Annotated in this window: 47 protein-coding genes and 1 pseudogene (1 of these 48 cut by a window edge); 11 read left to right on the forward strand and 37 right to left on the reverse strand. The window is 66.5% G+C overall.

Translation table 11 applies throughout. The annotated features are described in order from the left end of the window. Positions 1-960: the 3' portion of an epoxide hydrolase family protein gene (locus OG921_RS12385; RefSeq protein ID WP_266112736.1), read on the forward strand. 147 nt of this gene lie to the left of the window's left edge; 960 of the gene's 1,107 nt are visible here — the last part of the coding sequence; its start codon lies off the left edge, out of view; it ends in the stop codon at positions 958-960. A 17-nt stretch (positions 961-977) separates the two neighbouring features. Here OG921_RS12385 and map read toward each other — a convergent pair whose 3' ends face one another. The 10 genes from map to OG921_RS12435 all read right to left on the reverse strand — a co-directional run bounded on the left by map (position 978) and on the right by OG921_RS12435 (position 7,455). Further along, positions 978-1,775, reverse strand: coding sequence for a type I methionyl aminopeptidase (map, locus tag OG921_RS12390; RefSeq protein WP_266112737.1), 798 nt, complete (start codon positions 1,773-1,775; stop codon positions 978-980). Between the two features lie 10 nt (positions 1,776-1,785). After that, entirely contained in the window at positions 1,786-2,331 is a 546-nt protein-coding gene (locus OG921_RS12395) for an adenylate kinase (RefSeq protein ID WP_266112738.1), read from the reverse strand. Beyond that, entirely contained in the window at positions 2,328-3,650 is a 1,323-nt protein-coding gene (gene secY, locus OG921_RS12400) for a preprotein translocase subunit SecY (protein WP_266112739.1), read from the reverse strand. The genes OG921_RS12395 and secY overlap by 4 nt, the downstream gene beginning before the upstream one ends. A gap of 287 nt (positions 3,651-3,937) precedes the next feature. Next, positions 3,938-4,378, reverse strand: coding sequence for a 50S ribosomal protein L15 (gene rplO / locus OG921_RS12405; RefSeq protein WP_266112740.1), 441 nt, complete (start codon positions 4,376-4,378; stop codon positions 3,938-3,940). Between the two features lies 1 nt (position 4,379). Then, entirely contained in the window at positions 4,380-4,559 is a 180-nt protein-coding gene (gene rpmD / locus OG921_RS12410; protein WP_266112741.1) for a 50S ribosomal protein L30, read from the reverse strand. 2 nt (positions 4,560-4,561) lie between these two features. After that, entirely contained in the window at positions 4,562-5,200 is a 639-nt protein-coding gene (rpsE, locus tag OG921_RS12415; RefSeq protein WP_266112742.1) for a 30S ribosomal protein S5, read from the reverse strand. A gap of 34 nt (positions 5,201-5,234) precedes the next feature. Beyond that, the gene (rplR, locus tag OG921_RS12420) at positions 5,235-5,642 is read right to left on the reverse strand and encodes a 50S ribosomal protein L18 (protein ID WP_266112743.1); all 408 of its coding nucleotides are present in this window, start codon (positions 5,640-5,642) and stop codon (positions 5,235-5,237) included. A gap of 1 nt (position 5,643) precedes the next feature. Then, positions 5,644-6,183, reverse strand: a complete 540-nt coding sequence (gene rplF, locus OG921_RS12425; protein WP_266112744.1) for a 50S ribosomal protein L6 — start codon at positions 6,181-6,183, stop codon at positions 5,644-5,646. Between the two features lie 12 nt (positions 6,184-6,195). Beyond that, positions 6,196-6,594 carry a 30S ribosomal protein S8 gene (gene rpsH, locus OG921_RS12430; protein ID WP_266112745.1) on the reverse strand — a complete coding sequence of 133 codons (399 nt, stop codon included), beginning with the start codon at positions 6,592-6,594 and terminating at the stop codon, positions 6,196-6,198. A 231-nt stretch (positions 6,595-6,825) separates the two neighbouring features. Then, a complete protein-coding gene (locus tag OG921_RS12435) occupies positions 6,826-7,455 on the reverse strand; it encodes a TetR/AcrR family transcriptional regulator (protein ID WP_266112746.1) in 630 nt (209 codons plus the stop codon). Between the two features lie 112 nt (positions 7,456-7,567). On the opposite strand from OG921_RS12435, the gene OG921_RS12440 reads away from it, so the two are divergent. Genes OG921_RS12440 through OG921_RS12450 form a run of 3 tightly spaced genes read left to right on the forward strand, consistent with a single transcriptional unit; the run spans position 7,568 to position 10,408 of the window. After that, the gene (locus tag OG921_RS12440; RefSeq protein WP_266112747.1) at positions 7,568-8,599 is read left to right on the forward strand and encodes a Rieske 2Fe-2S domain-containing protein; all 1,032 of its coding nucleotides are present in this window, start codon (positions 7,568-7,570) and stop codon (positions 8,597-8,599) included. Positions 8,600-8,634: 35 nt separating this feature from the next. Beyond that, on the forward strand, positions 8,635-9,720 hold the full coding sequence (locus tag OG921_RS12445; RefSeq protein ID WP_266112748.1) for a dihydrodipicolinate reductase: 1,086 nt from the start codon (positions 8,635-8,637) through the stop codon (positions 9,718-9,720). A 22-nt stretch (positions 9,721-9,742) separates the two neighbouring features. Further along, a complete protein-coding gene (locus OG921_RS12450) occupies positions 9,743-10,408 on the forward strand; it encodes an alpha/beta fold hydrolase (protein WP_266112749.1) in 666 nt (221 codons plus the stop codon). Here the strand turns inward: OG921_RS12450 and OG921_RS12455 are convergent. The 17 genes from OG921_RS12455 to rpsJ form a co-directional block, all read right to left on the reverse strand. Then, positions 10,393-11,919, reverse strand: a complete 1,527-nt coding sequence (locus OG921_RS12455; protein ID WP_266112750.1) for an APC family permease — start codon at positions 11,917-11,919, stop codon at positions 10,393-10,395. The two genes, OG921_RS12450 and OG921_RS12455, sit on opposite strands and share 16 nt — an antisense overlap. Before the next feature lie 138 nt (positions 11,920-12,057). Next, a complete protein-coding gene (locus OG921_RS12460; RefSeq protein ID WP_266112751.1) occupies positions 12,058-12,990 on the reverse strand; it encodes a hypothetical protein in 933 nt (310 codons plus the stop codon). Between the two features lie 132 nt (positions 12,991-13,122). Continuing rightward, positions 13,123-13,308 carry a type Z 30S ribosomal protein S14 gene (locus OG921_RS12465; protein ID WP_266112752.1) on the reverse strand — a complete coding sequence of 62 codons (186 nt, stop codon included), beginning with the start codon at positions 13,306-13,308 and terminating at the stop codon, positions 13,123-13,125. A 2-nt stretch (positions 13,309-13,310) separates the two neighbouring features. Beyond that, the gene (gene rplE / locus OG921_RS12470; protein ID WP_266112753.1) at positions 13,311-13,877 is read right to left on the reverse strand and encodes a 50S ribosomal protein L5; all 567 of its coding nucleotides are present in this window, start codon (positions 13,875-13,877) and stop codon (positions 13,311-13,313) included. A 1-nt stretch (position 13,878) separates the two neighbouring features. Further along, positions 13,879-14,193 carry a 50S ribosomal protein L24 gene (gene rplX, locus OG921_RS12475; protein WP_266112754.1) on the reverse strand — a complete coding sequence of 105 codons (315 nt, stop codon included), beginning with the start codon at positions 14,191-14,193 and terminating at the stop codon, positions 13,879-13,881. Then, the gene (gene rplN, locus OG921_RS12480) at positions 14,193-14,561 is read right to left on the reverse strand and encodes a 50S ribosomal protein L14 (RefSeq protein WP_266112755.1); all 369 of its coding nucleotides are present in this window, start codon (positions 14,559-14,561) and stop codon (positions 14,193-14,195) included. Before rplN ends, rplX begins: the two co-directional genes overlap by 1 nt. Positions 14,562-14,674: 113 nt before the next feature. Continuing rightward, positions 14,675-14,956: a 30S ribosomal protein S17 gene (gene rpsQ, locus OG921_RS12485; protein WP_266112756.1), complete on the reverse strand. Its 282-nt coding sequence runs from the start codon at positions 14,954-14,956 to the stop codon at positions 14,675-14,677. Continuing rightward, positions 14,953-15,186, reverse strand: a complete 234-nt coding sequence (gene rpmC / locus OG921_RS12490) for a 50S ribosomal protein L29 (RefSeq protein ID WP_266112757.1) — start codon at positions 15,184-15,186, stop codon at positions 14,953-14,955. The genes rpsQ and rpmC overlap by 4 nt, the downstream gene beginning before the upstream one ends. After that, complete coding sequence (gene rplP, locus OG921_RS12495; protein ID WP_266112758.1) at positions 15,186-15,602, reverse strand: 50S ribosomal protein L16; 417 nt, start codon at positions 15,600-15,602, stop codon at positions 15,186-15,188. The genes rpmC and rplP overlap by 1 nt, the downstream gene beginning before the upstream one ends. A gap of 3 nt (positions 15,603-15,605) precedes the next feature. Beyond that, positions 15,606-16,409, reverse strand: coding sequence for a 30S ribosomal protein S3 (gene rpsC / locus OG921_RS12500; protein WP_266112759.1), 804 nt, complete (start codon positions 16,407-16,409; stop codon positions 15,606-15,608). Next, on the reverse strand, positions 16,409-16,807 hold the full coding sequence (gene rplV / locus OG921_RS12505; RefSeq protein ID WP_266112760.1) for a 50S ribosomal protein L22: 399 nt from the start codon (positions 16,805-16,807) through the stop codon (positions 16,409-16,411). Before rplV ends, rpsC begins: the two co-directional genes overlap by 1 nt. Further along, positions 16,804-17,085 (reverse strand): 30S ribosomal protein S19, encoded by a 282-nt coding sequence (gene rpsS / locus OG921_RS12510; RefSeq protein ID WP_005518370.1) that lies wholly within the window; start codon positions 17,083-17,085, stop codon positions 16,804-16,806. Before rpsS ends, rplV begins: the two co-directional genes overlap by 4 nt. Positions 17,086-17,100: 15 nt before the next feature. Beyond that, positions 17,101-17,940, reverse strand: coding sequence for a 50S ribosomal protein L2 (gene rplB / locus OG921_RS12515; RefSeq protein ID WP_266112761.1), 840 nt, complete (start codon positions 17,938-17,940; stop codon positions 17,101-17,103). A gap of 37 nt (positions 17,941-17,977) precedes the next feature. Next, a complete protein-coding gene (gene rplW, locus OG921_RS12520) occupies positions 17,978-18,283 on the reverse strand; it encodes a 50S ribosomal protein L23 (RefSeq protein ID WP_266112762.1) in 306 nt (101 codons plus the stop codon). Further along, positions 18,280-18,963, reverse strand: a complete 684-nt coding sequence (gene rplD / locus OG921_RS12525; RefSeq protein WP_266112763.1) for a 50S ribosomal protein L4 — start codon at positions 18,961-18,963, stop codon at positions 18,280-18,282. Before rplD ends, rplW begins: the two co-directional genes overlap by 4 nt. Next, positions 18,960-19,625, reverse strand: coding sequence for a 50S ribosomal protein L3 (gene rplC, locus OG921_RS12530; protein WP_266112764.1), 666 nt, complete (start codon positions 19,623-19,625; stop codon positions 18,960-18,962). Before rplC ends, rplD begins: the two co-directional genes overlap by 4 nt. Positions 19,626-19,639: 14 nt before the next feature. Further along, positions 19,640-19,945: a 30S ribosomal protein S10 gene (gene rpsJ / locus OG921_RS12535; RefSeq protein ID WP_003938093.1), complete on the reverse strand. Its 306-nt coding sequence runs from the start codon at positions 19,943-19,945 to the stop codon at positions 19,640-19,642. A 467-nt stretch (positions 19,946-20,412) separates the two neighbouring features. Between rpsJ and OG921_RS12540 the strand changes: the two genes are divergently transcribed. After that, positions 20,413-20,889, forward strand: coding sequence for a hotdog fold domain-containing protein (locus tag OG921_RS12540; RefSeq protein WP_266112765.1), 477 nt, complete (start codon positions 20,413-20,415; stop codon positions 20,887-20,889). 21 nt (positions 20,890-20,910) lie between these two features. Here the strand turns inward: OG921_RS12540 and OG921_RS12545 are convergent, their stop codons facing one another. Continuing rightward, positions 20,911-22,464, reverse strand: coding sequence for an amidase (locus OG921_RS12545; RefSeq protein ID WP_266112814.1), 1,554 nt, complete (start codon positions 22,462-22,464; stop codon positions 20,911-20,913). Positions 22,465-22,669: 205 nt separating this feature from the next. On the opposite strand from OG921_RS12545, the gene OG921_RS12550 reads away from it, so the two are divergent. Continuing rightward, positions 22,670-23,824 carry a lycopene cyclase family protein gene (locus OG921_RS12550; protein WP_266112766.1) on the forward strand — a complete coding sequence of 385 codons (1,155 nt, stop codon included), beginning with the start codon at positions 22,670-22,672 and terminating at the stop codon, positions 23,822-23,824. 4 nt (positions 23,825-23,828) lie between these two features. On the opposite strand, the gene OG921_RS12555 is transcribed toward OG921_RS12550, so the two are convergent. The 4 genes from OG921_RS12555 to OG921_RS12570 form a co-directional block, all read right to left on the reverse strand. Further along, positions 23,829-25,454 carry an amidase gene (locus OG921_RS12555; RefSeq protein ID WP_266112767.1) on the reverse strand — a complete coding sequence of 542 codons (1,626 nt, stop codon included), beginning with the start codon at positions 25,452-25,454 and terminating at the stop codon, positions 23,829-23,831. An 84-nt stretch (positions 25,455-25,538) separates the two neighbouring features. Beyond that, positions 25,539-27,104 (reverse strand): fatty-acid--CoA ligase FadD5, encoded by a 1,566-nt coding sequence (fadD5, locus tag OG921_RS12560; protein WP_266112768.1) that lies wholly within the window; start codon positions 27,102-27,104, stop codon positions 25,539-25,541. Positions 27,105-27,140: 36 nt separating this feature from the next. Further along, on the reverse strand, positions 27,141-27,944 hold the full coding sequence (locus tag OG921_RS12565; RefSeq protein WP_266112769.1) for an enoyl-CoA hydratase: 804 nt from the start codon (positions 27,942-27,944) through the stop codon (positions 27,141-27,143). A 2-nt stretch (positions 27,945-27,946) separates the two neighbouring features. Further along, complete coding sequence (locus OG921_RS12570; protein WP_266112770.1) at positions 27,947-28,939, reverse strand: nitronate monooxygenase family protein; 993 nt, start codon at positions 28,937-28,939, stop codon at positions 27,947-27,949. Positions 28,940-29,121: 182 nt separating this feature from the next. Between OG921_RS12570 and OG921_RS12575 the strand changes: the two genes are divergently transcribed. From OG921_RS12575 to OG921_RS12595, 5 genes are all read left to right on the forward strand, one after another. Then, entirely contained in the window at positions 29,122-30,426 is a 1,305-nt protein-coding gene (locus tag OG921_RS12575; protein WP_266112771.1) for a TetR/AcrR family transcriptional regulator, read from the forward strand. After that, on the forward strand, positions 30,423-31,940 hold the full coding sequence (locus OG921_RS12580; RefSeq protein ID WP_266112772.1) for an aldehyde dehydrogenase family protein: 1,518 nt from the start codon (positions 30,423-30,425) through the stop codon (positions 31,938-31,940). Before OG921_RS12575 ends, OG921_RS12580 begins: the two co-directional genes overlap by 4 nt. Positions 31,941-32,109: 169 nt before the next feature. After that, complete coding sequence (locus tag OG921_RS12585; protein ID WP_323182767.1) at positions 32,110-33,072, forward strand: ATP-binding cassette domain-containing protein; 963 nt, start codon at positions 32,110-32,112, stop codon at positions 33,070-33,072. Beyond that, positions 33,069-33,872: an ABC transporter permease gene (locus OG921_RS12590; RefSeq protein WP_266112773.1), complete on the forward strand. Its 804-nt coding sequence runs from the start codon at positions 33,069-33,071 to the stop codon at positions 33,870-33,872. Before OG921_RS12585 ends, OG921_RS12590 begins: the two co-directional genes overlap by 4 nt. Then, positions 33,869-34,708 carry an ABC transporter permease gene (locus OG921_RS12595; protein WP_266112774.1) on the forward strand — a complete coding sequence of 280 codons (840 nt, stop codon included), beginning with the start codon at positions 33,869-33,871 and terminating at the stop codon, positions 34,706-34,708. Before OG921_RS12590 ends, OG921_RS12595 begins: the two co-directional genes overlap by 4 nt. A 183-nt stretch (positions 34,709-34,891) precedes the next feature. Here the strand turns inward: OG921_RS12595 and OG921_RS12600 are convergent, their stop codons facing one another. The 5 genes and pseudogenes from OG921_RS12600 to OG921_RS26695 form a co-directional block, all read right to left on the reverse strand. Continuing rightward, the gene (locus tag OG921_RS12600) at positions 34,892-35,953 is read right to left on the reverse strand and encodes an alpha/beta hydrolase family protein (RefSeq protein WP_266112775.1); all 1,062 of its coding nucleotides are present in this window, start codon (positions 35,951-35,953) and stop codon (positions 34,892-34,894) included. A gap of 233 nt (positions 35,954-36,186) precedes the next feature. Next, complete coding sequence (locus OG921_RS12605; RefSeq protein WP_266112776.1) at positions 36,187-37,248, reverse strand: alpha/beta hydrolase family protein; 1,062 nt, start codon at positions 37,246-37,248, stop codon at positions 36,187-36,189. 103 nt (positions 37,249-37,351) lie between these two features. Next, a complete protein-coding gene (locus tag OG921_RS12610; protein ID WP_266112777.1) occupies positions 37,352-41,962 on the reverse strand; it encodes a non-ribosomal peptide synthetase in 4,611 nt (1,536 codons plus the stop codon). Further along, complete coding sequence (locus OG921_RS26690) at positions 41,931-42,920, reverse strand: condensation domain-containing protein (protein WP_353962096.1); 990 nt, start codon at positions 42,918-42,920, stop codon at positions 41,931-41,933. The genes OG921_RS12610 and OG921_RS26690 overlap by 32 nt, the downstream gene beginning before the upstream one ends. Before the next feature lie 84 nt (positions 42,921-43,004). Continuing rightward, positions 43,005-44,667 (reverse strand): annotated as a pseudogene (locus OG921_RS26695) (non-ribosomal peptide synthetase); the annotation flags it as partial. Positions 44,668-44,682: the final 15 nt, after the last annotated feature.

Consider the following 44,682-nt stretch of genomic DNA (forward strand, 5'->3'; position numbering starts at 1 on the left):
GCCGATTACTGGGCCAACACCTACGAATGGCGAGCCCGCGAGCGGGCGCTGAACCGCTTCGACCAGTTCACCACCGAAATCGACGGACTCGACATTCACTTCATCCACCAACGGTCCTCGCGGCCCGATGCGTTCCCACTCCTGATCACCCACGGCTGGCCGGGCTCGACCGTCGAATTCCACAAGGTGATCGCGCCGTTGACCGAGCGCGGATTCGACGTGGTGTGCCCATCGCTTCCGGGATACGGCTTCTCCGGTAAACCGACGCGCACGGGCTGGGGCGTGGAGCGGATCGCCGTCGCGTGGGCGACGTTGATGGGAAGGCTGGGCTACGAGCGATTCGGCGCGCAGGGCGGCGACTGGGGCGCCTCGGTCACCACGCAGATTGGCCGAAACGGCGGCCGCTGCGCCGGGATTCACCTGAACATGCCGCTCGGCACTCCCCCGGGACCGCTGGACAATCCGACGGACGAGGAGCTGCGGGCGCTGCAGCGGATGAAGTATTACCGCAGGTGGGACAACGCCTACGCCAAGCAGCAGTCGACGCGTCAGCAGACCCTCGGCTATGGATTGGTCGACTCCCCGGTCGCGCAACTGGCCTGGATCGTCGAGAAGTTCTGGTCGTGGACGGACTGCGACGGACACCCCGAGAACGCGCTGACCCGCGACGAGATGCTCGACAACGTGATGCTGTATTGGCTCACTGGGTCGGGGGCATCGTCGGCACGGTTGTACTGGGAGAGCTTCACATCGTTCGGCGGCGCCGACCGCGTCGAGCTACCCACCGGTGTCGCGGCGTTCCCGAAGGAAATCCTGCAAATGCCGCGCAGTTGGTGCGAGGCCGGTTTCAATATCACCCGCTGGACGACGATGCCGCGGGGCGGCCACTTCGCGGCGTTCGAGCAGCCCGCCCTCTACGTCGACGACGTCACGACGTTTTTCGATACGTTGCGACGCTGATCAGCGGTCGGCGCCGGTTACTCGGGCCGCAGCGTCAGGATTCGCGGACCGTCCTCGGTGACGGCGACGGTGTGCTCCCAGTGCGCGGCGCGGCTGCCGTCGGTGGTCACCACGGTCCAGTCGTCGTCGAGCACCTTGGTCTGCGTGGTGCCGAGGGTGAGCATGGGCTCGATCGCGAGCGTGGAGCCGACCACGAGTTCGGGGCCCTTCCCCGGTGCGCCTTCGTTGGCGAGGAACGGTTCGAGGTGCATCTGCCTGCCGATACCGTGCCCGCCGTAGCCGTCGACGATGCCGTAGCTGCGGCCGTGGTCGCGCTCGGCCGCGCGCGTGCCCTGCTCGATCGCGTGCGAGACGTCGGTGAGCCGGTTGCCGGGCAGCATCGCCGCGATGCCCGCCTCCATGGACAACCGGGTGGCCTCGGACAACAACCGGTCGGCCTCGATGATCTCGCCGACCCCGAAGGTCCAGGCCGAGTCGCCGTGCCAGCCGTCGAGGATCGCGCCGCAGTCGATGGAAACGAGATCGCCCGCGGCGAGGACGTCCGCCGCCGACGGGATGCCGTGCACCACCCGTTCGTTCACCGACGAGCAGATCGAACCGGTGAAGCCGTGGTAACCCAGGAACGACGGCACCGCGCCGGCATCGCGGATCACCTGTTCGGCGATCCGGTCCAGGTCCAGGGTGGAAACACCGGGCTTGGCCGCCTCGCGTACGGCGACCAGAGCGCGGCCGACGACGGCGCCGGCCGCCGCCATGGCGTCCAGTTCACCCGCGGACCGGAACGGCACCACCTTGCGCTTGCGCCGCAGCGACATCGACACGACCTCAGTGCCCCAGCGCGCGCAGGGCCCGAGTGTTGACCTCGTCGACCTCGCCGACGCCTTCCACGGTGACGACCAGGCCGTCGTAGTGGTCGAGCAGCGGCGCGGTCTCCTCGCGATAGACCTTGAGGCGGTTGCGGATCACGTCCTCGTTGTCGTCGGCGCGGCCGCGGGCAAGCATCCGCTCGACCACCACGTCCTCGGCGACGACGAAGCACAGCACCGCGTCGAGCTTGGTGTTCAGTGCGGCGAGGATGTCCTCGAGTGCATCGGCCTGATCGACCGTGCGCGGGAAGCCGTCGAGTACGAACCCGTTCGTCGCGTCCGGCTCGGCGACCCTGGCCTCGACCATCCGATTGGTGATCTCGCTGGGCACCAGGTCACCGGCGTCGAGGTACTTCTTCGCCTCCACCCCGAGGGCGGTCTCCTGGCCGATGTTGGCGCGGAAGAGGTCACCGGTCGAGATGTGCGGAACACCGAGCTTCTCGGACAGCAGGACGGCCTGCGTACCTTTCCCGGCGCCCGGCGGACCGAGCAGAACGATTCTCACTTGAGGAACCCTTCATAGTTGCGTTGCATAAGCTGGCTTTCGATCTGCTTGACCGTGTCGAGGCCGACGCTGACCATGATCAGCACCGCTGTACCGCCGAACGGCAGGCTGCCCCCGTTGCCCGAGCCGCCAAGATCGAGGAACAGGTTCGGCACAACCGCCACAAGGCCCAAGTACAGCGAACCGGGCAGCGTGATGCGACTCAGCACGTAGTTCAGATAGTCGGCGGTGGGACGTCCCGGCCGGATACCGGGGATGAAGCCGCCGTACTTCTTCATCTCTTCGGCGCGCTCATCGGGGTTGAATGTGATCGCCACGTAGAAGTACGTGAAGAACACGATCATCAAGAAGTAGATGGAAATGTAGACCGGGTTACCCGGGTTGACCAGGTACTGCTGAATGAACTTCTGCCACCAGCTCGGGTCCGGTTCGGTGTTCGAACCGGTCAGCTGAGCGATGAGGTTCGGCAGGTACAGCAGCGACGAGGCGAAGATCACAGGGATCACGCCGGCTTGGTTCACCTTCAATGGCAGGTAGGTCGAGGAGCCGCCGTACATCTTGCGTCCGACCATTCGCTTCGCGTATTGCACCGGGATGCGACGCTGACCCTGTTCGACGAAGACGACCGCGGTGATGATTGCCAGGGCCCCCAGACACACGAGCGCGAAGACCAGATTGCCGCGGCTGTCCAGAATTGCTTTGCCCTGGGACGGAATGCGCGAGGCGATACCGGCGAAGATCAGCAGCGACATGCCGTTGCCGACGCCGCGCTCGGTGATCAGCTCGCCGAACCACATGACCAGCGCGGCGCCGGCGGTCATGACGAGCACGATGACGATCAGGGCGAAGATGCTGTCGTCGGCCAGGATGTCCTCCTGGCAGCCCTGCAGCAGCTGACCACGAGAGGCAAGCGCGACGAGGCCGGTGGCCTGCAGGACCGCCAGTGCGATCGACAGGTACCGGGTGTACTGCGTCATCTTCGTCTGGCCGGACTGGCCTTCCTTGCGCAACTCTTCGAAGCGCGGGATGACGACCGTCAGGAGCTGGACGATGATGCTCGCGGTGATGTACGGCATGATGCCGATCGCGAAGACCGACAACTGCAGCAGCGCACCACCGGAGAACAGGTTGATCAGCTGATAGATACCGGCGTTGTCACCACCGGAGACTTCTTCGACGCACTTCTGGACGTTGCCGTAATCGACCCCTGGGGACGGCAGCGAGGCACCGAGGCGGTACAGAGCGACCAACCCAAGAGTGAAGAGGATCTTCCGCCTCAAATCAGGGGTCCTGAAGGCCGACACGAAGGCGGAAAGCAAGGATCCTCCTGTGCGTCACCGGGTAGGGCAACTTAGCGGCGTGGCTGGACTTGACCAGCGCAAACATGAGCAAACATTAGTTGGACCGGCAACCTCCCGGGTTGCCAGTCACACAGTCTCCGAGAATATCAGCCCGGCGATCGACCTCACGGAGGTGCCCGGTCGCCAGGGTTCCGGCGACCGGCCACGATTGTCCGTGCGGTTGCGGTACGAAACAGCGCCGGCCGTGGCGGAAGCTACGCGCTTCGGCCGCGGCCGGCGCCGGGTCTAGCAGTGGGGTGAAGACATCACCGCTCGGTGGTGCTCCCACCGGCCGCGGCGATCTTCTCCTTGGCAGCGCCGGAGAACTTGTCCGCCGTCACCTGCACGGCAACGGAGATCTCGCCCTCGCCGAGCACCTTCACGAGCTGGTTCTTGCGAACCGCGCCCTTGGCGACGAGCTCGTCGACGCCAACAGTGCCGCCCTCGGGGAACAGCTTCGCGATGGCCGCAACATTCACGACCTGGTACTCGGTGCGGAACCGGTTGGTGAAGCCCTTGAGCTTGGGCAGCCGCATGTGCAGCGGCATCTGCCCGCCCTCGAAGGCGGCAGGCACGTTCTTGCGTGCCTTGGTGCCCTTCGTGCCACGACCGGCGGTCTTACCCTTGGAACCCTCACCGCGGCCGACACGAGTCTTCTCGGTCTTCGAGCCGGGAGCCGGCTTCAGGTGGTGCAACTTGATGGTCATGTCAGACCTCCTCAACTTCCACGAGGTGGCGCACCACGTTGACCAGCCCACGGTTCTGCGCGTTGTCCTCGCGCACCACCGACTGGCGGATCTTCCGCAGACCCAGCGTGCGCATGCTGTCGCGCTGGTTCGCCTTGGATCCGATGGTGCTCTTGATCTGGGTGATCTTCAGCTGAGCCATGATCAAGCCCCCTGACCCGCACGCGACCGCAGCATGCCCGCAGGCGCGACGTCCTCGATCGGGAGGCCACGACGCGCGGCCACCTCCTCGGGACGCTGCAGCTGCTTCAGGGCGGCGACGGTGGCATGCACGACGTTGATGGCGTTGTCGCTACCGAGCGACTTCGACAGGATGTCGTGGATGCCGGCGCATTCGAGCACGGCACGCACCGCGCCACCGGCGATAACACCGGTACCGGGGCTGGCCGGGCGCAGCATGACGACGCCGGCGGCGGCCTCGCCCTGCACCGGGTGCACGATGGTGCTGCCGATCATCGGGACGCGGAAGAAGCCCTTGCGAGCCTCCTCGACACCCTTCTGGATGGCTGCGGGAACTTCCTTGGCCTTGCCGTAACCGATACCGACGAGTCCGTTGCCGTCACCGACGATGACCAGCGCGGTGAAGCTGAAGCGCCGGCCACCCTTGACGACCTTGGAAACACGGTTGATGGCAACGACCCGCTCGAGGTGGTTGCTCTTCTCGGCCTGGTTGCGGCCGCCACCACCGTCGCGGCGGTCGCGACCGCCACCACGGTTGTCATTGCTTGGTCCGTTTGCTCCGGCGGGTCCGCTGCCGCCGTCACGCCTTTGACGTCCCGGCATCAGGCGATCCTTCCATTGAGAACAGTGTTGATCATCAGAACTTCAACCCACCTTCGCGAGCGGCGTCCGCCAACGCGGCGATGCGGCCGTGGTAATCGTGGCCACCGCGGTCGAAGACCACGGCCTCCACGCCGGCTGCCCTGGCACGGGCGGCGAGGAGCTCGCCCGCCTTGGCGCCACGGGCCGACTTGTCGCCGTCGACCGCACGCACGTCCGGCTCGATGGTCGACGCAGCGGCGATGGTGCGACCTGCGAGGTCGTCCACGAGCTGCGCGTGCAGATGCCGCGACGAGCGGTGCACCACGAGGCGCGGCCGCTCGGGCGTGCCCGAGATCCTCTTGCGGAGACGGAAGTGGCGACGCGCCTTCGACAGACGACGCGCAGTCGACACGTCCGTGCCGAGCGGAACCCGCTTGGCTTTCTGGTTTTCGGTCTGGCTCATGTCACTTACCCGTCTTTCCGACCTTGCGGCGGATCTGCTCACCCTCGTAGCGGACGCCCTTGCCCTTATAGGGATCGGGACGCCGCAGACGACGGATGTTGGCCGAAATCTGGCCAACCTGCTGCTTGTCGATGCCCGAAATGGAGAACCTGGTGGGGTTCTCGACCGCGAAGGTGATGCCTTCGGGGGCCTCGATCGGCACCGGATGGCTGTAGCCGAGGGCGAACTCGAGGTCCTTGCCCTTCAGCGCGACGCGGTAACCGACGCCGTGGATCTCCATCTTGGTGGTGTAGCCGTCGGTCACACCGACGATGAGGTTCGCCACCAGGGTCCGGGTCAGGCCGTGCAGCGAGCGGTTACGCCGCTCGTCGTCCGGACGCGCCACCTCGAGCTCACCGTTCTCACCCTTGGCGACCTTGATCGGCTCCGCGACGGTCAGCGACAGCGTGCCCTTGGGGCCCTTCACCGCGATGTCCTGGCCGGTGATGTTCACCTCGACGCCGGACGGAACCGGGATCGGCTTCTTTCCAATACGCGACATTGCTTGCGCCCCTTACCAGACGTAGGCGAGGACTTCCCCGCCTACACCTTGCTTGGCCGCCTGGCGGTCGGTGAGCAGACCGGCGGACGTGGAGATGATCGCCACGCCCAGGCCGCCCAGGACCTTGGGCAGGTTGGTGGACTTCGCGTACACCCGGAGACCGGGCTTGGAAACGCGCCGCACGCCGGCGAGGCTGCGCTCGCGGCTGGGGCCGTACTTCAGGTCGACGATGAGCGTCTTGCCGACGGTGGCATCCTCGCTGCGGTAATCGGTGATGTAGCCCTCACGCTTGAGGATCTCGGCGATGTTCGCCTTGATCTTGCTGTGCGGCAATTTCACCTGATCGTGGTACGCCGAGTTGGCGTTGCGCAGACGAGTTAGAAAGTCTGCGATTGGATCTGTCATGGTCATGGTTCGACCTCGACACCTTTCTCGCTGCGGTTCCCATACAACACCGGCGCGCTTGGCAGCACGCCCGCCGTGGGCCTACAACAATTCGGCTGGTCCGGCCAACAATTGCCGGCCGGCATGAGTACGTCGCCGTGAAGTTTCGCGGGCACGGCAGTGCACACGTCGCCCAGGCAACCGTTCTAGTGTAGGCAAAAGCCCAGCTGGGACCAAATCGGCCCAGCTCGCGCTCGCCTAACTCGGCCCGGACCGCTCCAGATAAGCCACGATCGCGTTCGTCAGCCCGCGCCGCGCCTCGTCCAGATCGGAATACGTGCCGAGCTGCTTCTCCGAGGTGATCCCGCGCATCGCACCCGGGATGAAGGCTGCGATCTCACGCACCCGCACCGGATCGACGTCGAGATCGGCGAACGCCTTCTGACACGCGTCGTTCCACAGCGGCTTCCAGGAAGCCAGTTCCGCGGCCGTGCGGGGGTAGAGCCGTTCGAGTTCGGCGTGCTCGCGCGGCAGCGCGGCGCGCAAGGTTTCGATCGCCCGCGAATCGGTGGCGTTGAGCCCCTCGTACATCAGCTCGATCATCCCGGCGACCCGCTCGCGCAGCGACGCGTCGGGATCAACCCTGGCCGGCAGGTCACCGCGACGCTCGGCCGTGTAGTGCAGGACCGCAGCCCAGAATCCGTCGATATCGCCGAACTGATACTTCAGCGCACCCCAGGTGACACCGATTTCCTTGGCGATCCGGTTGCCCGACACCGCACCCGGATCACCGGAGGCGAGCGATTTCAGTGCGCCTTTGAGCATGCTCTCGCGGGTCGCCAGGCCACGTCGGTTCGCACGCCGGCCGGTGACGCCCGCTTCGGTCATTCGTCCGATGGTAGTGCGGGCCAGGCCACCACACGGACCTAGCATGGCCGACCTATTGCGCTGTTCGTAGAACCTTCTACGATTACGAAGGGGTAAACGCGGGAGGAGCACCATGGCGAAGCCGCCGTTGTCGATGAAACCCACCGGTTGGTTCCAGGTGGCGTGGTCGGCCGAGATCGGGGTGGGCGACGTCCATCGCATGCATTACTTCGGCCGCGAGCTGATCGCCTGGCGCTCGGCCGCGGGCGACGTCGCGGTGATGGACGCCTACTGCGAGCACCTCGGCGCGCATCTGGGCTACGGCGGCCACGTCGAAGGCGACCGCATCGTGTGCCCGTTCCACGGCTGGGAGTGGAACCGCGATGGCCGCAATGTATGCGTGCCCTACGAGAAACACCCGAACAAGGGCCGCCGCATCCGCAGCTACCCGGTCGCCGAACTCAACGAGTCGATCTTCATCTGGCACGACGTCGAGGGTCGCCCACCGTACTTCGATGTCCCGGATATGTTCGCCGCCTTCGGAGACGGCAAGACTGCCGCCGACTACTACCCGCCGATCCCCGGCGCGACGCTTTTTCGCGAACAACTGGAAATCCATCCGCAGTACATCATGGAGAACGGCGTCGACTTCGCGCATTTCAAGTTCGTGCACAAGACCCCGTTCATGCCGGAGTTCACCCGTCACGACTTCTCCGGACCCATCTCGTTTGTCGACTTCACCATCGCGTTCGACGAAGGCACGACGCTCGAAAATGCCACCAGCGGAGTGGAATCGATCAATGCCGGGCTGGGCTGCTCGATTACGAAGAGCTGGGGCATGGTCGAAAACCGCACCATGCCGGCGGTAACTCCGGTGGACGAGCACACTTCGGATGTGCGTTTTACGGTGTGGATCGGCCGCAAACCGGGCGAGGAGAACACCGGTCCGACCCAGTACGGAAAGTCCATGGCGGCCTTCGTCATCGAGCAGTTCGAGGCAGACGTGCACATCTGGGCGCATCAGCGCTACTCCGACCCACCTGCCCTGTCTCCCAAGGAGTTCGCCGGTTTCCGCGCACTGCGTACCTGGGCGGCCCAGTTCTATCCCGACACCCCTGCACCGAACGGCGCCACCGGGCTTTCCGCGGTGCGCTCGCACTCCTGACCGAACTCGAAGTTGTGAGAAAGGCCGAACCAGCTATGAACACGCAGCCAAAAACCCGGGTCTTCCAGGTGGCGACCGGCAATGTCGGCACCGAGATGATCAAACGAATCGGCACCCACCCCGATCTCGAGCTCATCGGATTGCATTGCTACACACCGGAAAAGATCGGTCGAGACGCCGGCGAGATCGCCGGAATCGCACCGAATGGGGTGATCGCGACCGGTTCGATCGATGACATCATCGCCGCCAAACCCGACGTGCTGACCTTTCACGGTGTCTTCCCCGACGAGGAGCTCTACGAGCGTGTGCTCGAGGCGGGCATCAACGTCGTCACCACCGCCGACTGGATCACCGGTCATCATCGCGACCGGAACCACCCGCACCCGTCCGGACGCAAGACCTCCGACGTGCTCGAAGCGGCCTGCCGGCGGGGCGATTCGACGTTCTACGGCACCGGCATGAACCCGGGCCTGAACCAGATTCTCGGCGTGGTGTGCTCGGCCGACGTGGCCGAGATCGAGAACATCACCACCATCGAATCGGTGGACGTGTCCTGTCACCACTCGAAGGACACCTGGATCGAGGTCGGCTACGGCCTGCCGATCGACGACCCCAGCATCCCGGGCAAGCTGGAGAAATACACCAGCGTCTTCGCCGACAGCGTGCTGATGATGGCCGACTGCTTCGGCCTCGAACTCGACGAGGTGACGTTCTCCTACGAGCTCGGCGCGTGCACCAAGGACGTCGATCTCGGGTGGTACACGCTGCCCAAGGGGTCGCTGGGCGGCAACTACATCAAATACCAGGGCATGGTGGACGGCGTGCCGCGCGTCGAGACGCACCTCGAGTGGCAGATGACCCCACACACCGCACCGAACTGGGACATCAAGGGCTGCTACATCACGCAGATCAAGGGCGATCCGTGCATCTACAACAAGCACATGATCTTCCCCAAGCCCGGCGTCGACCTGTCCAATCCCGAGAACTTCGCCTCGATCGGCATGACCGTCACCGGGCTCCCCGCGCTCAACGCCATCCGCTCCGTGGTCGCCGCGCCGCCCGGGATCCGCACCAGCGCGGACCTTCCGCTGCGCGGGTTCGCCGGGCGGTTCAACCTGTAGCCCCGAGCGAGAAGGCGCGCCGGTGGCCACATTTGTCTTGATCCACGGCGCGGGCGATGTCGGCTGGTACTGGCACCTGGTGGAGGCCGAATTGCGGGCACGCGGCCATGCCACCGTCGCGCCGGATCTGCCGTGTGACGACGACTCGGCCGGCCTGCCCGAGTACGCGGACACGGTCGTCGAGGCGATCGGCGACCGGACCGACGTTGTCGTGGTCGGCCAATCGCTCGGTGGCTTCACCGCGCCGCTGGTCTGTGACCGCGTGGCTGCGCAACTACTCGTCCTGGTGGCGGCCATGATCCCCGCGCCGGGAGAGGCGCCCGCCGACTACTGGGCGAACACGAAATACGACCAGGAAGCGCAGCCCGACTTCGGCGACATCGTGGCCCTGTTCTACCAGGATGTCGCGCCGGAACTGGCCGCCGAGGCGCTGCAGCGGGCACGCGTGCAATCCGAGGCCGGACTGGGCGAACCGTCGCCGCTGAGTGCGTGGCCCGACGTCCCCATCCGGGTTTTGGCATGCCGCGACGACCACATGTTCCCGCTTGGTTTTCTTCGCCGCGTCGCCCGGAAACGCCTGGGGATCACGCCCGACGAGATCGACGGTGGGCACACTCCGGCGCTGAGCCGGCCACGCGAGCTGGCCGACCGCCTGGAGGCCTACGCAGCGGACTACTTGTCCGGGTAGTGCGGCGGGTGGTACCGGTCCGACGGATCGAGGTCGAGATTCTCGTCCGCGGCCAGATGCTCGATGTCGGCGAAGCCGGTGCTCTGCCCGCTCGCCTTGTTGATCGCATACGTGATTGCGGACAGCGCAACACCGATCAGAAGCAGCACTCCGGCGATCTTGTACTGGACCATCTGCTCCGAGGTGCGCGCCCATGGACCGGCGAGGAACAGACACAGCACCGCACCCGTCGCCGATACCGAGATCGGCGCGCGGAAGAACGTCTCCGCCGAATTCCGTTTCAACACAATGCAAGCGACGTTGACGACCGAGAACACGCAAAGCAGCAGCAGTCCGGTCGTGCCCGACAGCGCGGCCACCACCGAGTTTCCCGACATCCGATTGACCACGATGATCAGCGCCAGCGCCAGCGCGGTGGTGAAGATGATCGCCGCCCATGGCGAGCGCCGGCCGGGCAAGACGGCGCCGAGACCGCGCGGCAGCACCTGCTGACGCGCCATGCCGTAGATCAGCCGGCTCGCCATCAACATGTTGATCAGTGCGGTGTTGGCCACCGCGAACACCGTCAGGTAGGGGAAGATCTCGTCGATCGGGACGTCGGGCGCGCCGATGCGCACCACGTGCAGCAGGATGCCCTCGTCGCCGGAGTCGTAGTCCAGCGGCAGCACGGCGATCACCGCGACCACGACGAGAACGTAGAGCAGGCAGGCGATGCCGAGTCCGGAGAACATCGTCTTCGGGAAGATCTTCTGCGGCTCCTTGGTCTCCTCGACCATGTTCACCGAGTCCTCGAAGCCCACCATCGCGAAGAACGCGATCGTCGTCGCAATCGTGACGGCCAGGAACCAGCCCTTCTCGTTGGCGTCCTCGAAAACGACGAGGTTCGAAATATCGCCCCCGCCGGTACCGCGTCCCGCGGCGACGAATCCGATGACGATGACGATGAGCAAGGCCGCCATCTCGACGACGGTGAGAACAACGTTGAACTTCACCGATTCGCCGACACCGCGCAGATTGATCAGCGCGAGCAGCACCATGAACCCGAGCGCGATGACGAGTTGGGCGGTACTCCCGCTCGGCACATCGAACCAGCCGAGACCGTCCGCGTCGCTGAACGTCTCGTGCAAGCCTTCGAGCAGGTTGCCCGCGACCACATTCGACGAAGTCGAGGCGCTGGTGATACCCGAGCAGATGACCGCGAACGCCACCAGGAAGGTGAAGAAATGGAGCCCGAACGCCTTGTGCGTGTACAGCGCTGCGCCGGCTGCCTGCGGGAATTTCGTCACCAGTTCCAGGTACGAGAACGCGGTGAGCGTGGCGACGATGAACGCGCAGATGAACGGCACCCACGCCATCCCACCGACGTTGCCGATCATCTGACCGGTGACGGCGTAGACGCCGGCGCCCAGGATGTCGCCGACGATGAACAACAGCAGCAGGCCGGGCCCAAGCACGCGTTTGAGTTCGGGGTGCCCAGATTCCGGAGCGGGATTCGAGGTCGTCTGGGTCATCGCACACCTCCACCGTCTGGTCCCCGGAGCGTAACCGCCCGGTACCCATTCCGACGCCGATCGAACCTCGCGGACTACCGGGTCGAACCCCGCCGCGGCGCCGAAACGTCCGATGGCCTCGTTACGCCGAAGTCCAGTTCAGCCGGCGACGCGCTGCAAGGTCACCGTCGTCAGCGTGAGCAGCCGATCGTCATTGCCGGCGTCGACGAGCCGGATGCTCAGCACGCTGTGATCGGCGGCGTCCCGGATTACGGTCCCGTACGACCGCGCCGGCCCGGATCCGATCTGGGCCAGATAGTGCACCTGCATATCGGTCGCGACGAGGTCGGGCCGCATCGCGTGCGCGGCCGCCTCGACGAAGATGGCCTGCGCGCCGCCCTGGAGGGTGCCGATCGAATTGAGCACGGACGGCGTCTTGTCGAGTTCGAGAACCCCGCCGGCCGCGTCCAGGACCCGCAGGCCGAGCCGGGAGTAAATCGTCCCGTCCACGGGCTCGCCCGGACGTTCCCGGAGCTTCCCGATCCACTTGCCCGGGGTGTAGGAATCGGCGTCGCGCGCGGCGGAGCGTGGGAGGCGAGCGAAGGTCACCAGCCCGCGTGCGGCGAGGGTGAGCGCGCCGGCACTACCGACCGTGTCGATTACTTCTGCGGCCTCGCGCAGATCGGTGATGCCATGCCCGTCGTAGACATCTGCCGACACGACGACGGTCTTCTTTCCGACGCGCACGAGCCGGCTGTCCACGATGACGGGGCCCTCGGAAACCGGGGCGACCGCGTGTAACGCAATGTCCTGAGTGGCGGTCCAGTCCGGATGCACGACCACGAGCGCGGGATCGGACGTCACGAAGTCGACCAGCGTCATCAGCAACCCGAGAGAGGCCGAGCCCGCATGCGAGCGCAGTTTGTCGCTCAGCCTGGCGCGCATCAACGAGCGTTCCCGCGACACCTGCAGCGAGACGAGATCGAAGTCGGAGCTGAAGTAGTCGCGCGTCGCCGGCTCGACTACGGTCGAGTCCGCGCTGAAAACCGCGGCAGCAACGGCGGCGGAAACAGCATTCTCTTGATCGAGCATAGGTTCCATCATGACAGAGAATGCCATTTACATACACGGCCGGGTGCCCGGAACGCGACGAAGGGGCGGTTGCCAGAACGAGCGTCGTTGGACGTCGCCGGCAATCGCCCCCTCGTCGAAGGGTCTAGCTGCTTACCAGGAGCTCTTGTGCACGCCCGGCAGCTCGCCACGGTGCGCCATCTCGCGGACGCAGATACGGCACAGGCCGAACTTGCGGAAAACCGCGTGCGGACGACCGCAACGCTGGCAGCGGGTGTAACCGCGGACCTTGAACTTCGGCTTCTTGTTGGCCTTGTTGACCAGTGCTTTCTTGGCCATGCTCAGTTCTCCTTGAACGGGAAGCCGAGGTGCTTCAGTAGGGCACGGCCTTCCTCGTTGTTGGTCGCAGTGGTAACGACGGTGATGTCCATGCCGCGCGGGCGATCGATGCGGTCCACGTCGATCTCGTGGAACATCGACTGCTCGTTCAGGCCGAACGTGTAGTTGCCGTTGCCGTCGAACTGCTTCGGCGAGAGGCCGCGGAAGTCGCGGATACGGGGCAGCGCGATCGAGGTGAGGCGATCGAGGAACTCCCACATCCGGTCACCGCGCAGCGTCACGCGCGCACCGATCGGCATGCCCTCACGCAGCTTGAACTGCGCGATGGACTTGCGGGCCTTGCGGATCTCCGGCTTCTGACCGGTGATCAGCTGCAGGTCGGTGACCGCGCCGTTGATCAGCTTCGCGTCACGGGCGGCGTCGCCGACACCCATGTTCACGACAACCTTCACGACGCCCGGGATCTGCATGACGTTCGCGTAGTTGAACTCTTTGTTCAGTTCGTCGCGAATCTCGCTGCGGTAGCGCAGCTTCAGCCGCGGCTGGACTTTGTTCTCCGTGGTGGTCATCTCAGATGTCCTTCCCGTTCTTACGGGAGATGCGGACCCGCTTGCCGTTGTCATCGGTCCGGTAGCCGACCCGAGTCGGGTTCCCGTCGGAATCCACGACCATCACGTTCGAGACGTCGATGGGGGCTTCCTGCGTCACGATTCCGCCGGACTGCGCGCCACGCTGGTTGGCCGAAATCGCAGTGTGCTTCTTGATGCGGTTCACGCCCTCGACGAGGATGCGGTTCTCCTTGGGGTAAGCCTGGATGACCTTGCCCTTGGCGCCCTTGTCCTTGCCCGCGGTGACCAGCACCGTGTCGCCCTTGTGCACCTTCATCACAGCACCTCCGGGGCGAGCGAGACGATCTTCATGAACTTCTTGTCGCGCAGCTCGCGGCCGACCGGGCCGAAGATGCGGGTACCGCGAGGATCGTTGTCCGGCTTGATGAGCACGGCGGCGTTCTCGTCGAAACGGATGTAGGAACCATCCGGACGGCGGCGCTCCTTGACGGTGCGGACGATGACGGCCTTGACGACCTCGCCCTTCTTGATGTTGCCACCGGGGATGGCGTCCTTGACGGTGGCGACGATGACGTCACCGATCCCGGCGTAGCGGCGCGACGAGCCACCGAGCACACGGATGCAGAGAATCTCCTTCGCACCCGTGTTGTCGGCGACGCGCAGCCGCGACTCCTGCTGAATCACTTACTTCTCCTTGACCTGGATTCTCTATACGCGCCAGATTGCCGACCAGACGCGCGCGGTCGTGTGGTGTGCGTGGCGCGAGTGGATGAACACCGCACCACGCACACCGGGTACTACTTCGCCTTCTCGAGGACCTCGATGAGCCGCCAGCGCTTGGTGGCCGACAGTGGGCGGGTCTCCATCAGACGAACGCGATCGCCGATGCCGGCGGTCTCCTGCTCGTCGTGCGCCTTCACCTTGCTGGTGGTGCGGATGATCTTGCCGTAAAGCGGGTGGCTCTTGCGATCCTCCAGCTCGACCACAATGGTCTTCTGCATCTTGTCCGACACCACATATCCGGTACGGATCTTGCGGCTGGCGCGCTCTTCGTTGCTCACTGCTTTTTCCTCACTCATGCCACATCACCCTCGGGTCCGGTGGCCAGGCCGAGTTCGCGCTCACGCATGATCGTGTAAACCCGCGAAATCTCGTGACGCACCACGCGCAGCCGACGGTTGTTGTCGAGCTGGCCGGTGGCCATCTGGAAGCGGAGGTTGAACAGCTCTTCCTTCGACTCGCGGACCTTGGCGACGAGTTCCTCGTCGCTGAGTTCGCGGAGCTCTGCGGCCGGTGTTCCGGTAGCCATCAGAACTGCTCCTCCCTGGTCACGATCCTGCACTTGCACGGGAGCTTGTGCATCGCGCGGCGCAGTGCCTCGCGTGCGGTCTCCTCATTCGGATAGCTCATCTCGAACATCACCCGTCCGGGCTTGACATTCGCGACCCACCACTCGGGCGAGCCCTTGCCGGAGCCCATTCGGGTTTCTGCCGGCTTCTTGGTCAGCGGGCGATCCGGGTAGATGTTGATCCAGATCTTGCCGCCACGCTTGATGTGCCGAGTCATCGCGATACGCGCGGACTCGATCTGCCGGTTGGTGATGTAGGCAGGCTCGAGCGCCTGAATTCCCCACTCACCGAACGCGACCTGGGTGCCGCCCTTGGCTGCACCCGAACGCTTCGGGTGGTGCTGCTTGCGGTGCTTGACCCGCCGAGGCATCAGCATGCGTCAGCCCTCCTGGTTTTCCGCCGGAGCCGGTGCGTCCGCCACAGCGGTGGCGGCACGGCCGGCCTCGGTGCTGGTCGCGGTGGTACCGGCCGAACCCGAACGACGCGGGCGGCTCGGCCGCTCACGCCGCGGACGGTCACCGGCCGGGGCGGCCGCAGCGGCGAGCTCACGCTTGCCACCGACGATGTCGCCCTTGTAGATCCAGACCTTCACACCGATCCGGCCGAAGGTGGTCTTGGCCTCGTACAGGCCGTAGTCGATGTCCGCACGCAGCGTGTGCAGCGGGACACGACCCTCGCGGTAGAACTCCGAGCGGCTCATCTCGGCGCCGCCGAGGCGACCCGAGCACTGCACGCGGATGCCCTTGACGTTGGGCTGACGCATGGCCGACTGGATGGCCTTGCGCATCGCCCGACGGAACGCGACACGGTTGCTCAGCTGCTCGGCGACACCCTGTGCCACCAGCTGTGCCTCGGACTCGGCGTTCTTGACCTCGAGGATGTTCAGCTGAACCTGCTTGCCGGTCAGCTTCTCCAGGTCGGCGCGAATGCGGTCGGCCTCGGCGCCGCGGCGGCCGATGACGATGCCCGGACGCGCGGTGTGGATGTCGACGCGAACCCGGTCACGGGTGCGCTCGATCTCCACCTTCGCGATGCCGGCCCGCTCCATGCCGGTGCCGAGCAGCTTGCGGATCGCGACGTCTTCCTTGACGTACTCCGCGTACTGCTTGTCTGCGTACCAGCGCGACTTCCAGTCGGTGGTGATACCGAGGCGGAAGCCGTGCGGGTTGATTTTCTGGCCCACTACTGAGCTCCCTTCCGACGGTTACGAGTCGCGCCGCCCTGGGTGGGCACGCTCTCGACCTCGATGGTGATGTGGCTGGTCCGCTTGCGGATCCGGAACGCACGGCCCTGGGCGCGCGGCTGGAATCGCTTCAGGGTGGAGCCCTCGTCGACGTACGCCTTCGAGATCACCAGAGTGGCCGGGTTGAGGCCGAGGTTGTTCTCGGCGTTCGCCGCCGCGCTGGCGACGACCTTGGCAACCGGCTCGCTGGCGGCCTGCGGCGCGAACTTCAGGATCGCGAGCGCATCGGTCACCGAACGACCGCGGACCAGGTCGATGACGCGGCGCGCCTTCATCGGCGTCACGCGCACGAACTTGGCCGTGGCGCGAGCTGTCTGGTTCTGAACTGGTGCAGTCATCGCCTCTTGCTCTTCCGGTCGTCCTTGATGTGTCCCTTGAACGTCCGCGTCGGCGCGAACTCACCGAGCTTGTGGCCGACCATCGAATCCGAGACGAACACCGGCACGTGCTTACGGCCGTCGTGGACCGCGAACGTGTGACCGATGAAGTCCGGAATGATCGTGGAACGACGGGACCAGGTCTTGATGACCTGCTTGGTGCCCTTCTCGTTCTGCACGTCCACCTTCGCAAGGAGGTGGTCGTCGACGAACGGGCCCTTCTTCAGGCTGCGTGGCATTGCTTAACCTCCTCCTTAGCGCTTGTTCTTGCCGGTGCGACGGCGACGGACGATGAGCTTGTCGCTCGGGCGGTTGGGCTTGCGGGTACGGCCTTCCGGCTGGCCCCACGGGCTGACCGGGTGGCGGCCACCCGAGGTCTTGCCCTCGCCACCACCGTGCGGGTGATCGACCGGGTTCATGACCACACCACGGACGGTCGGGCGCTTGCCCTTCCACCGCATACGGCCGGCCTTGCCCCAGTTGATGTTCGACTGCTCGGCGTTGCCGACCGCACCGACGGTGGCGCGGCAGCGCACGTCGACGCGACGGATTTCACCCGAGGGCATACGCAGGGTCGCGTACGGACCCTCCTTGCCCAGCAGCTGGATGCTGGAACCGGCCGAGCGGGCCATCTTGGCGCCGCCGCCCGGACGCAGCTCCACCGCGTGGATGGTGGTACCGGTCGGGATGTTGCGCAGCGGCAGGTTGTTGCCGGGCTTGATGTCCGCGGACGGACCCGACTCGATGCGCACACCCTGCTTCACGCCGACGGGCGCGATGATGTAGCGCTTCTCGCCATCGGCGTAGTGCAGCAGCGCGATGTTCGCGGTGCGGTTCGGGTCGTACTCGATGTGCGCGACCTTGGCCGGGATACCGTCCTTGTCGTCGCGACGGAAATCGATCAGCCGGTAGGCACGCTTGTGACCGCCACCCTTGTGTCGGGTCGTGATGCGGCCGTGCGCGTTGCGGCCACCCGTGCTGTGCAGCGGGCGGATGAGCGACTTCTCGGGGGTCGACCGAGTGATCTCGGCGAAGTCCGAGACGCTCGAGCCGCGGCGGCCCGGGGTAGTCGGCTTGTACTTGCGGATTGCCATGAGTCTTCTCGTCCTCTGCTCTCAGAAGTCCGGTCGCCTAGGCGACCGGTCCCCCGAAGATCTCGATGGGCTTGCTGTCGGCCGAGAGGGTCACGAGCGCGCGCTTGGTGCTCTTGCGCTGGCCGTAACCGAAGCGGGTCCGCTTGCGCTTGCCCTGACGGTTGGCGGTGTTGACGTTGGTCACCTTCACACCGAAGATCTGCTCGACGGCGATCTTGATCTGCGTCTTGTTCGAGTCCGGGTGCACGATGAAGGTGTAGGTACCTTCCTCGAGCAGCCCGTAGGACTTCTCCGAGATGACCGGTGCCAGCACGATGTCGCGGGGGTCGGCGATGGTGCTCACTTGCTCTCCTCCTGCACGTCCTGAGCCGACTCGGCCGGCCCGTGCACGAAAGTGTTGAGCGCCTCGACACTGAAGACGACGTCGTCGCTGTCGAGCACGTCATAGGTATTCAGCTGATCCGGCGCGATCGGGTGGACGTTGTCCAGGTTCTGCACGCTCTTCCAGGCCGCGATGTCCTCACGCCCGATGACGAGCAGCAGCTTCTTGCGGTCGGAGATCTCGGCGAGGAACGTCCGCGCGCCCTTGGTCGACGGCGCCTGGCCGGCCACCAATTCGGAGATCACGTGGATGCGCTCGCTGCGCGCCCGGTCCGAGAGGGCCCCGCGCAGGGCGGCGGCCTTCATCTTCTTCGGGGTGCGCTGGCTGTAGTCGCGCGGCTGCGGGCCGTGCACGACGCCACCGCCGGCAAACTGCGGCGCGCGAGTCGAGCCCTGACGAGCCCGGCCGGTGCCCTTCTGGCGGTACGGCTTGCGGCCACCGCCGCGGACCTCGCCGCGAGTCTTGGTGGAATGCGTGCCCTGACGCGCGGCGGCGAGCTGTGCGACGACCACCTGGTGCATCAGCGCGATGTTCGCGGTCACGTCGAAGATCGCGGCCGGCAGCTCGACGGTGCCCTCGGTCTTACCGCCCGGGGCCTTGACGTCCAGCGTCAGCTTCGCGTTGGTCTCGGTGCTGGTCATGCCCGCGCACCACCCTTCACTGCACTCTTGACGATCACGACGCCGCCCTTGCGGCCCGGGATCGCACCCTTGATCAGCAGCAGACCGTTCTCGGCGTCCACCTTGTGGACCGAGAGGTTCTGCGTCGTGATCCGGTCATTACCCATGCGGCCCGACATCCGGGTGCCCTTGAAGACACGACCCGGGGTGGCACAGCCACCGATCGAGCCGGGGCGACGGTGCACGGCCTGCGCACCGTGGCTGGCACCCTGGCCGGCAAAGCCGTGCCGCTTCATGGTGCCGGCGAAGCCCTTGCCCTTGCTGACGCCCGTCACGTCGACGAACGCGCCGTCCTCGAAGACCTCGGCGGTCAGTTCCTGACCGATCTCGAAGGCCGAGGCATCGGCAACGCGGATCTCCGCAACGTGCCGGCGCGGGGTGACGCCTGCCTTGGCGAACTGGCCGCTGACCGGCTTGTTCACCTTGCGGGGATCGATCGCGCCGAAGGCAACCTGCACGGCGCTGTAGCCGTCGCGCTCCACGGTCCGGATCTGGGTGACCACATTCGGGCCCGCCTTGATCACGGTGACCGGAACGACGCGGTTGTTCTCGTCGAAGACCTGGGTCATGCCGAGTTTGGTGCCCAGGATGCCCTGCGCGGGCCTGCTCTTGTTGTCGCTCATCTGCTGCCCCGAACTCACTGGATGTTCACGTCGACACTGGCCGGCAGGTCGATGCGCATGAGTGCGTCGACCGTCTTCGGCGTCGGGTCGAGGATGTCGATCAGCCGCTTGTGGGTGCGCATCTCGAAGTGCTCGCGCGAGTCCTTGTACTTATGCGGCGAGCGGATGACGCAGTACACATTCTTTTCGGTGGGCAACGGCACCGGGCCGACGACGCGGGCCCCGGTACGGGTCACCGTCTCGACGATCTTGCGCGCAGACGCGTCGATCGCCTCGTGGTCGTAGGCCTTGAGCCTGATGCGGATCTTTTGTCCCGCCACGCTTCGTGTCCTTTTCTTGCCGCTTTTCGTAGTCCGGATTCGCTACCCGGGCCACCTCGTCTGGTTTGCAGTGCTCCAGTCCACGCAAGGCCACAACGTCCACGCGATCGGTACATGCCAATCGCAGCCGCTGTTCACCTGTCATGGTTCTCCGGTCCACGCGGTCGGGCGTGTCGCCTTGCCGCACATTCCCCTGCCCGATCTCATTCGATCTGGCCGGCGGAATCGCTTCCCGGTTGCGCCCTGTCGGGCGCGGGATCCTGCTCCGTCTTGCACTGTCCTCGACCTGCGATTTCTCGCTTTCGATGACCGCATTCTCGCCCGACGCGGGCCGCACGAGGGCGCGTCCCATGTCAAGGCAACCCGACTAGTATGCAGCAGAGGCCACGTCGAGTTCAAATCCGACCTCGTCACAGCGCGGAGAGCCGATCTTACTTTTGGGTAGGTTCGGCGTCTACGATCGCCGGATGAGTCTGCAGACAGCCACCTACCGCGCCTGGCAACGGCTGCCGGACAATCCGCTCGGGCACGCCGTGTTCTCGCTCGGGATGGTCGCCCGGGTGCCCTACTTCTCCACCGTGCTGCCCACCGTGACGGCGCTCGAGCCCGGACACTGCGAGGTCGCCGCACCGAAGTGGTACGGCATCCGCAATCACCTCGGCACCTTCCACGCCATCGCCGCGTGCAACCTCGCCGAGATCGCGATGGGCATGCTCTGCGAGGCGACGGTGCCGACCACCCACCGGTGGATTCCCAAAGCGATGAACGTCGAGTACCTGGCGAAAGCCGAGACCGGACTCCGCGCCGAGGCCCGAATTGCGGAGCTGCCGGATTTCGCGGCCATCACCGAGGGCGCCGACCTCACCGTGCCGGTGCACATCCGTGACAAAGCGGGCACCGAAGTGGTGCGCGCACAGATCACCACCTGGGTGACACCGCGCTGACCGAGATCGGCCCGCGCTTCGTCAGCCGATCGGGTTCATCGGCGGCGTTCGCCACGGCGCGGCCGCATCGATCGTATTGGTGGGATCCGGACCCGGACCCGGCGCCACCGGAGCGATCTCGGGAATCCGGGCGGGCGCTGCCACGAGCGTCGGCCCGTCGCGCCAGACCGGCAGCGCTGCTTGAACCTCGAGCCCTATCTGGATGAGTTCGGCGTCCTGCCAGGGTCGCGCGCCGAACTGGACCCCGACCGGGAGGCCGGTCGCCGCGGACCGTCCCGCCGGCAGAGTTACGACCGGGGCTCCCGCGTAGTTCGCCCACCGCGTGTCTCCTACCACGCCGTCGGTGACGCTGACCCCGAGGAACTCGTTACGGCGGGCACCGTCCACCGACGAACCGGCCACCACGATCGCATCCAGACCCTGATCCGCGAACATCCGGTTGTACTCCGCCTGATAGCGCTGGCGGTCGCGCTCGCACGTGAAGTAGTCGCCCGCGGGCATATTCAGCGACGCCACCGCCGCTGCGGCGAACAACGCGCTCTCGGGTCTGTACAGGCCGAGGCGATCGCCGAACTGCCGGTGGTACGCCCCCACCTCCGCCCCGTCCCTGGTAGCAAGCGACGACGGCAATGCCGGCATCGTCACGGGAACGGTGTCGGCACCGAGGGATCGGGCGAGGTCGACGACCCCGTCGATGACCCGCTGCACCGCCTGCGGTGGCGCGGGGTTCGGATTCTCGGGCAACCCGAGCCGCACCCCCGCGAGTGGGGCGTGCCCGCCGACGGCAGCGATCGGATACCCGCCGTCCGGGACCGGTGGTCCGAGCGCGGTAATCGGGTCGGCGGCATCCGCGCCGGCAATCACCGACAGGAGCAGTGCGGCATCCGCGAGGCTGCGCGCCATCGGGGCGACGTGATCGCACGTCCAGGTCAGGGGGATCGTCCCGTACGTGGCGATGCGCCCGTAGGTCGGCTTGATCGACGAGACGCCGCACGCGCTGGCGGGCAATCGCGCCGACCCACCGGTGTCGGTGCCCATCGCCAACGGCACGAACCGAGCCGCGAGGGCCGCCGCACTCCCGCCCGACGAACCGCCTGGGGAAAAGTCGGTGTTCCACGGATTGCCGACCTGCGGGGTCGTGAGGCCGATCGCGAACTCGTCGGCGTGCACGTGTCCCATCAGCACTGCACCGGCGTCCTCGAGCCGACGCCAGACCCCCGAATGACCGGCAGCGATGTTGCCTTCGAGCACGCGACTCGAGGCCGTGAGGGGAAGTCCCGAGACTGCGAAGAGGTCCTTCAGGGCTATCGGCAATCCGCACAGCGGTGACACCGATGTCTGCTCCCGGCGCGCCCGCAGCAGCCGGTCGGCCGCCGCATCCGCGGCTGTGTAGGCGACCTCGGGATACAACCGGATCCACGCACCGATCGCACCGTCGAACATTCGGGTGCGGTTCAGACACGCGTCGAGCAACTCACGCGGATGCAGCTGTCCAGCCTGAAGGAGCGCCGCGGCGTCCACAGCGCTCAACAACGCCGGATCGGTGACCGGGACAGCGTCCGGGGACGGCAGCATGCCGGCCGGCGCGGCGCGGCCGACGGCCACGGATAGCGATCCCCACGCCAGCATGCCGCCGGCAGTTCCCGCGATCAGCTGCCGTCGACTGACACCGTTCCCCACGCCCGATACCCAATCACGAACCGACCGGGGGTGCTGCTGCGGCCGCGGGTTGGCGCCACCTGGGTGGCGCCGCGCTGCTCGAAGTCGGTTGAATGCTCGCATGAGCACTGGCGACGTCGAGGTCGATGTCTGCGTGGTCGGCCTCGGTCCGACCGGCCGTGGACTCGCAGCGCGTTGCCTGGCACGCGGACTCAGCGTCGCCGCCGTGGACCCGCATCCAGACCGGCCGTGGGTCCCGACGTACTCGTGTTGGGTGGACGAACTACCCGATTGGCTCCCCCCATCGGTGATCGCGTCGCGCGTGGCGGCACCGACGGTCTGGACCACGATCGAGCATCGCATCGAGCGGCCGTACGCGGTGATGTCGAAGACCGAACTGTGGAAGGCGCTCCCGACTGCGGGTGCCCGAGTCGTGGCGCAGAAGGCCGCGCAGGTCGGTGCGCACCGCGTCGAGGTGGCCGACGGCACCGCCATTACCGCGGCCGTGGTGTTCGACTGCCGCGGTTTGCCGCCGGTCGGCACGCGGCCGGCGGCCAGCGCGCACGGCATCTTCATCGCGGCCGAACGGGTCGCCGACTACGTTGCGCCGGACGAGGCGCTGCTGCTCGACTGGCGCAACGAGAACGACGCCGCACCCGACGCTCCCCCGTCGTTCCTCTACTCGGTACCGATCGGCGACGGGACGGTCATCTTCGAAGAGACCACGCTCGGGATTCCCGGCGGGCTGACACAGCGCGAACTGCGCCGCCGGTTGATCGCCCGATTGCGCACGCACGGAATCGAACTCGACGGCAGCGAGCACAGCGAGTCGTGCCACTACCCGCTCGACCAGCCACCGCCGCGGCGGCATGGCCACAAGCGCGAACCGATCCCGTTCGGTTCCCGCGGCGGCATGATGCACCCGTGCACCGGGTACAGCGTCGCCGATTCACTTGCGCTGGCGGACACGGCCGTCGAGGCAATCGTCGCCGGTGAGGATGCGGTCAAGCAGTTGTGGACGCCGAGTGCCCGTGCCGTGTACTGGATGCGGATGCGCGGGCTGACCGGCATGGGCCGACTCACCACCGAGCAGACCGTCGCGATGTTCGACTCGTTCTTCACCGCCTCCCCGCGTGGGCAGCGGGCGCTGTTGTCGGCGCACGACGATGCCGTCGCGCTCGGTGCCGTGTTGTTCAACACGGTCGCGCACACGTGGCCGTTCCGCTGGCGCTTCGACCTGGTGGGCTGGACGAATCGAAAACGGTGGGCGGTCTAGCCACCTACAGCGCGTGCGCGATCGGCGCTGCCGCGCCCTGGGTGTTCGTCGGGTCCGGACCCGGTCCGGGCGGGCCGCGACGAACCTCCGGTAGCGAGCGCGGGCTGTCGGCCAGCACCGGAACATCGCGCCACACCGGATGCGCGTTCTCGAGCTCGAGCCCGAGCTGAATCAGATCGGCGTCGCCCCAAGCCAGCCCGCCAAGCTCGACGCCAACTGGCATGCCAGTTGTTTTCGAGCGCCCTACCGGAATCGAAATCGTCGGAACGCCCGCGTAGTTGGCCCACCGCGGATCGATCTCGCCCTCGGCGAACGCCTCGCGGGAAAGCCCGTCGACCTTGATGCTCGGATAAACGATCGCGTCGAGATGCGAATCGGCGAACATGCGGTTGTAGTCGTCCTGATAGCGCTTCATATCCTGAAACCCCGTCAAGAAATCGCCGACCGGCACGGCCAGCGACGCGACGGCTTGTGCGACCGACGGCTGCAAATTGGGCTGGTAGTCGCCCAGTCGGTTTGCGAATTGCCGGTGGTAGGCGCCCATTTGAGCCAGAATGCCGGAACCTACGTTCGGCAAGGCGGGCATGGCCACGTCACGAAGTTCGGCGCCGAGGTCCCGGGCGAGCGCGAGGAACTCTTCGAACAACCGCAATACTTCGGGCGCGGCGTTGGTGCGCGCATGTTTCGACACGCCGATGACCCGTCCGCTTAGCGGACGGTCGCCACCGCGGGCGACGAGTGGGTAGCTACCGTCGAGCCCATTCGGTACCGAACCTGCGCCGCCGGACATGCTGGTGAGCAGCAATGACGCGTCGGCGAGTGACCTCGCCATCGGCCCCGCAGTGTCCATTGTCCATATGAGGGGGATGACTCCATCCAGCGGAATCCGCCCATAGGTCGGCTTGATCGAGGAGACCCCGCACGCCGCAGCCGGAAGGCGAAGCGAACCTCCGGAGTCGGTGCCGACCGCCAGTGGGACGAACCGAGCGGCGAGCGCTGCCCCGTTGCCGCCGGACGAGCCACCCACCGAACGCTTCGGGTCCCACGGGTTTCCCACCTGCGGTGTGAGTACGCCCCAGGCGAACTCGTCCATATGGGTATGTCCCATGAGGACCGCTCCGGCCTCGCTCAACGTTCGCCAGACGGCCGAATCGCCTGCCGCGATATTGCCTTCGAGCACCTTGCTGGATGCGGTCAGCGGGAGTCCCGCCACCGCGTAGAGATCCTTCAGCGCGATCGGCAGACCGCAGAGCATCGGGGCCGAGGTGCCGTCGCGCCGGGCCGCGCTCAGTCGTACTGCCGCCGCCTCCGCCCCAACGTATGCGAGCTCGGGATATACCCGGATCCAGGAGTTCAGCACTCCGTCATGCGCGCGAGTCCGGGCGTAGAGGCTGTCCAGCAGCTCGCGCGGATGCAATCTGCCCGACTGAAGCAGGCTGGCCGCCTCCACGGCGCTCAGCATTGCTGGATCGGTCGCGGTGATGGTCCCCGGGTCGGGCAACCTGTTGGCCGGGGCTGACGCCACGTTGGCCGGGGCCGCGGACGCCACCCGGCCGCCGAACAGCGCGGCGCCGGCGGCACCCAGCGCTGCGGCGCCGAATAGCCTTCGGCGAGAGATGTCCGAAATCATCACGCAACCCTTGAGTAGAGGTAAGACGGGGGCAGTCGGCGCGCTACCTTCGAACACGCCGAATGGCCCCGGCTTCCAGATCGCTCAGCCGGCGAATTCGTTACGCAACGACGGCTTGACCACCTTGCCGCTCGCGTTGCGCGGCAGCTCGTCGACGATCACGAGATCCTTCGGGTGCTTGTAGCGCGCGAGGTTCTCGTTGAGGAACGCCTCGAGCTCGGGGATGGTCAGGTCGGCGACGCCGTCGAGCGCGATCACGGCCACCGGCACCTCGCCCCACTTGTCGTCCGGCCGACCGATGACCGCGGCCTCGCGGATGTTCGGATGCGCGTACAGGACGTTCTCGACCTCGGCACAGTAGATGTTCTCGCCACCGGAGATGATCATGTCCTTCTTGCGGTCGACCACGAAGATGAATCCCTCATCGTCGCGCACCACGAGGTCGCCGGAGTGGAACCACCCGCCCGCGAACGCCTCGGCGGTCGCCTCGGGCTTGTTCCAGTAGCCCTGCATCATCGTCGGCCCGCGGTACACGATCTCGCCGACCTCACCGGGAGCGACATCGTTCATCTCGTCGTCGACGATCCGGGTCTGGATCGTCGGGATCGGGATCCCCACCGAGCCGAGCTTGCGCAGCGCATCCTTGCCCTCGAGCACACAGGTGATCGGCGACATCTCGGTCTGGCCGAAGACCGCGACGTTCTGCGCGTCCGGGAAGGTCTCGGCCATCGCACGCAGCACGGTGTCCGAGGCCGGTGCCGCACCCCAGCTGATCACCCGCAGCTTCAGGTCACGGTCCTTGACGGTCGGGTCCGCGCACACCGCCTGCCACTGCGCGGGCACCGCGAAGCAGGTGGTGGCACCCTCGCGCTCCCAGGCGTCGAGCAACTCGGTCACATTGAACGCGCCGAGCGGGTGGATCACGGTCTTGCCGCCCATGAGCAGGACCGGCGCGATGCTGCCCAGGCCGGCGATGTGGAACATCGGCGAGGTGCAGAACGCGACATCGTCGGGCCGGCTGTCCAGCGCCCGCAGACAGGTCAGCGCCTGCGAGTTCATGTTGCTGTAGGACAGGACCGCGCCCTTCGGGCTACCCGTCGTGCCCGAGGTGTACATGATCAGCGAGGCGGTGTCCTCCGGAATATCCAGCGGGACATGGGCTTCGCCCTCCTCCGCGAGCACGTCCTCGTAGCCGAGCACATCGCCCTCGGTCCGGCCGTCGACCACGATGCAGTGATCCAGGCCCGGGGTGGCGTTCCGCACGGCCGCCACCAGCGGGGCGAGCACGCTGTCGGTGATCACTACGCTCGCGCCACTGTCGGAGACGATGTAGCCCATTTCCGGCGGCGTGAGGCGGAAGTTGACCGGCACCGCGATCGCGCCGAGCGCATTGATGCCCAGCACCGCCTCGATGTACTCGGTGTGGTTGAGCATGACGATCAGCACGCGATCGCCGAAGCCGATGCCACGGCGCGCCAGCCCGTCGGCCAGCGCCTCGGACCGGTCCGCCAACTGCTTCCAGGTGGTGTCCTTGCCGAGGTAACGGAAAGCCGTGTTGCCGGGCTGCATTTCGGCATGCACTGCGACCTGGGTGTTCCAGGTGTTACGGCGCGAGCGGAGTGGTTGGTCGAGCTGAACGGACACGGTCACCGGCCTTCTTTGCAGGGGTTCGTCGTTGTACGGGAATTACTTGCCGAAGACCGGCTTGCGCTTGGTCAGCATCGCGGTGACGCCTTCGATGAAGTCCGCCGAGCTCAGCAGCTCGATCTGGCCTTCCTTCTCCCGCTCCAGCGCGCCGTCGAGCGCCGCGAGCGTGGCGGCGTTGACCGCGCGCTTGGTGAGCTCCTGCGCGCGGCGCGGGCCCTCGGCGAGCTTGAGTGCCGCAGCCTCGACCTTCGCGTCGAGTTCGTCGGCCGGGACCACCGCGGTGATCAGGCCGGCCGCCTTGGCCGACTGAGCCGAGAGTCGGTCACCCAGCAGGGCCATTTCGGCGGCCACCGCGCGTCCCGCTGCCGCACCGACGAGGGCGCTGGCGCCGCCGTCGGGCATCAGGCCGATGTTGATGAAGGCGAGCAGCAGGTAGGCGTCCTCGGTGGCGTAGGTGATGTCGGCCGCGATTGCGAGTGAAGCGCCGATACCCGCGGCAGCACCATTGACCCTGGCGAGGACCGGCACCGGAGCTTCGACGATCGCGCGCACCAGACGGTTCGCGCCGTCCATCGTCATTTCCGGCGTGACACCCGCGGCGGCGGCCTCGCCGGTCGCAGCGAGATCGGCACCGGTGCAGAACGCCTTGTTGCCCTCGCCGGTGAGCACGATGACCCGCACCGAGGGATCCTGGCCGGCGGCGATGATGGCATCGCCGAGAGCGATCATGGCGTCGTAGTCGATCGCATTCATCCGCGCCGGCTTGGCGATCGTGATGCGCACGATGCCGCCGTCCCGTTCGGAGACGAACCCGGCGGTGGCGGTTGCGGTTGCGTCGGTCATGGTCAGTTCCTCACTGCCGCAGGCTCAACGACGCTGTCGAGCAGGCGGCCACGGATGAGCTGCTCGGCCTCGGTGACCATGCGCTCGACGAGGTCGGCGACGGTCGGGATGTCGTGGATCAGGCCCTGGCACAGGCCAACCGACCAGATGCCGGCCTCGATGTCGCCCTCCTCGTAGACCTTGCGGCCACGCTGGCCGGACACGAGATCCTTGATGGCCGCAAAATCGCCGCCCTTGTTGAGGATTTCGACAACCTCGCGGCTCACACCGTTGGACGCGACGCGCGCGGTGTTGCGCAGGGTGCGGAAAATCAGCTCGGTGTCGAGTTCGCTGTTCGCGACGATCTGCTCCTTGACCTTCTGGTCGATGCTCGACTCCGCGGTGCACAGGAAGCGAGTGCCCATGTTGACGCCGTCTGCGCCGAGCGCGAGCGCCGCGACGAGACCCTTGGCGTCGGCGATGCCACCGGAGGCGATCATCGGGATGTCGAGCACGCGGGCGGCGGCCGGAATCAGCACGAGGCCGGGGATGTCGTCTTCACCGGGATGGCCGGCGCACTCGAAGCCGTCGATGCTCACACCGTCCACGCCAACCTGCTGCGCCTTGAGCGCGTGGCGGACGCTGGTGCACTTGTGCAGCACCTTGACGCCGGCGTCCTTGAAATGCGGCAGATGCGTGGCCGGGTTGCCGCCGGCAATTTCGACGATCTTCACCCCGCCGTCGATGATCGCCTGCCGGTACTCCTCGTAGGGCGGCGGCGTGATCGAAGGCAGGATCGTGAGGTTGACGCCGAACGGCTTGTCGGTGAGCTCCCTGGTGCGATCGATCTCCTTACGCAAGTCGTCGGGGGTCGGCTGGGTCAGCGCCGTGATGAAGCCGAGCGCGCCCGCGTTCGCCACAGCAGCGACGAGTTCGGCACGGCCGACCCACATCATTCCGCCCTGCACGATGGGGTGTTCGACCCCGAACACCTCGGTGAACCGGGTACGCAGCATAGGGGTTTCCTCTTTCGACTCAGATGACCGCACCGCCGAGCGGCGCTTTTCAATTTCGCGAATTGTGGTTAACTTATTGAGTCGTTGGCTGCCTGTCAACAAGCATGCGCGTGTCGGCGCACGCGATCGAGATGGACACCTGCGACGACAGTAAGCGCAGGTAGACCGGAGGGGAGGTGGTCATGGCCGACCGCACGCAGATCAGCTCGGTAGCCGAAACGGCGCCGCGTCGACGCCCGCGCAACCGCAAGGCGCAAATCGCAGTCGCCGCAGCCCGTGCCTTCAGCGAACGCGGCTACCACCCGGTCGGGGTGGACGAGATCGCCGCCGAACTCGGTATATCCGGGCCGGCGATCTATCGCCACTTCCCGAACAAGTACGCCCTGCTCGTAGCGGCCGCCGACGCGGAGGCAGCAGCACTGAGCAATGCGGTGGACGACGTCGCCGACGAGTCACTCAGCCCCGCAGAGCAACTCGATGCGGTCATCGAGTCGCTGGTCCGGGCGACGATCGAGCATCGCCGCGCCGGTGGGCTCTACCGTTGGGAACGCCGATATCTCGAGCCCGCCGACCGCGCCCGAGTACGGGAAACGCTCGACCATGTGGGCCGCGCCATCGCCGACCCGCTGTCCAAGCTTCGGCCCACCACGCCGGCCGACGACATCGCGATGCACGCCTCGGCGGCACTCAGCGTGATCGGCAGCATCACCGCACACCGGACCGCGCTCGCGGCCGATCAGCTCGAACCGTTGCTTGCGAGCATGTCGACGGCCGTCCTCGGCTGCGAACTGCCGCCCGCGCCCGACGCACCGCCGCCCGCCCGGTCCGGCGACCGGGGCCTGGCGGTGACCTCCCGACGCGAACGGGTGCTCAACGAGGCGATCAAGATCTTCGCCGCTCGCGGCTATCACGAAGCGAGCATCGAGGACATTGCCACTGCGGCTTCGATCAACGCGTCGAGCGTGTACCGCTACTTCCCGTCGAAGGCCGATCTGCTCGCGGCGGCGTTCTACCGCACCGCCGACCGCGTCACGGCGGCGTTGTCCGACGCACTCGCAGAATCGGTCGACGCCGTGGACGCGCTACGTCGCATCTCGCAGAAATACCTCGCGCTCGCGTTCTCCGGGCCCGAACTGCTTTCGGTGTACTTCGCCGAGTTCGGCAACCTCCCCGCGGCCGAACAGAGCAGCCTGCGCGCTATCCAGCGGCAGAACATCGAGGAGTGGGTGCACCTACTCTCCGAGCTGGCACCCGGCACGGTCTCGGCCCGGTTCCGCGTGCACGCCGCACTCGGCCTCGTCCTCGATATCGGCCGGCTGATTCGTTTCGACCCACGCCCACAATCGCAGGTAAGAGTGCAGACCCTGATGCTGCACGTCCTCCTCGGCGACGCCGAGATCCCAATCGAAGCACGCTCTGCCACGAACACCGCTGCCACGAACACCCCCGCCACAAACACCACTGCCACACCCAAGGAGCCCGCATGACCGAGGCACCCGTCGCCGCACGCCCCGTCGAGGCGGCACCGGAAACCCTGCAGTCTCTCAACCCGGCGACCGGGGAACTCGTCGCCGAATTCCCGATCGATGACGCCACCGCAGTCGCGACCGCGGTCGGCCGCGCGCGTGCGGCGCTTCCCACCTGGCGCGACCTCGGCTTCGACGGCCGGCGCAAGGCGCTGCTGCGCTGGGCGTCACAGTTGATCAACAACGCCGACGAGCTCAGCGACCTGGTGCACAGGGAGAACGGCAAACCCGCCGAGGACGCGTTCCTCGAGCTGATGCTGACCCTGGAGCACATCGACTGGGCCGCCAAGAACGCGAAGAAGGTGCTCTCGCCGCAGAAGGTGAAGCCCGGCCTGTTCATGGCCAACCACGAAGCCGTCATCGAGCGGCGCGCTTACGGCGTGGTCGGTGTGATCGGGCCGTGGAACTACCCGCTCTACACCCCGAACGGCTCGATCGCCTACGCGCTCGCCGCCGGCAACACCGTGGTGTTCAAGCCGAGCGAGTACACCGTCGCGATCGGTCGCTACTACGTCGAGGCGTTCGCCAAGGCCAACCCGGAGCTGCCCGCGGGCGTCCTGTCGGTCGTGTTCGGCTACGGCGAGACCGGTGCCGCACTGGTGAAGTCGGAGATCGACAAAATCGCCTTCACCGGGTCGACGCCGACCGGCAAGCGCATCATGGCAGCCGCTGCCGAGCGGATGACGCCGCTCGTGCTCGAGTGCGGCGGCAAGGACGCGGCCATCGTCGCGGCAGACGCCGATGTCGACGCGGCCGCGGAGGCTATCGCGTGGTCTGCCATCCAGAACAGCGGACAGACCTGCGTCGGTACCGAACGGGTCTATGTCGAGGAGGCGGTCTACGACACGTTCCTGACCGCGATCCGCGCGAAGCTCGTGGGGGTGGCGCCGGGCTCGCACGATTCGGCGTCCTACGGCCCGATGACGATGCCTGCTCAGGTCGATGTGGTGCGCAAGCACATCGAGGACGCGCTGTCGCGCGGTGGCCGGGCGCTGCTCGGTAGCACCGAGTCGGTGCGCGCGCCGTTCATCGACCCGGTGGTGCTCGTCGACACCCCGGAGGACTCGCTGGCCGTCACCGAGGAGACGTTCGGCCCCACCGTCACCGTGCGCGCGGTGAAGAGCATCGATGAGGCGGTCGAGCTGACCAACGCCAGCGAATTCGGGCTCGCCTCGATGGTGTTCTCGAAGTCGAGCGGCATGGCGATCGCCCGTCGGCTGCGTGCCGGAGCGACCTCGGTCAATGCGCCGTTGTCGTTCGCCGCGATCTCGGCGCTGCCGTTCGGTGGCGTCGGGGCCTCGGGCTTCGGGCGCATTCATGGTGCCGATGGCCTGCGCGAGTTCGCCTACCCGCACGCGATCGCCCGGCAGCGCTACGCGATCCCGGGCATGGCGTTGCTGACCTTCGGGCGGAAGTCCTCCACCGTCGCGATGATCAAGAAGGTAATTACGTTCCGGCACGGCCGGCACAGCTGATCGGTCGGCGGGCACAGCGGCCGCGGGGTACGGGCGAGTCGAGGGGTCTCGGCCGCACCCCGCGGCCGACTGTTGTGTCCAATCTGTAACATCACGGCATCCTCCGGGGATTTACTGCCGGGGGGCAACTTCCCAGGCGCACGGGACTTGTAGACATGCTGGAGAGTGAATGCTGTATTCGCACGACGCGGCGGTGGTCGTCGACGGGATTCACAAATCATTCGGCGGAGTGCACGCACTGCGCGGAGTGAGTTTCACCGCCGAGCGCGGCACTGTACTCGGCATTCTGGGCCCCAACGGCGCCGGCAAGACCACCGCCGTGAAGGTGCTGTCCACGCTGCTGCAGCCGGACAGCGGCACGGCGAAGGTCGCCGGGTATGACGTCGTCGCCGAGGCGCCCGCCGTGCGACGCGCGATCATGATGACCGGCCAGTACGCCGCTCTCGACCAGAATCTGTCCGGCCGCGAGAACATCGAACTCTTCGCCCGGCTGATGGGCATGGACAAGCGTGGTGCTCGCCGGCGCGCCGACGAACTGCTCGAGCAGTTCGATCTGGCCGGCCCCGGCAAACGACCCGTCAGCGGCTACTCCGGCGGTATGCGCCGCCGGATCGACTTGGCGTGCGGCCTGGTGGTGCGCCCGGAGGTCGTGTTCCTCGACGAGCCGACCACCGGCCTCGACCCGCGCAGCCGACAGGGCGTGTGGTCGCTGGTCGGCGCGTTGAAAGACCAGGGCATCACAGTCCTGCTGACCACGCAGTACCTCGAGGAAGCGGACGTCCTCTCCGACAACATCATCGTCATCGACCATGGCACGGTAATCGCCGAGGGCACCGCCGACCAACTCAAGTCCCGCACCGGTGCCAGCTACTGCGAGGTGGTGCCGCTCGATCCGCAACACCTCGGGGCTGTGGCCACCGCACTCGGCGATCTCGTGCCCGCGAACGCGCTGGCCGAGAGCGATGGCAGCGACCGGCTGTCGATCCCGGCGCCCAAGGGTGCGGGCACGCTCGCCGAGGCGCTGCGCCGACTCGACGATGCCGGGCTCGAACTGACCGATATCGCGCTGCGCCGCCCCTCACTCGATGATGTCTTCCTGGCCTTGACCGGTCACACGGGCGGTCATCAATGACAATCGACTTCAGCACGGGTTACGCCGGCTCGAACGACGATCTGCAGCCCAACGGATTCCAGCAGTGGCGTGCGTTGACCGGCCGGACCATGCGCACCATGGTCGGCCGCAGTCAACTCTTCGTTGCCATCCTCATACCTCTCGTGTTCACCCTCGGCTACTACCTCCCGCTGAAGTACGTGATGTCCGTGCGGGGCGTCGACTATGCGCAGTACGTGATGCCGATCGTCGTGCTGCAGACGATGGCGTTCACGATGATGTCGAACGCCCAACTCGCCGCGTTCGAGACGATGAACGGCTTCAACGAGCGGATGCAGGCCATGCCGGTCGCCGCCCTCGCTCCACTCGGTGCGCGGATCACCGCCGGGCAGTGCCGCTCGATCGTCGCGCTCGCCGCCGCCATCGGGTTCGGGCATGTGATCGGGTTCCGGTTCGTTGCCGGTACCGGACAGGCCATGTTGTTCTGCGTGTTCGCACTCGCGGTGGGCCTGGTGCTCTCGCTTGGTGCCGACGCGCTGGGCGTTATCACCAAGAACCCCCAGGCCCTTAGCCAAGCACTGGCCCTGCCGACACTGATCCTGGGCATGCTGTCCTGCGGATTCGTACCGGCTACCGGATTCCCGGAGTGGATACAGCCGTTCGTGCGGAATCAGCCGATCTCACAGTTCTCCATCTCGATGCAGGCGATGACCACCACGGGTGTCAGCTTCCATGTGCTGTGGCCCTCGCTGCTTTGGCTCGGCGGGGCCGCCGCGCTGTTCGTGCCCCTCGGCGTGTGGGCGAGCGGGAGACGCGGATGACCACCACCGAACCCCGCACGAGCATCGTCTTGCCCGAGCCCACGCACCAGTACGGCGAGCAATCGGCGCACGCCCTTGTCGAGCACAGCATGCTGCAGACCAAACGGCTGCTCATGACGTGGACGCGCTCCCCCGGAACGCTGTTTCAGGTCGTGCTGTACCCCGTGCTGACGATGCTGATGCTGCGCATCGTGCTCGGCGACTCGGTGACGGCGGCCACCGGCCGGCCGAGCATTTACGGCACGGTGCCGATGATGACGCTGATCGCCGCGATGTCCGGCGCGACGGTGAGTGCTCTGGGGCTGAGCATGGAGAAGTCCTCGGGTCTGCTCGGGCGGTTCTGGACCATGCCGATGCACCGCGCCTCTGGGCTGATGGGACGGCTGATCGCCGAAGGGCTTCGCGTGTTTCTCACGACGGTGGTGATCGTTGTCGCCGGAGTCGCACTCGGCTTCCGATTCGAACAGGGCTTCCTGGCCGCGCTCGGCCTGCTCTGCCTTCCGGTGGTGTTCGGGGTCGGCTTCGCCGTCTTCGTGACATCACTCGTGGCATATGTGGATGGCATTCTGCTGGCCAATGTGATCGGGATCATGGTCACGCTGCTGATGTTCTTCAACACCGGCTTCGTCCCGGCTCAGGCTTACCCGGAGTGGCTGCAGGGCTTCGTCGAGAACCAACCCATGTCGTGCGCGATCGATGCCATGATCGGCCTCTCGCTCGGCGGACCGGTGGCCGAACCCTTGATGAAGACGATCATCTGGTCCGCCGGTCTGTTCGTCGTCTTCCTCGTCCCCGCCGTTCGGGGTTACCGCAAGGCCGCCGAGACCGGCAGCTGAGCCTCCTCCAACACGCCGCTTATCGACTGAACGGAACCGTTCATTCGATCTGATCGACTGAACGGTTCCGTTCATTCGGTGGCACGACCGCGCACGCTGGGAACGAACAAGCCCCGCACTCCGCTGCTGCGGGTGCGGGGCTTGCCGGCGTTCGAGGTGTCAGATGCCCACCGACGCGGCGCGTCAGATGCCCATCGAGTGAGCGAGCACCGGCCACGAGTTGTGCAGGTCGTCCTCCCAGTAGCCCCACGAGTGGGTGCCGGTGGGACGGAAGTCGAACGTCGCCGGGATGTTCAGCTGGTGCAGCCGGTCGGCGAGTACGTGGGTGCACTGGTTGGTTGCGGCCTCGATGACTCCGCCGACGAGCATCTGGTTGGCCAGCGTGCCCGCCTGTCCCTTGATCAGCGGATCACCGAGCGTGTCGTGCGGGCCGGGCAGGCCGGTGCCGTTCGAAACGAAGATCTCCAGGCCGCGCAACTCTTCGGCACGGAGGGTCGGATCGTTCGCACGCCAAAGCGGGTTGTCGAGCGGGCCCCACATGTTGGTGACGTTGCCGCCGCCCCACACGTTGACGGTGATCTGCACGTACTGCTGGCCGAGTGGTTCCGCCGTCTGGGCGCAGCCACTGTAGGCGCCGATGCCCTTGTAGAGGCCGGGTGCCGCGATGGCGAGGTTGAAGACGGACGTGCCGGAGGTGGAGATGCCCGCAATCGAGTTGACGCCGTTTCCGTTGAAACCGCCGTCCATGAGCGGCGGCAGCTCCTTGGTGAGGAACTCGGTCCACTTGTTCACACCGAGCTTCTTGTCCGGCTGGAGCCAGTCGGTGTAGTAGCTGAACTTGCCTGCCAGCGGCGTAACGACGTTGACGTGCTTGTCTTTGAAGAACTCGACGTAGTCCGACTTGACCGCCCAACTCGCGCTGTCTTCACCGCCGCCGGCCCCGTTGAGCAGGTACAGCGTGGGGGCGGGAGTGCTGGTGTCCGCCGCTCGCAGCACCGTCACCGGGATGTCTCTGTTCATCGCGGTCGAATGCACCGTGACAGTCAGCCTCCGGGGGTCCACCACTTTGATCGAGACAATCTTCGACCCGTTCGCGGACGTGACGCTCGGCACTGCAGGCGCACCGCCCGACGGTTGAGCAGCAGCGACGCCGGCGACACCGGCGATAGGAACCATCAGCAGGGCGCTGCTCAAGACGAGTGCGCGCACTCCGAAGCGTCGAACCGCCGTCCTGGCTCTGGGCATGAACCATCTACCTTTCGTTCGTCGAGAGAAAGGCAATCCACGCCCGTCCCCCAGTCAGACGCACACGCTATCTGCGTCGATCCGCGAAGCGCCGAGTATTGATGTAAATCATCGGCCCAGCGGCCGTAACGTTACCTACGCGATGGTTTCCGGGGGTCGCTTGCCGCGATCGCCGCGTCCTCGTATCGAGAGTGCTGCGGCGATCGCGTGAACCCGCCGTACAGCCGGTACCGCTAAATGCCCATTGACTGGGCGAGTATTGGCCACGAGCTGTGCAGGTCATCCTCCCAGTAGCCCCACGAGTGGGTGCCGACCGGGCGGAAATCGAATGTGGCCGGGATGCCGAGCTGCCCGAGCCGGCCCGCCAGGTTGTGCGAGCACAGGTTGGTAGCCGCTTCGATGGCGCCACCGATGACGATCCGGTCTGCCAGTGTGTTTACCTGCCCATCGATTCCCGCATCGGCGAGCGTGTCGTACGGGCCCGGCAGGCCGTTCCCGCTGGAGACATAGATCGCGTGACCGCGCAGCTTGTCGGCATGCAGTAGGGGGTCGTTCGCCGCCCACAACGGGTCGTTCGGCTGGCCCCACATGTTGGTGACGTCGCCCCCACCCCAGACGTCGACGACCGTCTTCACGAACTGCTGGCCCATCGGGTCCGAGGTTTGTGCACAACCCGAGTACGCACCGATGCCCTTGTACAACCCGGGTGCGGCGATCGCAAGGTTGAACACCGAGGTGCCCGACGTCGAAAGGCCGGCGATCGCGTTGACCCTGGTTGTGTCCAGCGCCGCATCAACGAGCGGCGGCACCTCTTGGGTCAGGAACGTCTGCCACTTGTTGACGCCGAGCGTCGGGTCCGTCTTGACCCAGTCCGTGTAGTAGCTCCACTTGCCGGCGAGCGGGGTCACGACGTTCACGTGCTTATCTTTGAAGAAGTCGATGTAGTCGGTCTGGACCCCCCAAGTCGCTCCGTCTTCACCGCCACCCGCGCCATTGAGCAGGTACAGCGTTGGGGCGGGCTTACTGGTGTCCGCGGGCCGCAGCACAACCAATTGGATGTCTCGGTCCATGGCGGTCGAATGCACCGTGACACGCAGCCGTTGGGGAGCTCGGTCTTCGATCAAGGTGATCTTCGACCCGTCCGCCGATGTCACGTCGGGCACCGCAGGCGCACCACCGGACGGCTGAGCAGCGGCGACACCGGCGAAGCCGGCGATCGGAACCATCAGCAGGGCGCTGGTAATGACGAGTGCGCGCACGCCGAAGCGTCGAACCGCAGTCCTGGCTCTGGGCATGGACGATCAACCTTTCAGTCGTGTCGAGAGAGAGGCACACGCCTGTCTCCCAGGTCAGCCGCACACGTTCGCCGTGACGATCCGCGCGGTACTGGACATTCGTCTAAATATCGGGTCCTGTAACCGCAGCGTTACCTATGTCGCGTTTTCCGCGGATCACGTCGGTCGGCAAGACCGCCATTCCCACAGGCGCGGAGCCTGCGGAGCGACCATCAGTAGCTGGCGCGGAGCCTGCGGAGCGACCATCAGTAGCTGGCGCGGAGCCTGCGGAGCGACCATCAGAAGCTGCCGCGATCTCCTCGCCGATCACCGGCAACACATCGGGCGCGGTCATGTGCCAGTGCGTCGCGTTGACAACCCGGTTGTGCACCGTCCCTTCGACGAACTCCTGCCACGCGGTAGCCGCCGCGGAGCCGCTCGGATCGTCCGCGCCGGCAGTTAGGTATCGAACGGCGCCGCGGAACACGCCTGGAGTGTGCCCGGCGAGCAAACCGTAATCACGGTTCGCGTTGTCGACGAGTGTATGGAGAAGGGCCTCGGCCATCTGCGGGGCGATACCGTACTGACCGGCAATCCCGGCCGCCACCGTCGATGCCGAATCCACGCCGTTCGGACCGGACATCTCGGGCCCGGTCGTTTCGACGCCGATTCCGCCGAGCAGCTCGGCCGCCGAGAGCGCGTCCACGTTCTCGACTTGGCCGCCCCAACGGTTCTCGGGATAGCAGTCGATCATCACCAGGCTCGCGACCTCGTGACCTCGTGACTGCAGTTGTACCGCGATCTCGTGCGCGAGGACACCGCCGAGTGACCAGCCGAGCAGGTGGTAGGGACCACTCTGCTGCACCGATCGGATTTCGAGTGCGTAGCGCTCCGCCAGCTCCCGCAGTGTCTCCGGCGCGAAGTCGGGTTCGGAGAGCGAGGGCGTCTGCACGCCGTAGATCGGTCGATCCCGCTCGACGACCCCGGTGAGTCCGCCATAGCACCATGCGAGCCCGACGATCGGGTGCACGGCGAATACGGGTGCTCCACTACCCGCGGACCGGATCGGCAGAACTACACCCAGGCCCGTGGCATCGGTGCCGGAGCCGTCCTGGCGGCGTGCGATGGACGCCGGTGTCGGGTCGGAGAACAACCACTGCAGCGGCATCTCGATCCCGGCGCGATCACGTAGCTCAGCGATGACGCGCACCGCCGAGAGCGAGTTGCCACCGAGATCGAAGAAGTTGTCGTCGGCGCCGACGCTTTCGACGCCGAGAACTTCCCCGAACGCGGCTGCGACTGCTCGCTCCATCGGGGTGATCGGCGCGCGGAACACCGCCACCTCGAACACCGGCGCCGGCAGCGCCTTACGATCCAACTTCCCCGACACATTCAACGGGAACGCCTCGAGCACCATCACCGACTCGGGCACCATGTACGAGGGCAGCAACTCCTTGACCGCCGAGCGCAACGCGTCCACATCGATCTCGGTCCCCGCCACCCGCGGCACGATGTAGGCCACCAGGCGGTCACCCAGATCGTCCGCGCGCACCAGCACGACCGCCTGACCCACCTGCTCCTGCGCCAGCAGCGCGGTCTCGATCTCACCGAGCTCGATGCGCTGACCACGGAACTTCACCTGGAAATCGGTACGCCCCAGGTAATCCAGCTCACCCGAGCCGGTCCACCGCACCAGGTCACCGGTGCGGTACATGCGCCCACCCGCCGGGTCGAACGGGTCCGCCACGAACCGATCCGCCGACAGATCCGGGCGACCGTGATACCCGCGCGCCAACTGCACACCCGCCAGATACAACTCACCCGAGACACCATCCGGCACCGGACGCAACCGGGCATCCAGCACATAGGCCCGCGAATTACCCTGCAGCACACCAATCGTGACACTCGCCGCATCCGCGGGGACCTCGACCGCGGTGATCGACACCGCCGCCTCCGTCGGGCCGTACAAGTTCTGCACCCGCGCCGACGACACGCTCGCGAACGCGCGCACCGTCTCGAGCGGCAACGCCTCACCGATCACGAACACATCGCGCAACGTCACCAACTGCTCCGCGCGGGCTTCCCGCGCGAACACCGACAACATCGACGGCACGTAATCGGTCAGCGTCACACCATGTTCGGCGATCACCCGGCACTGATACGCGGGATCGCGGTGACCATCCGGAGTCGCCACCACCAGCCGCGCACCCACCGCCAGGGTCAGGAAATAACCCCACAACGACACATCGAACGTCGTCGCCGTCTTCTGCAGGTAAATGTCATCGGCGGTGATGCCGTACTCGCCGATCATCCAGCCGACCTGGTTCACAATCGCCGCATGCGGGACCGCCACACCCTTCGGGCGGCCCGTCGAACCCGACGTGTAAATCACATACGCCGAATTGTCCGGCCGCACCGGCGCCACCCGATCCGCATCCGTCACCGGAGCAGCCGAATACGCAGACAGGTCGAGAGTGTCAACGGAAAGTACAGACCTCTCCCCTGCCTCGAACCCATCCCGGGTCGTCGACAGCACCACCACCGGCTCCGAGGACTCGAACACATACCCGATCCGCTCGGCCGGATGATCGGGATCCACCGGCACATACGCACCACCCGCGGTCACCACCGCATACATACCGACCACCAGATCCAGACTGCGCCGCATCCCCAGCACAACCCGCGACTCCGGACCCACACCCAACGACACCAAATGCCGCGCAAGCCGATTCACCCGCGCCGAGAACTCGCCATAGGACAGCGACTCACCCTCGAACACCACCGCCACCGCACCCGGGGTGGCGGCAGCGGCCCGCTCGAACCGGTCCAGCAACAGACCCTCGAACACTCCCACATCGGTCGCATTGCGCTCGGTGAGCACCGCAGTGCGTTCGGCGGCATCGAGGATCTCGATATCCCCCACCGGGATGTCGGTGTTGGCGACCATCGTCGCCAGCACCCGCACGAACCGGGCGGCGAGTGTCTCGATCTCGGCGGTGTCGAACACGGCCAGGTCGTACTTGAAGTCGACCACCAATTGTCGCGAGACGCCGACGAACAGGGCGAGCGGGTAATGCGTTCCGTCGCGCATCTCGACACCGGTGACCTGCATTCCGTCGAGCGCGGAACCGGCCTCGCTCAACGCTTCCTGGTCGATCGGGTAGGACTCGAAGACGAACAGCGTGTTGAACAGCGCCGCCAGGCCGGCCGCCTGGTGAATCTCGGTCAAACCGATGTAGTGGTGTTCGAGCAGATCGGCCTGCTCGGACTGCAACCGGCGCAGCAACTCCGACACGGTCGCATCAGCAGCGATACGGACCCGGACCGGGATGGTGTTGATGAACAACCCGACCATCGACTCGACCCCGGCCACCTCCGCCGGGCGACCCGAGACCGTGGCACCGAACACCACATCGGACTGCCCGGTCATGCGTCCGAGCAGGATCGCCCACGCCGCCTGCACCATCGTGTTGACAGTGACGCCGAGCCCGCCCGCGACCGCGGTGAGCCGCGCTGTCTGCGCCTCGGACAGGCCCACGCTGATCTTGATGGAGCCCGCCCCGGCATCCGGGCGCGGTCCCGCCGACTCGAGCAGCGTCGGGCCTTCGAGTCCCTCGAGGGCCCGCGCCCAGGTCGCCAGCGAACCTTGGCGGTCCTGCGCGGCCAGCCACACCAGGAAGTTGCGGTACTCCCGGACCCGTGGCAGCACGGACAGGTCACCGCTGACCGCGTAGAGCACCAACAGGTCCCGCATCAGCAGCGGCATCGACCAGCCGTCGAGCAGCACGTGGTGCGCGGTCACGCCCAGCTGCCAGGCGTCGTGCTCGGTGCGGATCAGGGTGAACCGGACCAGCGGCGGACGGGTCATATCGAACCCGTCGGCCTGATCGGCGGCCAGCACCGCACGCGCTGCCTCGGCCCGCTCGCTCTCCAGCAGATCTGTCAGATCCAGCTCACGCCACGGCACCTCGACCCGCTCGAGAACCAGCTGCACCATGACACCGGACGAGTCCGCCACGAACGCGGTCCGCAGGTTCGTGTACCGCTCGGTCAGTGCCTGCGCCGCGCCCCGCAACCGCTCCGGGTCGACATAGCCACCGAGATGCACGGTCGCGTGCGTCGTGTACACGTCGACGTCGCCGGTCTCGGCGGTGAGCATCGCGTGGAACAACAGACCCGACTGCATCGGCGAGAGCTGCCACACATCGGTCAGGTTCGGGTAGCGCTGTTCCCAAGCTTCGATATCGCCCTGACCCACCGCCACCAGCGGCAGATCCGACGGCGTCAAACCACCCGCACCCGGCAGCACACTGTGCGCGGCCAAGCCGGCCAATGCTTCGCGCCACAGATCCGCGAGTTCCTGCACGTCGGCGCGGTCGATCACCCCACGCGGGAAGGTGAACCCGGCACCGAGGACGCCGTCGTCCGCAACGATCGCGTTGATGTCGACCACCGCCTGCGCGGGAATGGTGGACTCGACCTGCGAGGTCAACGCCCCCAACGCCCCGGACAGTCCCCACCCGATGTCGGCGAGTTCCGCCGGTACTTCGGTGCCGCCGACCCGGCCCAGGTAGTTGAAACTGACCTGCCCGCGGGGTAGTTCGGCCAGCACCGCACCCTCGGGGTTGAAGTGACGCAGCAGCCCGTAGCCCATGCCCCGATCCGGGATGGCGAGCAGCTGCTCCTTGACCGCCTTGATGACCTCACCCGCGGCCGGGACCACCGGCGAAGGCATCGGCCACATCGATCCCGGCCAGATCCGCGCGCACCGGGTAGGCACTGGTGAACCAGCCCACCGTCCGCGACAGATCCGCCCCCGGAATCAGCGTCTCCTCGCGACCGTGGCCCTCCATCCGCACCAACGCCGAGGAGATATCCAGACCCCGGTTGCGCCGCCACGCCACCAACGCCATCGCCAACCCCGCCAACAAGGCATCGTTGACACTGGCGCGGTACAACTCGGGTAAATCACGCAGCACCGCGCCGGTCACCTCGGCCGGGATCTCGATATCGACCCGATCCATCGTGGACCCGATATCGACCACCGGATCCAGCGCCCGCGAACCCAGTAGCGGATCCGCGACGTCGAGCAGGTCCCGCCACAGATCCAGCTCCGCCGACCGAGCAGGCGCGAGCGCTTCCTCGGCCAACGCGTGGGTCCAGCGGCGCATCGAGGTCCCCACCGGCGCCAACGCCACCGGCTGACCCGCGCTCAGCTGCGACCACGCGATCGCCATGTCCGGCACCAGAATCCGCCACGACACACCATCGACCACGAAATGATGCCCCACGATGTAGAGCACACCGTGCCGACTGTCACCGGCGAAGTCGAACCACAGGAACCGCACCATGTCACCGGTCTGCGGATCCAGCTCACGCAGAGCCGCATCGACAGCCGCCGATGCGACCGAGTTCAACTCGGCGTCATCGATATCGGCGGGCACCGGGTAATGCCGGATCCACTGTGCGACATCGACCGACCCGACCGGACGGGCCTCGAACACCCACTCACCGTTCTCGTCACGGTGCAGCGTGGCCCGCAGCATGTCGTGCTGATCCACCACCGCAGCAATCGTCGCCCGCAGCAGTTCGGCATCCATCGACGCCGGAACCTGCACCGGCACCGACTGATTGAACGTGCGGTAATCCCCGCCACCGGCCAGGAACCCCGCCATCACCGGCGTCAACGGCATGAGGCCCACACCCGCACCCGGCAGCTCCTCGAGCTGCTGCACGACACTGGTGCCGTCGTCGAACACCGCGACCTCGGCCAAACCGGCCACCGACCGCTGCTCGAACACATCACGCGGCGTAAACCGGATCCCCCGCGCCCGCGCCCGGGACACGAACTGGATCGAAACGATGCTGTCCCCACCCAGGGCGAAGAACGAATCATCGACACTGACCGACGCCACGCCCAGGACCTCGGCCATCACCTCGGCAATCCCCTGCTCCAACGGGGTCGACGCCGCACGGAACTCAGCCACCTCGAACACCGGCGCCGGCAACGCATTACGGTCCAACTTGCCGGCCGGGGTCAACGGCACCTGCTCGATCACCACGAACGCCGACGGCACCATGTACCCCGGCAACCGGTCCCCAGCGAACTTCGCCAACACCACCGAATCCAGCACCGCACCCGGCACTGGCTGCACATACGACACCAGCACCGTCGCACCCGAATCCAGCGTGCGCCCGACCGTCACCGCGAACCCGACCGACTCGTGCGACGCCAGCACCGCGTCGATCTCACCCAACTCGATGCGCTGACCACGCAGCTTCACCTGGAAATCGGTGCGCCCCACATACTCCAACTCGACCGCACCAGCGCTTCTCGCGAAGCGGGACTTCGGCGTCGCCTTCCAACGGACCAGGTCACCCGTGCGATACAACCGGCCACCGGCACCGAACGGGTTCGCGATGAACCGCTCCGCCGACAGGTCCGCCCGACCGAAGTAGCCGCGCGCCAACTGGGCACCGGCCACATACAACTCGCCCGCGACCCCGAACGGGACCGGCCGCAACCGGGCATCCAGCACATGAACCTCGGTGTTCCACACCGGCGACCCGATCGGCACCACAGACACATCCGCATCGGTCACCGTGCGTGACCTGCACCGTCGCCTCGGTCGGGCCGTACAGGTTGTGCACCTCGACACCGGGCACCGCCAGCCGCAACTGCTGCGCCACATCGCCACCGAGCGCCTCACCACCGGTGAACACCGCCCGCAACGCCCCATAACCACCCGCCGGGATCTCGGCGAGGAACACCGGCAACATCGCCGGCACGAACTGCACCACCGTCACCGACTGCTCATCGATCAACGCCGACAGATACGCCGGATCACGATGACCCTCCGGCTCGGCCACCACCAACGCCGCACCCACCGACAACCCAACAAACAACTCCCACACCGACGCATCGAACGTCGCCGGCGTCTTCCACAACACGATGTCGGAATCGGTCACGTCGAACCGCTCGGCGAACCACGCCACCTGATTCACAACCGCGCGATGGGTGACCGCCACACCCTTCGGCCGTCCCGTCGACCCCGACGTATACAACACATACGCCGTGTTACCCGCCCGCAGCGGCGCGAGCCGATCCGAATCGGTCACCGGCACATCTGCGTACGCCGAGAGATCAACAGTGTCAATGCAGAGAAGTGGGCGCTCCGCAGGCTCCGCGCCGGGAACAGACCTATCCCCCGCATCGAACCCGGCGTCGGTCGTCGACAGCACCAGCACCGGATCCGCCGACTCCAACACATACCCGATCCGCTCGGCCGGGTGATCCGGATCCACCGGCACATACCCACCACCGGCAGTGATCACCGCGTACATCGCGGTCAACAAATCGGTGCCACGCCGCATCGCCACCGCAACCCGCGACTCCGGACCCACACCCAGCGACACCAGATGCCGCGCAAGCCGGTTCACCCGACCCGAGAACTC

The sequence above is a fragment of the Aldersonia sp. NBC_00410 genome, from assembly GCF_026342035.1.
In the GTDB taxonomy this organism is placed as follows: Bacteria; Actinomycetota; Actinomycetes; order Mycobacteriales; family Mycobacteriaceae; genus Aldersonia.

Excerpts from the sequence above, each read along its gene's own strand:
- map (WP_266112737.1), bottom strand. The coding sequence starts at position 1,775 with ATGTCGCTGCGGCGCAAGCGCAAGGTGGTGCCGTTCCGGTCCGCGGGT.
- rplO (WP_266112740.1), bottom strand. The coding sequence starts at position 4,378 with ATGACCATCAAGTTGCACCACCTGAAGCCGGCTCCCGGCTCGAAGACC.
- rpmD (WP_266112741.1), bottom strand. The coding sequence starts at position 4,559 with ATGGCTCAGCTGAAGATCACCCAGATCAAGAGCACCATCGGATCCAAG.
- rpsE (WP_266112742.1), bottom strand. The coding sequence starts at position 5,200 with ATGCCGGGACGTCAAAGGCGTGACGGCGGCAGCGGACCCGCCGGAGCA.
- rplR (WP_266112743.1), bottom strand. The coding sequence starts at position 5,642 with ATGAGCCAGACCGAAAACCAGAAAGCCAAGCGGGTTCCGCTCGGCACG.
- rplF (WP_266112744.1), bottom strand. The coding sequence starts at position 6,183 with ATGTCGCGTATTGGAAAGAAGCCGATCCCGGTTCCGTCCGGCGTCGAG.
- rpsH (WP_266112745.1), bottom strand. The coding sequence starts at position 6,594 with ATGACCATGACAGATCCAATCGCAGACTTTCTAACTCGTCTGCGCAAC.
- OG921_RS12435 (WP_266112746.1), bottom strand. The coding sequence starts at position 7,455 with ATGACCGAAGCGGGCGTCACCGGCCGGCGTGCGAACCGACGTGGCCTG.
- OG921_RS12440 (WP_266112747.1), top strand. The coding sequence starts at position 7,568 with ATGGCGAAGCCGCCGTTGTCGATGAAACCCACCGGTTGGTTCCAGGTG.
- OG921_RS12445 (WP_266112748.1), top strand. The coding sequence starts at position 8,635 with ATGAACACGCAGCCAAAAACCCGGGTCTTCCAGGTGGCGACCGGCAAT.
- OG921_RS12455 (WP_266112750.1), bottom strand. The coding sequence starts at position 11,919 with ATGACCCAGACGACCTCGAATCCCGCTCCGGAATCTGGGCACCCCGAA.
- OG921_RS12460 (WP_266112751.1), bottom strand. The coding sequence starts at position 12,990 with ATGCTCGATCAAGAGAATGCTGTTTCCGCCGCCGTTGCTGCCGCGGTT.
- OG921_RS12465 (WP_266112752.1), bottom strand. The coding sequence starts at position 13,308 with ATGGCCAAGAAAGCACTGGTCAACAAGGCCAACAAGAAGCCGAAGTTC.
- rplE (WP_266112753.1), bottom strand. The coding sequence starts at position 13,877 with ATGACCACCACGGAGAACAAAGTCCAGCCGCGGCTGAAGCTGCGCTAC.
- rplX (WP_266112754.1), bottom strand. The coding sequence starts at position 14,193 with ATGAAGGTGCACAAGGGCGACACGGTGCTGGTCACCGCGGGCAAGGAC.
- rpsQ (WP_266112756.1), bottom strand. The coding sequence starts at position 14,956 with ATGAGTGAGGAAAAAGCAGTGAGCAACGAAGAGCGCGCCAGCCGCAAG.
- rpmC (WP_266112757.1), bottom strand. The coding sequence starts at position 15,186 with ATGGCTACCGGAACACCGGCCGCAGAGCTCCGCGAACTCAGCGACGAG.
- rplP (WP_266112758.1), bottom strand. The coding sequence starts at position 15,602 with ATGCTGATGCCTCGGCGGGTCAAGCACCGCAAGCAGCACCACCCGAAG.
- rplV (WP_266112760.1), bottom strand. The coding sequence starts at position 16,807 with ATGACTGCACCAGTTCAGAACCAGACAGCTCGCGCCACGGCCAAGTTC.
- rpsS (WP_005518370.1), bottom strand. The coding sequence starts at position 17,085 with ATGCCACGCAGCCTGAAGAAGGGCCCGTTCGTCGACGACCACCTCCTT.
- rplB (WP_266112761.1), bottom strand. The coding sequence starts at position 17,940 with ATGGCAATCCGCAAGTACAAGCCGACTACCCCGGGCCGCCGCGGCTCG.
- rplD (WP_266112763.1), bottom strand. The coding sequence starts at position 18,963 with ATGACCAGCACCGAGACCAACGCGAAGCTGACGCTGGACGTCAAGGCC.
- rplC (WP_266112764.1), bottom strand. The coding sequence starts at position 19,625 with ATGAGCGACAACAAGAGCAGGCCCGCGCAGGGCATCCTGGGCACCAAA.
- OG921_RS12540 (WP_266112765.1), top strand. The coding sequence starts at position 20,413 with ATGAGTCTGCAGACAGCCACCTACCGCGCCTGGCAACGGCTGCCGGAC.
- OG921_RS12545 (WP_266112814.1), bottom strand. The coding sequence starts at position 22,464 with ATGCTGCCGTCCCCGGACGCTGTCCCGGTCACCGATCCGGCGTTGTTG.
- OG921_RS12550 (WP_266112766.1), top strand. The coding sequence starts at position 22,670 with ATGAGCACTGGCGACGTCGAGGTCGATGTCTGCGTGGTCGGCCTCGGT.
- OG921_RS12555 (WP_266112767.1), bottom strand. The coding sequence starts at position 25,454 with ATGATTTCGGACATCTCTCGCCGAAGGCTATTCGGCGCCGCAGCGCTG.
- OG921_RS12565 (WP_266112769.1), bottom strand. The coding sequence starts at position 27,944 with ATGACCGACGCAACCGCAACCGCCACCGCCGGGTTCGTCTCCGAACGG.
- OG921_RS12570 (WP_266112770.1), bottom strand. The coding sequence starts at position 28,939 with ATGCTGCGTACCCGGTTCACCGAGGTGTTCGGGGTCGAACACCCCATC.
- OG921_RS12575 (WP_266112771.1), top strand. The coding sequence starts at position 29,122 with ATGGCCGACCGCACGCAGATCAGCTCGGTAGCCGAAACGGCGCCGCGT.
- OG921_RS12580 (WP_266112772.1), top strand. The coding sequence starts at position 30,423 with ATGACCGAGGCACCCGTCGCCGCACGCCCCGTCGAGGCGGCACCGGAA.
- OG921_RS12585 (WP_323182767.1), top strand. The coding sequence starts at position 32,110 with ATGCTGTATTCGCACGACGCGGCGGTGGTCGTCGACGGGATTCACAAA.
- OG921_RS12590 (WP_266112773.1), top strand. The coding sequence starts at position 33,069 with ATGACAATCGACTTCAGCACGGGTTACGCCGGCTCGAACGACGATCTG.
- OG921_RS12595 (WP_266112774.1), top strand. The coding sequence starts at position 33,869 with ATGACCACCACCGAACCCCGCACGAGCATCGTCTTGCCCGAGCCCACG.
- OG921_RS12600 (WP_266112775.1), bottom strand. The coding sequence starts at position 35,953 with ATGCCCAGAGCCAGGACGGCGGTTCGACGCTTCGGAGTGCGCGCACTC.
- OG921_RS12605 (WP_266112776.1), bottom strand. The coding sequence starts at position 37,248 with ATGCCCAGAGCCAGGACTGCGGTTCGACGCTTCGGCGTGCGCGCACTC.
- OG921_RS12610 (WP_266112777.1), bottom strand. The coding sequence starts at position 41,962 with ATGCCTTCGCCGGTGGTCCCGGCCGCGGGTGAGGTCATCAAGGCGGTC.
- OG921_RS26690 (WP_353962096.1), bottom strand. The coding sequence starts at position 42,920 with ATGCCGTTGACGCCGGTGATGGCGGGGTTCCTGGCCGGTGGCGGGGAT.